Source organism: Pseudoxanthomonas sp. SGNA-20 (assembly GCF_003931635.1).
In the GTDB taxonomy this organism is placed as follows: Bacteria; Pseudomonadota; Gammaproteobacteria; order Xanthomonadales; family Xanthomonadaceae; genus Pseudoxanthomonas.
In genome coordinates this window covers 55,985-111,474 of record NZ_RRYK01000006.1, presented here as the reverse complement: position 1 = coordinate 111,474, position 55,490 = coordinate 55,985, and the positions used below count along the sequence as shown (strand labels likewise).

Genomic DNA, 55,490 nt, shown 5'->3' with positions numbered 1-55,490 from the left:
AAGCCGGTGGGCAAGGGGACCGGGCTGGGCCTGTCGATCTCCTACGGCATCGTCGCCAAGCACCACGGCCGCATCGACGTGGACAGCCAGCCCGGGCAGGGTTCGAAGTTCCGGATCGTGCTGCCGGTGCGGCAGCCGCGCGCGGCCGCCTGAGGCGGCAGCCGCTCAGGGGCCTTCCGGGCGCAGCGGCTGGCGCTCGGCGTGGGTCCGGAACGCCTGGCGGATGTGCTCGCGCAGCTCGTCGTCGTTCCAGGGCTTGGTCAGGAAGCGGTAGATCGCGCCGCGGTTGATCGCCTCGGTCACCGTGGCCAGGTCGGTGTAGCCGGACAGCACCATGCGCACCGTGTCCGGGTACAGGGTCTTCACCCGGCCCAGGAACTCGGTGCCGCTCATGTCGCTCATGCGCTGGTCCGAGAGGATCACCTGGACCTCGTTGGTGGCCAGCAGGTCGAACGCGTCGCGCACGTTGCCGGCGGCCAGGATGCGGTAGCCGTCGCGGCGGAACAGGCGCACCAGCGAGCGCAGCACGTTCTCCTCGTCGTCCACCAGCAGCAGGGTCTGGTCCTGCTTGGTCGAGGCGAACAGCTCCGGGCGCATGTAGCGCCGCCGCAGGACCATGCCCGCCGACTCGGCCGGCATCGGCTCGCCGAACAGGTAGCCCTGGAACAGGTCGCAGTCGCTGCGCCGCAGGTAGCCCAGCTGGGCCTCGCTCTCCACGCCGTTGGCGATCACCTTCATGTTGAGCTGGTGGCCCATGGCGATGATCGCGCGCACGATCGCCGTCTCGCGCTCGCCGGCCGGCGCGCTGCGGATGAAGCTGCGGTCGATCTTGAGCATGTCCACCGGGTAGCGGACCAGCGCGCTGAGGCTGGAGTCGCCGGTGCCGAAGCTGTCCAGGGCCAGGCGCACGCCCTCGCGGCGCAGCGCCGCCAGCCCGTCGTACACCGGCGCCACGCTGGCGGCCAGGGTGCTCTCGTTGATCTCGACCAGCAGGCTCTCGGCCGGCAGCCCGGCCTGGCGCAGCATCGCCAGTACCTCGTCGACGAAGGCTGGGCGCAGCAGCTGCAGGGTGGAGACGTTGACCGCCACGAACAGGTCGTCGAAGCCGGCGTCGCGCCAGGCGCGGGCCTGGTTGATGGCGTTGCGCAGCACCCAGTCGCCGATTTGCACGATCACGCCCAGGCGCTCGGCCACCGGCATGAAGCGCTCGGGCACCAGCAGGCCCAGGGTGGGGGACTGCCAGCGCAGCAGCGCCTCCATGCCGACCACGCGGCCGTCGCGGGCGCTGATCTCCGGCTGGAAGCGCAGGCGCAGTTCGCCGTTTGGCACCGCGTCGACGATCTGGCGCGCGATCAGGCTTTCGTTGTGCACCGTCTGCAGGCTGGCGCCGCCGTACATCTGGATGCGCTCGCCGACGTGGCTGGCCTGGCGCGCGGCGATCTCGGCCAGGTGCAGCAGGCCGTCGGCGTCGGTGGCGTGCTGCGGGCAGATCGCGACCCCGGCCTTGGTGCTCAGGAACAGGGTGTAGGGCAGCACGCTCAGCGGCGCCTCGGCCTCGACCAGCAGTTCCTCGGCCAGCTGCTCCGGCGCCGGCATCCCCGGCTGCAGCGGCACCACCGCCACGAACTCGTCGCTGCCGTGGTGCCAGACGTGGCCGCGGCCCTGCAGCAGGGCGTGCAGGCGCCGGCCCAGCTCGGCCAGCGCCTGGTCGCCCACCTCGAAGCTCATGTTCTCGTTGACCGAGGCGAAGTGGTCGATGTCCAGGTGCAGGGCCATCAGCGGCGGGCCGCCGTTGCGCGCCTGCGCGACCAGTTCCTGCAGCACCGGGTGGCCGGCGCCCAGGCGGCCGGGCGCGGGAAGTTCGTGGATGGCGGGAGACGTAGGCAGCACGCGTCCTCAACCCCGCGCGGCGTAGGGCAGCAGCAGCTCGATGCGGGTGCCCGTGCCCGGCGCGCTGTGGATGCTCAGGCGCCCTCCCGCGCTCTGCGCGCGCTCGCGCATGATCACCAGGCCCAGGCCGCCTGCCTGGGCCTGGTCGAAGCCGCGGCCATCGTCGCGGATGTGCAGGCGCAAGGACTCCTCGTCGCCGGACAGGGCCAGGATGACGTGGCTGGCGCCGGCATGGCGCAGGATGTTGGTCAACCCTTCCTGGGCGATGCGGAAGCACGCCTGCTCGACCTCGCGCTCCGGGCGCCGCGGCAGCGGCGCCACGTCCAGCGCCAGCACCACCGGCTGGTTGCGGAACAGGCTGCCGGCGTGCCAGCGCAGCGCCGCTTCCAGGCCCAGCGCGTCCAGCTGCGGCGGGCGCAGCAGCATGGACAGGTTGCGCAGCTTGTCCAGGGTGGCGTCGGCGGTGGCGACCACCTCCTGCAGGTCCTCGCGCCGCCGCTCCGCGTCCTCCTCGGCCATGGCCGCGTGCACCGACAGCTTGATCGCGGTGATCGCCTGGCCGACGTCGTCGTGCAGCTCGCGCGAGATCGCGCGGCGCTCGTCCTCCTGGGCCGAGAACAGCCGCCCGGCCATCGCCTGCAGCTCGCGGTTGACCCCGGCCAGGGCGTCGCGCATGCGCTCCGGCTCGCTGAGGTCGCGCACCAGCAGCAGCTGGCAGTCCTGGCCGCCGTAACGGGCCGCGGCGCGCGACAGCGCCACCCGGAACGGCTCGCCGCCGTTGCGGCGCATGCGTGGCGAGGCCTCGGCCAGTTCGCCGCGCAGCCAGCCGCGCAGCGCCGGCAGGTCGGCCGGCTCGACCAGGCCCGCCAGCGGTTCGCCGATCAGCGCCTCCGGGGCGCGGCCGAACAGCCCGGCGCAGGCCGGGTTGGCGTAGAACACCCGCTCCTCGCGCAGGATCATCAGCCCGTCGGGCAGGATCCGGACCAGCTCGCGGAACTGCTGCTCGCGCTCGCCGAGCAGGCGCCGGGTCTGCTGCTCCTCGGTCACGTCCTGCACCGTGCCGCGCAGGATCGCGTGGCCCTGTTCCTCCAGGCGGCGGCCGCGCAGGTGCAGCAGGCGCTCCTGGCCGCCGGCACCGAGCACCGGCAGCAGCAGGTCCAGGTGGGGCAGGGCGCCGGAGGCCAGCTCCTCGAGCATGCGCTCCAGGCGCGCGTGGCTGGCCGCGTCGGCGCCGACCAGGACCTCGGTCAGCCGGCGGTCCGGTCCCGGCGGATGCGCGGTGAGCTGGCGCATGACCGGGCAGAAGCGGGTGGCGCCGGTGGCCAGGTCCAGCTCCCAGGAGCCCAGCCGCGCCAGCTGCTGCGCCTCCAGCAGCCGCAGCCGCGCCTGTTCCTCGGCGGTGCGGTCGAGCAGCACGACCAGCCACCGCGGCGCGCCGCCGGGCGAGGGCGGCAGGTCGGTGCTGCGCAGTTCCACGTGGCGGACGCGGCCGTCGCGCGCGGTGAAGCTGGCCAGCTTCACGTGCGGCTTGCCGGGATTCTGGCGCACCTCGGCCACCGCCGCGGCCAGCTCCTCGCGGTCGCGCCACAACCTGCCGACCGCCATGCCGCGCAGGTGCTCGCGCGGCCAGCCGAGGAAATCGGCGGCCGCCGGGTTGGCATCCACGATCTCCAGCGACTGCATGTCGCAGCTGAACATCGGGTTGGGGTTGGCCTCGAACATCTCGCGGTGGCGGTTTTCCGACGCGCGCGCGCGGTCGGCCGCGCGCAGCAGCCGGTGCAGCAGGCGATAGGTGAGGACGTACAGCAGCGCCGCGCTGATGCCAACGGTGATGGCGCCCTTCCACGACTGCAGCCGGGTGAGGGCCGCCGTGTCGGTGGCCAGCAGGGCGAGCGCGCGGTCGCTGAAGAGGATCCACAGGATCCCGAACAGCAGGTACAGCAACGGGATGCGCATCGCGAGCGCACGTGCGCGGACCTTGGCGTCCGCCACGTCCTCGGCTGGCCCGGGCACCCCGGACCGGTCGTGCTGTGCCATCGGCTTGCCCCGGAACGAGAGGCGCAAGCATACCAGCGCCGGCGCCCGTGCCGGGCTCAACTACGCCGCGCCGATGCCGTTAACGGCATGACCGCCCCGGGAGCCCCCCCGGGGGAGTTTGGAGAGAGCAGGGCGTGGATTCCGGCGCAATTGCCAGCCTGTTGCAACACCCGATCGAAAGTGCCCTGCTGGTGCTCGACGCCGAGGGCCGTCCGATCGCCGCCAACCCGGCGGCCCAGGCCATGGCCCTGCCCGATGCCGCGGCCCGCTATGCCCCGCTGCTGCAGGACCTGCGCGCCAGCCTGGCCGCCGGCGAGCGCCAGGCCGTGGCCTGCAGCCTGCCGGGCCCGGACCGGCGCCTGGACGGCTGGCTGCGCGCCGTGCGCGGCCCCGACGGCCAAGCCATCGCCTACACCCTGAGCATCCCCGACCCGGAAGGCGCCAGCCGCTGGCAGGTGGCGCTGGACAGCGCCGGCCACGGGCTGTGGGACTGGGACATCGGCGCCAACCGCATCTTCCGCTCCGAGACCTGGCGGGCCATGCTCGGCTTCACCGCCGAGGACGTGCTCGACAGCAGCCTGGAATCGGCGCTGGCGATGGTCCACCCGGAGGACGTGGAGCGCCTGCGCCAGACCCTGCGCGCGCACCTGGACGGCCGCACCGACGCCTACACCTGCGAACACCGCGTGCGCCACTGCAATGGCAGCTGGCGCTGGGTCCGCGACAGCGGCCGGGTGGTGGCCTGGAGCGCCGACGGCCGCCCGCTGCGGATGATCGGCACGCATACCGCGATCGACGAACAGAAGCAGCTGGAGGAACGGCTGCGCGGGCAGCAGGCGCTGCTGGAGGAAATCCAGCGCCTGGCCGGGATCACCTCCTGGTCGTGGAGCCCGGCCACCGACAGCGGCTGGTGGCCGCGCGAGTTCTACCGCCTGCTGGGCCACCCGCCGCGCGACCGCGACAGCGCCCGCGCCTGGCTGCGGCGGATGCCGCGCGAGGCTTCGGCCGCGCTGCGGCGTGCCTGGCAGCGCATGCGCCGCGACGGCCAGCCGGTGCGCTTCGTGCTGGAGCTCACCGATGCCCAGGGCCAGCCGCTGCACCTGCAGGCCTGGGCGCGCCCGCAACTGGACGCGGCCGGGCACATCGAGCGCGTGCTGGGCCAGTTCCAGGACGTGACCGCACAGCGCCACGCCGATGCGCTGCTGCGCTGGCGCACCGAGCTGCTGGACCGGGTTTCCGCGCTCGGCCACATCGGCGGCTGCGAGATCGAGTGCGCCACCCGCCGGGTGCAGTGGACCGACGAGTGCTACCGCATCCACGGCCTGCCACCGGGCCCGATCACCCTGGACGACGCCCTGGCCCTGTACACCCGCGACTCGCGCGACGCCTTCGAGGCGGCGCTGGCGCGGCTGGCCGGCGGCGGCCCGGCCGAACGCCTGGAACTGTGCTTCTACCGCCCCGGCGGCCAGCGCGTCTGGGTCGAGGTGACCCTGGAGCTGGACCGCCGCGAAGGCCTGTCGGAGCGCTTCGTCGCCCTGTTCCGCGACATCAGCCGCGAGCGCGAGACCAGCGAGCGGATCGAGCTGCTCTCGCACTACGACCTGCTTACCGGCCTGCCCAACCGTTTCCTGCTGCGGGTCCAGGCCGAGGAGGCGATCGAGGACGCGCTGGCCACCGGCGCGACCCCGCTGGCCCTGCTGCTGCTGGACCTGGACGGTTTCAAGAACATCAACGACACCTTCGGCTACGCCGCCGGCGACGCCATGCTCAAGGCGGTGGCCGGGCGCCTGCACGCGACGCTGTCGCAGCACGACCTGTTCGGCCGCCTCGGCGGCGACGAGTTCATGGTCATGCTGCGCGCCGATGCCGCCCGCGCCGAGGCCGTCGGCATGAAGCTGATCGCGGCGCTGTCCGAGCCGCTGCCGTTCGCCGGCGAACTGCTCAAGGCCGGCGCCAGCGTGGGCGTGGCGGTGCTCGGCGGCGACGGCAACGCCTTCGACGAGCTGCTGCGCGCCGCGCACGCGGCCCTGCGCGTGGCCCGCGAGCGCGGCCGCAACTCGCTGCAGATGCACGATGCCGAGATCCAGCGCCAGACCCGGCGCCGGCTGGAGATCGAGCACACCCTGCGCGGCGCGCTGGAGCGCGAGGAATTCTCGCTGGTCTACCAGCCGCAGATCAGCATCAACGACCGCCACGCGCCGGGCATCGAGGCGCTGGTGCGCTGGCACCGGCCGGGCGGCACCTGCCACCCGGGCGAGTTCATCCCGATCGCCGAGCAGTGCGGCGAGATCGTGCGCCTGGGCGAGTGGGTCATCGCCGAGGCCTGCCGCCAGGCCGTGGCCTGGCACGCGGCCGGCCTGGACTTCGGCCGCATCGCGGTCAACGTCTCCGGCGTGCAGCTGCGCGACCGCGGCTTCGCCGAACGCGTGGTGGCGCTGTGCCAGCGCGCCGGCTGGCCCCCGGCGCGGCTGGAGCTGGAGCTGACCGAGTCCGCCCTGATCCTGGACAGCGAGAGCCTGCGCCATTGCTTCAAGGTGTTCGAACGCCACGGCATCCAGCTGGCGGTGGACGACTTTGGCACCGGTTTCTCCAACCTGCACTACCTCAACCGCTTCCCCGTGCAGCGGCTGAAGATCGACCGCAGCTTCGTCAGCGGCATGCTGCACGACGCCAATGCCGGCGGCGTCACCCAGGCCATCATCCACCTCGGCCACGCGCTGGGCATGCGGGTGGTGGCCGAGGGCGTGGAATCCATGCAGGAGCAGGATCAGCTGCGGCAATGGGGTTGCGACGAGGTCCAGGGATACGTGCACACCCGGCCGCTGCCGCCGCGTGAACTGGCGCAGTGGCTGCGCCAGGCCAGCGAGGCCGGCGTGATCGAGTGGTCGCGGCCGGTGGCGCTCAAGTAGGGGCGCCGATCCGGATCCCGGCACCACGGACGCCGGCGCTTGCCGGCGTCGTGCTTTCCGCCGCCGCCAGCCCCGTGCCTTCGTTGTCCCGGCACGGCTCCGCCATCGTGTGGTCCGGGCAAGGCCGCACCCGGGAACCCCGCAATGCGAAGTGGGCCCCAAGGCAGCCCGGCGGTGAGCCTGCAGCGCGTGGCGACGCGCCACCCCCACCAGTGCGCGGGCGCCGCAGCAGCGCGGTGCCTGCTGGAGCGCGGCGACGCCTGGGCTGCCACGGCCCCGCGCCATTATTGAAGTACGACGCACCGGTCCGCGACGCGTAGCGCGGACAAGGCCGCATCAGGGAATCGGGGCCAGTCGCGCGTGGCGGGTCGTCGATCCGGGAGCGCCAGGCATGTCCGGGCGCAGGCTGCGATCGTCCCGGGGCGTCGCCGCCGGTCGAGAACACGAGCCTTGGGGAACCTGGCCGTGCGGGCGGGAAGGGAAGCCGGTCGCGCGCCGCGACCGGGAACACGGGCCGGGATCAGGCCGCCGGGGAGGGTAGCCCGGGCACGCCCAGGTCCCAGTCCACGCAGGCCAGCAGCGGGTCGGTGGCCGTGGCAGGGGAGCCGATCGCAGCGGCGAGGGCCAGTTCCTGCAGGGCCATGGCCTCCAGCCGGGCCATCAGGGCCGTGCTGCGCGCGGCCGCGTTTTCCGGGGCCTGCACGGCAGCAGGCCCCGGTGCGGAGCCGGGGCCTGCCGGGTTGGTGCGGGTGCCGGAGGGGCTCAGAACAGCTCCACCGTGCCGGCGCCCATGCTCTGCTGGGTAACCGGCTTGTGCGGCGGCTGCTCCCACTCGCCGCGCAGTTCGCGCAGGCGCTGGCCCAGCTTCTGCAGGGCGCGGATCAGCTCGACGTCGTCGCTGCCGTTGTTGCGCTGGAGCAGCTCCTGCAGGGCCATGGCCTCGCGGTTGATCGTGTCCAGGCGGTCCAGGTGGATGTGCGCGCCGCCCAGGGCCTGGGTGGCGATGTCCTCGAACTGCAGGGCGCGCACCGCCTCGGCCACCGAGCCGTCGATGGCGCGGCCGCAGTCGGAGATCTCGCGCATGCCCTCGCTCAGCGAGGCATTGATCGCGGCCACGTTCTGCAGCATTTGCGCGGCTTCGGCGCGGGCCTCGCGGGAGCGGTCCAGGTCGCGCGAGGCCATCTGGGTCACGGTCTCGCGCACCTTGGCGATGGCGTCCTTGGAACTGTGCGCCAGCTTGCGGATCTGCTCGTTGAAGGTGGTCGAGCGCTCGGACAGGTTGCGCACCTCGTCGGCGACCACCGCGAAGCCGCGGCCGGCCTCGCCGGCGCGGGCCGCCTCGATCGCCGCGTTCAGCGCCAGCAGGTTGGTCTGGTCGGCGATCGACTTGACGTCCTCCAGCAGGGCGAAGATGCCGTCCAGGTGCTGGGCCATCTGGTCGATGTGCTGCACCGTGGTCGTGCTCTGGCCGGCGACCTGCTCCAGCGCCTCCACCAGCTGCTCCATGCGCGAGCTGGCGTGCTGGGCGAAGCGGGCCACGTCGACCCCGCCGTTGCCGTCCTGGTCGGCGATCAGCCGGGCCATGGCCTGGCTCTGCTGGCGCGACTTGCGGTTCATCGCGTCGAAGCTGCCGCCGAGGCCGGCGACCGCCTGGCGGATCAGCTCGCGGGCGCGGTCGATCTCGCTGCGCGAGCCTTCGATCTCCTTGCCGACGAAGTTGCGCAGCTCACCCAGCAGCTGCTCCTGTTCGCGAATCACGCGCGCATGTTCCCGCGACGGTCCGGAAGAGGCGGAGCCACGCAGCAGCAGCCAGGCGGCGAAGCCGAACCAGGCGAGCGTCTGGGTGGTCAGGATCGCCCAGCGCACCGGAGCCGGCCAGTCGAAACCGATCGCGATGGGAGCCAGGAGGGTCAGCACCAGCGGTGCGGCCATGCGGAAGAGCAAACGGGAATCCATGGGTGATCTCTGCGGAACCTCGTTCGCAGTATCGGCCGTAGACCCCTTGCCTTTAGCCGCCGCGCCCCTTGCCAGTGCGAACTGGTGCTCAGTTGCGATGCATGCGCACCGCTTCGGCCATGGCCTTGCGCGCGAACAGAAAGTGCCACTGGCTGCCGCCGAGCTGGCGCCACAGCCGCGCCGAGCGCACCGCCGCCAGCAGCAGGGCGCGGATCTCCGAGACCACGCCGGGCTGGCCGAGGTAGTGCGGGTTGCCCTGGACCATGATCCGCGGCCGCAGGTGGCTGATGGTGTCCGCGTACAGGGCACCAAGCGCGGACAGGACCTCCGGGTGGGTGCTGCCCAGTTCCTCGGCGCGCGCGGCCAGGCCGGCGATGCCGTTGCCCACCGCCTGCATGGTCGCCGGCTCGCCGGAGAAGCGGCGCTCCAGCTGGACCGTGGCCAGGGCCAGGCGCGGCAGCAGCGGGTCGTCGGCGCGGTTGGCCAGGTAGGCGTCGAGCAGGCGCAGGCCCGGGGCCAGCGCCGGCACGCCGCCGTAGACGTCGGCGGCGGAAGGGGCGTCGATCCGGAACACGCTGTCCAGGACGGGCTGGGCGGCGCCGGTGTCGCTGTGGCCGGTCTCGGCGATGCGCCGCACCTGCTGCAGGGACTGGGCCAGGCCGGCCAGCGCCAGCACGCGATCGCTATGGGGATTTTCCATGGCCGGTATTCTAGCTGGCGACCACAGCCGCCCGCCCGGCATCGCCCGGCACCCGGGCATCGGTGGAAGCGATCACCGCGCCCCCCAGGCAGGCCGGGCCGTCGTACAGCACCAGCGACTGCCCCGGGGTCGCCGCCCGCTGCGGGCGGAGGAAACGCACCGACAGGCTGCCGTCGTCCAGCACCCGCACCCGGCACGGCTCTTCCTGCTGGCGGTAGCGGACCTGGGCGCTGCACTCGAACTCCGACGCCGGCGCCGCGCCCTCGATCCAGTGCATGGCCTCGGTGCGGATGGTGCTGGACATCAGCCAGGGGCTGTCGCGGTCCTGGTCCACGTACAGGATGTTGGCGGCCACGTCCTTGCCGACCACGTACCAGGGCGCGGCCGGGCGGCCGCGCACGCCACCGATGGCCAGGCCCTCGCGCTGGCCCAGGGTGAAGTAGAACACCCCCGGGTGGGTGCCGATCCGCACCCCCTGCGGGTCGCGGATCTCGCCCGGCTGCGCCGGCAGGTAGCGGCCGAGGAACTGGCGGAAGTCGCGCTCGCCGATGAAGCAGATGCCGGTGGAATCCTTCTTGGCGTGGGTCGGCAGCCCGGCCTCGCGTGCGATCGCGCGCACCTGCGCCTTGGGCAGGTGGCCGATCGGGAACAGGGTGGCCGCCAGCTGTTCCTGCCCCAGCTGGTGCAGGAAGTAGCTCTGGTCCTTGTCGCGGTCGGCGCCGCGCAGCAGCCGCCAGCGTCCGCCCTCGTGCACGACCTGGGCGTAGTGGCCGGTGGCGATGCGCTCGGCCCCCAGGTCGCGCGCCGCGTCGAGGAAGTGCTTGAACTTGACCTCGCGGTTGCACAGCACGTCCGGGTTGGGCGTGCGCCCGGCGGCGTACTCGGCCAGGAAGTGCTCGAACACCCCGGCCCAGTACTCCTTCGAGAAGTCGCGGAAATGGAACGGGATGCCGAGGCGGCCGCACACCGCCACCGCATCGCGGCGGTCCTCCTCGGCGCGGCACTCGCCGCTGCCGTCGTCGTCCCAGTTCTGCATGAACAGCCCGGCCAACGGCTCGCCGGCGCGGGCCAGCAGCAGCGCGGCCACCGAGGAATCGACGCCGCCGGACACGCCGACGACAGTGCGCGGCGGCGTGCTCACAGCTGCCGCACCAGGTCCAGTGGCTGGCGCCGCCCGGCCAGCCAGTCGGCGGCCACCTGCCAGACCAGCGGGCTGCGGTGGCGGGCGGATTCGGCCAGCAGTTCGTCCGGCGCCAGCCACACGGCGCGCTCGATGCCTTCATCGAGAGTCCGATCCGGGTGGTGGAGCAGGGCGGTGCCGGCGAAGGCGAAGCGCAGGTAGTCGCTGCCGTCCGGGGCCTTCCACTGGTAGCAGCCGATGAAGGCGTCCAGGCGGATGTCCCAACCGGTTTCCTCCAGGGCCTCGCGCACGGCGGCCTCGGCCAGGCTCTCGCCCGGCTCCAGGTGCCCGGCCGGCTGGTTCAGCACCAGGCGGCCGTCGATCCGCTCCTCGACCAGCAGCAGCCGCCCTTCGCGGGCGACCACGCTGGCCACGGTGACGTGGGGATGCCAGGCCATCAGTAGTCGTCGCTCCCGTCGCCCAGTTCCAGCTCCATCAGGTCGGCGGCGGCCGCGGCGTAGGCGATGACGTCGTCCAGGGCCTGCGCGCCGGCGTCGGCCGGCAGCTGGATCACCAGTACCGCGTAGTCGCCCTGGCGCACCCAGCCACCGAGCTTCTGCCCGGCCGAGGCCTCCAGCAGGCGGTTGGCCACCGCCACCGGGAACGCGCCCGCGGCCGACCAGGCCGGCGACCACACCTCACGCACGCGGAGGCTGCCGAAGGCCTCCACCGGCGAACGCACGATGACCACCTGGGAGCGTTCGTCCTCCAGCCCGAGGACCAGGCGGAAGTCGCCGTCCTCGTCCACCTCGTAGGCGTGGCCGAGCTGGTCGAGCATGCGCGCGACCGCGCGGTCGGGGCCCGCGGCCGCGGCGGACAGGGGCAGGGCCAGCGCCAGCAGCGCGGCGGCTAGGCGGGGAAGGGCGCTCATGCGGGCATCCGGGGGGAAGGATCGGGGAATTGTCCGGCAGCCGCGGCGGCCGCGTCCATCCGCCGCGCCTTTGGGGTCGCGTGGCGCGCCGGAACGTATAATCCCGTACATGTCGAGCAACCCCCGCCACGATCACGAACACGGCACCCTGGTCGATACCGGCCGGCCTGAAGTCGCGCCGCCGCCGATGTACCAGGTGATCCTGCTGAACGACGACTACACCCCCATGGACTTCGTCGTGGCCGTGCTGCAGCAGTTCTTCGGCATGGACCTGGAGCGCGCCACCCAGGTGATGCTCCACGTCCACACCCGGGGACGTGGCGTCTGCGGTGTCTTCACGCGCGAAGTGGCCGAATCCAAGGTAGCCCAGGTCAACGAGTTCTCCCGCATGAACCAGCACCCGCTGTTGTGCACGATGGAGAAGGCCTGACCCGCGGGATGCCCCGCCCGGGCGCCGGCCTGCCGCCGGCTGAACACGGCGTTGCGCCGGCACGCTGGAATTGCCGGTGGCAGGCCGCATATTGTTGGCAAACCGCCGGAGCGAGCCATGTTCAGCAAAGACCTCGAACAGACCATCGGCCAGTGCTACAAGCGGGCGCGCGAAGCCCGTCATGAGTTCATGACGGTCGAGCACCTGCTGCTGGCCCTGCTCGACAACCCCTCGGCCCAGGCCGTGCTGCGGGCGTGCGGTGCCGACTTCGAACGCCTGCGGGTGGACCTGGAGCAGGCCATCGAGGCTTCCGTCTCCCGCCTGGCCGACGACGACGGCCGCGACACCCAGCCCACCCTGGGCTTCCAGCGCGTGCTGCAGCGGGCCGTCTACCACGTGCAGTCCTCGGGCAAGAAGGAGGTCACCGGCGCCAACGTGCTGGTGGCGATCTTCGGCGAGAAGGACTCGCACGCGGTCTACTTCCTCACCCAGCAGGACGTGACCCGGCTGGACGTGGTCAATTACCTGTCGCACGGCATCGCCAAGCTGGGCGACGAGCCCGAGCCGGGCGCCGCCTCCCCGGACGGGGAAGGGCGCGCCGAGGGCGGCGAGGGCGAGGGCAAGACCGACGTCCTCACCGAGTACGCCACCAACCTCAACGAGCAGGCCCGGGCCGGCAAGATCGACCCGCTGGTCGGCCGCGCCGACGAGATCGAGCGCACCATCCAGGTGCTGTGCCGCCGCCGCAAGAACAACCCGCTGTACGTGGGCGAGGCCGGCGTGGGCAAGACCGCCATCGCCGAGGGCCTGGCCAAGCGCATCGTCGACGGCGAGGTGCCGGAGGTGCTGGCCGACGCGGTGATCTACTCGCTGGACCTGGGCGCCCTGGTGGCCGGGACCAAGTACCGCGGCGACTTCGAGAAGCGCCTGAAGGGCGTGCTGGCCGCGGTCAAGAAGATCCCCGGCGCGATCCTGTTCATCGACGAGATCCACACCATCATCGGCGCCGGCTCCGCCTCCGGCGGCACCATGGATGCCTCGAACCTGATCAAGCCCGCGCTGGCCTCCGGCGAGCTGCGCTGCATCGGTTCGACCACCTTCCAGGAATACCGCGGCATCTTCGAGAAGGACCGGGCGCTGGCCCGCCGCTTCCAGAAGATCGACATCGTCGAGCCGACGGTGGGCGAGGCCTACGAGATCCTGCAGGGACTGAAGGCCAAGTACGAGGCCCACCACGGCGTGACCTACGCCGACGAGGCGATCCAGGCCGCGGTGGACCTGTCGGTCAAGCACATCGGCGACCGCCTGCTGCCGGACAAGGCCATCGACGTGATCGACGAGGCCGGCGCCCGCCAGCGCCTGCTGCCGGAAGGCGCGCGCAAGGAGCTGATCGACGTCGAGGAAATCGAGACCATCGTCGCCAAGATGGCGCGGATCCCGGCCAAGCAGGTCAGCGCCACCGACAAGGACGTGCTCCAGCACCTGGAGCGCAACCTGAAGATGGTGATCTTCGGCCAGGACCCGGCCATCGAGACCCTGGCCTCGGCGATCAAGCTGGCGCGCAGCGGCCTGGGCAACCCGGACAAGCCGATCGGCAACTTCCTGTTCGCCGGCCCCACCGGCGTGGGCAAGACCGAGGTGACCCGCCAGCTGGCCCTGCAGCTGGGCATCGAGCTGGTGCGCTTCGACATGTCCGAGTACATGGAGCCGCACTCGGTCTCGCGCCTGATCGGCGCGCCCCCGGGCTACGTAGGCTTCGACCAGGGCGGCCTGCTGACCGAGAAGATCGTCAAGACGCCGCACTGCGTGCTGCTGCTGGACGAGGTGGAGAAGGCCCACCCGGACATCTTCAACATCCTGCTGCAGGTCATGGACCGCGGCGTGCTGACCGACACCAACGGGCGCGAGGCCAACTTCAAGAACGTGGTGATCGTGATGACCACCAACGCCGGCGCGGCCCAGGCCTCGCGGCGCTCGATCGGCTTCACCCGCCAGGACCACTCCACCGACGCGATGGAAGTGATCCGCCGCACCTTCAGCCCGGAGTTCCGCAACCGCCTGGACGCGGTGGTGCAGTTCCAGCCGCTGGCCTTCGAGCACATCCTGCGGGTGGTGGACAAGTTCCTGATCGAGCTGGAGATGCAGCTCAACGAGAAGCGGGTGGCCATGACCGCCTCGCCGAACGCGCGCGAGTGGCTGGCCCAGCACGGCTTCGACCCGCTGATGGGCGCCCGCCCGATGGCGCGCGTGATCCAGGACCGGATCAAGCGCCCGCTGGCCGACGAGCTGCTGTTCGGCAAGCTGGTCAACGGCGGCCGCGTCCACATCGACGTGGTCGACGGCGAGCTGGTGGTCGAGGCCCAGTCCGAACCGGAGAAGCTGCTGCCGGCGACGGTCTGAGCCGAGCCGGCTTACCCGGGCACGGCCGCCAGGCCGGCCATTCCGCGGCCCAGGGCGCGCGGGATGGCCGGCCTTGTCGCTTCCGGGTGCCGGCACGCGGCGGCGACCGGCCGGCTCACTCGCGGCTGTCCGCCACCTGCTCCAGCACAGGCTCGATACGCTGCACCCGCGCCACCTCGCAGGTACCGCGGTCGGTATGCAGGGCCGAACCGCGCTGGCACAGCAGGTGCTGCGCGCCGTTGCGTTCGATCAGGCCGACGCGCGCGGCGGGCAGGGCGGAACAGTCGCGCTGCAGGGTGACCTGGTACTGCGCCCGGCCGTCGCGCAGGAGGAACTGGCGGGCGTTGCCCTGGCGGGTGATCTGCTGGTCCTGGCCAAGGTGGACGCAGCCGGGCTGTTCGGCCGGGGCGCCGCTGCCAGCCTGCGCCAGGGAGGCGGCGCACAGGAGCACGAGCGGCAGGAGGACGGTACGGGCAAGGGGCTTCATGGCACTGCTCGGAAGACGGCCCGGATTGGACCGCATTCCACGCTAGTGCCGCGCCGCCGCCGCGGAATCTGCCTGAGGTGACACCGACCTCCGGCCACCCCTGGCGGCACGCCGCGCAATGCCTGGGCGCAACCGGCGCACGAAAAAAGGCGGCCTTGCGGCCGCCTTTGCCGTGAGCGGGGCCATGCGTGCCGCCAGGCACGCCGCGGGGCTCACTTCATGCGATAGGTGATGCGGCCCTTGGTCAGGTCGTAGGGCGTCATCTCGACCTTGACGCGGTCGCCGGTCAGGATGCGGATGTAGTTCTTGCGCATGCGACCGGAGATGTGGGCGATGATCTCGTGCCCATTCTCCAGGCGTACCCGGAAGGTGGTATTGGGCAGCGTCTCGATGACAGTGCCTTCGAACTCGATGGAATCGTCTTTCGACATGCGTTTCCGATTTGCGCGAGCAGGGCGTTAAAGGCGGCAATTTTACGCGGAAAGCCGTTGCGGCGCAAAACAGCCGGTTCAGCCAGCCAGCGCGGAGGCCGGCAGCAGGCCGAAGGCGGTGGTCCAGCTGCCGACCATGCCGGGCAGGGCGGTCAGCCGCGACAGCTCGGCCTGGAACCGCGGGCGCGGCCAGCGCTCGCCGCCCAGGGAGACCAGGTGCGGGTTCTCCACCTGTGCGTCCAGCAGCGGCCAGCCCCAGCCGCACAGGCGGTGGGCCAGGGCGGCCAGGGCCACCTTGGAGCCGCCGGAGCAGGCGCTGAACATGCTTTCACCGTAGAACATCCGCCCCACCGCCACTCCGTACAGGCCACCGACCAGGCGGCCACCGGCATCGACCACCTCGATCGAGTGCGCATGCCCCAGCCGGTGCAGGCGGGCGTAGGCGGCGCGCATCTCCGGCAGGATCCAGGTGCCGTCGTGGCCCCGGCGGGGGGTCTCGGCACAGGCCGCCAGCACCGCGTCGAACGCGGTGTCGGCCCGCACCTGCCAGGCGCTGTGGCGCAGCTGGCGGCGGAAGCGGGTGGACAGGCGTACCCCATCGGTACGGAACACCATGCGCGGATCCGGGCTCCACCACAGGATCGGCTGCCCTTCCGAGTACCAGGGGAAGATGCCCTGGGCATAGGCCGCCAGCAGCCGTTCCGGCGAGAGGTCGCCACCGATGGCCAGCAGCCCGTCCGGCTCGCGCAGGGCCTGGTCCACCGGCGGGAATGGATCGTCCGGGCCGAGCAGGCGGGGGAAGCGCGCCATGGCCATGCTCAGCCGCCCTCCGCCGTGCGGAACGGCCCGTGCCTGCCCAGGCTGCGCGCATACCGCTCCACCGTCTGGCGCTCCTCGGCGCACCAGGTGGCCAGCGCCTCCCGGAACGCGGGATGGGCGATGTAGTGGCGGCTGTGCACGAACGCCGGCAGGAAGCCGCGCGCCAGCTTGTGCTCGCCCTGCGCGCCCGGCTCGAACCGGGCCAGGCCCTGCTCCAGGCAGTACTCGATGCCTTGGTAGTAGCAGGTCTCGAAGTGCAGGCCCGGCAGGCGCAGGTGGCTGCCCCAGTAGCGTCCGTAGAGGGTGTCGCCGCCGCGCAGGCAGAGCGCCCCGGCAACCGGCGATCCATCCAGATAGGCAAGAATTATCAGCATGTTGCGCGGCATTGTTCGCGCAAGATGTCCGATGAAGTCCCGGGTCAGCGCGGGCGCGTTGCCGTATTCGGCGAAGGTCTGCAGGTAGAAGCCGTGGATGGCATCCAGTTCGTCGGGCCCGGCCTCGTCGCCATGCAGGCGCCGGAACGTGATCCCGGAGCGGGCTACCTTGCCACGCTCCTGGCGGATGTTCTTGCGGTGGCGATGGTCCATGTCCGCCAGGTAGTCGTCGAACCGGCGCCAGTGCCCCGGGTTGCGCCAGTGGTACTGGACGTCGGTGCGCTCCAGCCAGGCCGCATCGAAGGCCCCGGACTCGGCCGGCAGGTGGAAATTGACGTGGGCCGAGGACAGCCCTTCGTCCTCGACCAGCGCGCACATCGCCCGTACCAGGGCCCCGCGCACGGCCGGGTCGCGCGCCAGCAGGCGCGGCCCGGTGACCGGCGAGTAGGGCACGGCGCACAGCCACTTGGGGTAGTAGTCCAGGCCGTGCCCGGCATAGGCGCGGGCCCAGGCATGGTCGAACACGAACTCGCCGTGCGAGTTGGTCTTCAGATAGCCGGGCGCGGCCGCCACCAGGGTATCGCCGTCCCACAGGGTGAGATGGCGCGGCGTCCAGCCCCATCCGGGGCGCAGGCAGCCGTGGCGTTCCAGGCCTTCGAGGAAGGCGTGGGCCACGAAGGGATTGCCGCCGTCGTGCAAGGCATCCCACTGCCTGGCCGGGACCCGGGCCAGGCCATCAAGCCAGCGCGTGCGCAGCCCGGCGCTCATGGACGCGCCATCCCGCGACCGCGGCGGCGCGCGCCGGCCAGGACGCCACCGGGATAGCAGCGTCCGGCCTTCATCGGTCGCCTCAGGCGCCCTTGTCCAGGAAGCGCTCGGCGTCCAGCGCGGCCATGCAGCCGAAGCCGGCCGAGGTGATCGCCTGGCGGTAGTGCTGGTCGGCCACGTCGCCGGCGGCAAACACGCCTTCCACCGAGGTGGCGGTGACGTTGCCGCCCAGGCCCGAGCGGATGGTGATGTAGCCGTTGTCCATGGCCAGCTGGCCCTCGAACAGGCCGGTGTTGGGCTGGTGGCCGATGGCCACGAAGAAGCCGTGGGCGGCGATCTGGCGGGTGCTGCCGTCCAGGGTGGACTTGACCCGCACGCCGGTCACGCCGGCGTCGTCGCCCAGCACCTCGTCCACCACGTGGTGCCAGACCGGCTCGATCTTGCCGGCCTCGACCTTGGCGAACAGCTTGTCCTGCATGATCTTTTCCGCGCGCAGGGTATCGCGGCGGTGGACCAGGTAGACCTTGCGGGCGATGTTGGACAGGTACAACGCCTCCTCGACCGCGGTGTTGCCGCCGCCGACCACGACCACGTCCTGGTCGCGGTAGAAGAAGCCGTCGCAGGTGGCGCAGGCGGACACGCCACGGCCCTTGTACTTCTCCTCGGAGGGGATGCCCAGGTACTTGGCGGTGGCGCCGGTGGCGATGATCAGGGCGTCGCAGGTGTAGGTGCCGCTGTCGCCGACCAGGGTGAACGGACGCCTGGACAGGTCGGCGGTGTGGATGTGGTCGAACACCACCTCGGTGTCGAAGCGCTCGGCATGCGCCTGCATCCGCGCCATCAGGTCCGGGCCCATCAGGCCGTGGGCGTCGCCGGGCCAGTTGTCGACCTCGGTGGTCGTCATCAGCTGCCCGCCCTGCTGCAGGCCGGTGATCACCACCGGCTTGAGGTTGGCGCGGGCGGCGTAGACGGCGGCGGTCCAGCCGGCCGGGCCGGAACCGAGGATGAGCAGGCGCGAGTGCTTGGGAGCGGTCATGTATAGTCGTTCGGGGAAAGAAGGGGACCCTTCGCAGGGCCGCGCATAGAGTGGCGGCCGGGCACATGCGAATCAAGGCGAACGGTTGCCGGGCTGCGGCCGGCGGCCGCTGGCGCGATGGCGTGCGATTTCCTGTGACTGGCCCGGCAGATTCGTTTAAGATCAATGCCTAACGCAGGATTCCTGCAGCCAGTTCAAGTTTGCGGAGCGACGTGGCCAAGGCATTGACGGAACGCAGCAAGTCCACCCGCGGCAAGTCGCGCGAAGCCGGCGTGGCCAGTCCCGCGCGGCAGCGCCTGTGGCGGGACCTGGCATTGATCGTGATCGCGCCGGCACTGCTGTACCTGCTGGCCTGCCTGTTCACCTATTCGCCGACCGACCCGGGCTGGTCGCATAGCGGCAGCGTGGTCGCGCCGGTGCAGAACCTCGGCGGCCGCGCGGGCGCGTGGATCGCCGACGTGCTGCTGTTCCTGTTCGGCTATGCCGCGTTCCTGGTGCCGGTGGCGCTGGGCGCGGTGGCGTGGATCGCGTTGTTCGGCCTGGGCGAGGAGGACGAGCTGGGGCCGGCGCTGCGCCTGGTCGGCACCTTCGGTTTCCTGTTCGGCGCCACCGGCATGCTGCACGTGCGCCTGATCGGCGTGTACGCCCAGGACGTGGCGCGCGCCGGCGGCGTGATCGGCCAGGCCCTGGGCAAGACCCTGCAGGCCGGCTTCGGCCCGCTGGGCGCCAACCTGTTCCTGATCGTGCTGCTGCTGGTTTCGGTGACCCTGGCCACCGGTCTGTCGTGGTTCTGGGTGATGGAGAAGATCGGCGCCGGGGTGCTGGCGCTGCCGGAACTGTTGCGCCGCAAGACCCAGCAGGCCGAGGAGTGGAAGCGCACCCGCGAGCTGCGCGAGGAGCGCCAGGAGGTCCGCAAGAGCGAGGCCCAGCGCCAGGCGAAGCGCGAGCCGGTGCGGATCGAACCGCCGGCGCCGCCGGTGGTGGAGAAGAGCGAGCGCGCCAAGCGCGAGACCCAGATCCCGCTGTTCCAGGGCGCCGGCGGTACCCCGGACGGCCTGCCGCCGCTGTCGCTGCTGGACGATCCCAAGCCGCAGGCCAAGGGTTATTCCGAGGAGACCCTGGAGGTCCTGTCGCGGCAGATCGAGTTCAAGCTCAAGGACTTCCGCATCGACGTGCAGGTGGTCGGCGCCTATCCGGGCCCGGTGATCACCCGCTTCGAGCTGGAGCCGGCCCCGGGCGTGAAGGTCAGCCAGATCAGTTCGCTGGACAAGGACATCGCCCGCGGCCTGTCGGTGAAGTCGGTGCGCGTGGTCGACGTGATCCCGGGCAAGTCGGTGATCGGCCTGGAGATCCCCAACACCAGCCGGGAGATGATCTTCCTCTCCGAGCTGCTGCGCTCGAAGGAATACGACAAGTCGCCCAGCGTGCTGACCCTGGCCCTGGGCAAGGACATCGCCGGCCGTCCGACCGTGGCCGACCTGGCGCGCATGCCGCACCTGCTGGTGGCCGGCACCACCGGCTCGGGCAAGTCGGTGGCGGTCAACGCCATGGTGCTGAGCCTGCTGTACAAGGCCACGCCCAAGGAACTGCGGGTCCTGATGATCGACCCGAAGATGCTCGAGCTGAGCGTCTACCAGGACATTCCGCACCTGCTGGCGCCGGTGGTCACCGACATGAAGGAGGCCGCCAACGGCCTGCGCTGGTGCGTGGCGGAGATGGAGCGCCGCTACAAGCTGATGAGCGCGGTGGGCGTGCGCAACCTGGCCGGCTTCAACAAGAAGGTCAAGGACGCGATCGACGCCGGCCAGCCGCTGATGGACCCGCTGTTCAAGCCGAACCCGGAGCTGGGCGAGGCGCCGCGCCCGCTGGAGCCGCTGCCGTTCATCGTCATCTTCATCGACGAATTCGCCGACATGATGATGATCGTCGGCAAGAAGGTGGAGGAGCTGATCGCCCGCCTGGCGCAGAAGGCGCGTGCCGCCGGCATCCACCTGATCCTGGCCACCCAGCGCCCGTCGGTGGACGTGATCACCGGCCTGATCAAGGCCAACATCCCGACCCGCATCGCCTTCCAGGTCTCCAGCAAGATCGACTCGCGCACCATCCTCGACCAGTCCGGCGCCGAGACCCTGCTGGGCCACGGCGACATGCTCTACCTGCCGCCGGGCACGGGCATGCCCGAGCGCGTGCACGGCGCGTTCGTCAGCGACGACGAGGTGCACCGCGTGGTCGAGCACCTCAAGGCCAGCGGCAAGGCCGAGTACATCGACGGCGTGCTGGACGAGGTGCAGACCCTGGGCGACGGCGTGGTGATTGGCGCCACCGGCCTGCCGGAGAGCAGCGGCGGCGGCGGGGACGAATCCGACCCGCTGTACGACGAGGCCGTGCGCATCGTCACCGAGACCCGCCGCGCCTCGATTTCCGGCGTGCAGCGCCGGCTGAAGATCGGCTACAACCGCGCCGCGCGCCTGATCGAGGCGATGGAGGCCGCCGGCGTGGTCAGCGCGCCGGAACACAACGGCGACCGCAGCGTCCTGGCCCCGCCGCCGCCGCGCGATTGAGGCCGTCGGCCGCCGGTCCGATGCTTTCGGCCAGGCCGCCAGCCGCCCAGGGCCCGGGTACCGGACTGGCGCCGCCATCCAGGGGGCAGGCAATACTCCCGGCCTCGCCTCCTTGTTCAGCTTCGCGGCGTCACACTTCCGCCCACCCCGATACGAAACACTGCTGCCATGTCCAATCGCTTCCGCTTCGGTCTCGGACTCCTCGCCCTGGTCCTGGTTTCCGGCCCGGCCCTCGCCGGCGCCCGCGACGAGCTGGTGCGCTTCACCAGCGGCCTCAAGGGCCTGGAGGGGCGCTTCGAGCAGCAGGTGTTCGACGCCAACGGCCGCAGCAAGGAGCGCAGCAGCGGCATGGTCGCCGTGTCGGCGCCGCGCCTGTTCCGCTGGGAGTACCAGAAGCCGTTCGAGCAGCTGATCGTGGCCGACGGCCAGAAGGTCTGGATGTACGAGCCGGACCTGCAGCAGGCCACGGTCAAGCCGCAGGGCGAGGAAGAGCGCAACAGCCCGCTGGTGGCGCTGTTCGAACCGTCGCGGCTGGAACGCCAGTTCGACGTCAGCGAGGAAGCCGTGCCCAGCGAGGGCCTGGAATGGCTGACCCTGACTCCGAAGGTCGACACCGAGGCCAGCTTCCAGATGGCGCGCCTGGGCTTCGGCCCGCAGGGCCTTGCGCGCATGCAGGTGGTCGACCTGGTCGGGCAGAAGACCGAACTGCGCTTCAGCGGCTGGAAGCGCAACCCGTCCTTCGCTGCCGGCACCTTCAGGTTCACTCCGGCCAAGGGCGTGGACGTGGTCGGCCACTGAGCCAGCGGCCGGCGACCCAATCCGCCGGCCTTGCCAGGCTGCGCGGCCCCGGCACGGGGCCCCGGCGCTCTATCATGGGCGCATGAGCCGCACCCGTCGCACCGCCGCCGCCGAGCAGGACCTGCTGGCGCCCACACCGGAAACGCCCGCCGATCCCGCCCGCCAGGAGGCCATGCGCCCGCTGGCCGAGCGCATGCGGCCGCGCAGCCTGGACGAGATGGTCGGCCAGCGCCGGCTGCTCGCGCGCGGCTCGGCCCTGCGCCGCGCGGTGGAGGCGGGCAGGGTGCATTCGATGATCCTGTGGGGGCCGCCGGGCTGCGGCAAGACCACCCTGTCCCTGTTGCTGGCCCAGTATGCCGACGCCGAGTTCCGCGCCATCTCGGCGGTCCTGTCCGGCCTGCCCGAGGTGCGCCAGGTGCTGGCCGAGGCCGGCCAGCGCTTCGACGCCGGGCGCCGCACCGTGCTGTTCGTGGACGAGGTGCACCGCTTCAACAAGACCCAGCAGGACGCGTTCCTGCCGCACATCGAGCGCGGCAGCATCGTGTTCGTCGGCGCCACCACCGAGAATCCCTCGTTCGAGCTCAACTCCGCGCTGCTGTCGCGCTGCCGCGTGCACGTGATGGAGGCAGTCTCGGCCGAGGACATCGTCGCCGCGCTCAGGCGCGCACTGGAGGACCGCGAGCGCGGCCTCGGCGGCCAGGGGATCGAGGTGGAGGAGGGCGCCCTGCGCGAGATCGCCGCGGCCGCCGACGGCGACGTGCGCCGCGCCCTGACCCTGCTGGAGATCGCCGCCGAACTGGCTGCCGACGAGGGCGGGCGCATCACCGAATCGACCCTGCTGCAGGTGCTGGCCGACCGCACCCGCCGCTTCGACAAGGGCGGCGAGCAGTTCTACGACCAGATCTCGGCGCTGCACAAGTCGGTGCGCAGCTCCAATCCCGACGCGGCGGTGTACTGGCTGGCGCGTATGCTCGACGGCGGCTGCGATCCGGCGTACCTGGCCCGGCGCCTGACCCGCATGGCGGTGGAGGACATCGGTCTGGCCGATCCGCGCGCCCTGCAGATGGCCATCGATGCCTGGGACACCTTCGAACGCCTCGGCCGCCCGGAGGGCGACCTGGCCCTGGCCCAGGTCGCGATCTACCTGGCCAGCACCGCCAAGTCCAACGCGGCTTACGCCGCGTACAACGCCGCCAAGGCCGATGTCCACCAGTACGGCACGGCCGAGGTGCCCATGCACCTGCGCAACGCGCCGACGAAGCTGATGAAGCAGCTGGGCTACAACAAGGGCTACCAGTACGACCACGACGCCGAGGGCGGCGTTGCCCTCGACCAGACCGGCTTCCCGGACGTGATGGGCGAGCGCGTGTACTACCGCCCGGTGGAGCGCGGCCTGGAGATCAAGCTCAAGGAGAAGCTGGACCGCCTGCGCGAGGCGCGCGAGGAGGCGCGGCGGCGGCGCGGCAAGCCGGGAGCGGGGAAGGGCGGCTGAGCCCGCCGCGCCGCAGCCTGCCAGCCGGCTACCCTCTTCGCCCGCGGACATCCTCCCGTCGCAACCAGGGGACGAGCACGTCCGACCGGCAGAAGGGCGTTGCCCGCAGGTGGTGTCCGGCCGCGGCCTGGCGGGTGTATATCTTCGCCAGTCCGTGGCGGCCACCGGACCGGCCGCCGGACACCAGGGGAGGCAAGGGAATGCACAGGATCCTGATTACCGCCGCGCTGGCATGGCTGCCGGCCAGCGGCGCATCCGCCCAGCAGATCCATAAATGCGTGGCTGCCGACGGCGGCGTCAGCTACCAGTCCGCGCCATGCGGCGAGGGCCAGCAGCCGGCCCGCACCTGGGACCACGGCCAGTACGCGCCGCCTGCGCCCATGCAGTTGCCGGCGGCGCGCGACAGCCGCAGTGCGCGCGAAACCGGGCGGCGAGGCTACGCGACGGCTTCCCGGCGCATCGGCACATCCACCGCCGCGGACGACCGCTGCGAGGCCGCGCGCCGCCACCGCGATTCGGTGCTGCGGAACGAGCGCGTTGGCCAGCGTTCCATCGAGCTGCGCCGCCGGCTCGACCAGCTGGTGGCCGACGCCTGTGGGAAATAGCGGCAAGCCCCGGATTGCCTGCCCGGCCGGGCCAGGCAGGGCGCCCCTCCCGCCGCCCGGGGGAGGGAAGCAACATCGTGCCCGACGCGGACCGGGATGGCGCCACGCTGCCCCGCCGGCACTCCGTTCCGGACAGGCCCCGGCCTACTTCCCGGCCTACTTCCCGGCCTGCTGGCGGCTGGCCGCCGCCAGCGCCAGGAACATGAAGTTCTCCGCGCCGCCACCGATCACGTATTCGCGCTGCTGCCAGAAGTACGGCCAGATCTTCAGCTCCGGCAGGTCGGGCCGGATCAGCGCGGTGCCGGAGATCACGCCGCCGGGGATGTAGCTCCAGTCGGCGCGGTTGGTGCCGTAGGCGACGGTGGCCGAGTTCGCGCCCACGCCCGAGGCGAAGGATTCGGTGACCTTGCCGGGGTGCACGCCCAGCACGAAGTTCAGCGCGTCCATCTGCAGGGCGTCGCTGGTGTGCTGCGGCCAGCCCTTGCGGAAGTAGTACTGGTCCACGCCAAAGCGCTGGATGTCCCAGCCGGCGCCCCAGATGTACGGGACGTAGGGGACGCGGTAGGGCGTCCTGGTCGCATCGTCCGCCAGCTTGGCCTGGTGCGCCGCGACCGCGGCGTCGACCTCGCGCAGGAAGTCGGCATCCCTGACCAGGGGCAGGGCGACCGCCAGCGAGGGGCCGGTCTTGTCGATCGCCTCCACGATCTGCGGCTTCAGCGCAACCAGCTTCTCCACGTAGGCCGGATCGCCGGTGCTTACCGCCAGCTCGGACAGCGCCGCCACCTTCGCACCGATGCTGGTCGCCCGGTCCAGCGCCCTGGCCGTGAGATCGATCGCCGCGTCCAGCGCTTCCTTGGCCATGGCCGGATTCGAGGGCTCCAGCACCCGCGCCGCCACCGCCAGGCCCGAGGCCGTCTCCAGCTCGCGGTTGGGGTTGTCCTCGGTGAACACCCAGCGGTCGTCCTGCAGCGAGGAGGTGGTCCCGGTGCGGGCACCGGCGGGCAGGGCAGGGTCGTAGGCGAGGTTGTCGGTCTGCGTGGTGACGTCGCCCAGCAGCACGTACTGCTCCAACGTGGGCTCGATCACGCCGCGGTAGGTACGGCCCAGGGCGCGGTAGCCGGCCAGCACGTTGAGCAGGCCGTGCTCGATCTGCTGGATGGCGTCGTTCACCCCGTCCGGGCGCAGCAACCGGGTTTCCTTGCGCGCCTGGTCGATGGTGGTGGCGTCGTGGTCCAGGCCGAACTCCTCGACCATCTGCGCCAGCAGCTTGATCGTGCCCATCTGGCTTTCGATGCGCAGGTCGTAGTCGCCGGCGTCGTGCCAGCCACCCACCGCCATGCCGGGAATGCGGTCACCGGGCTTGAAGCGGGTGAGGGTGTCCGGGCCCTGTTCGTAGCCGTCGAAGTGCACGCCGGGGCTTGCCATGCGCGCATCGTCCATGTGGTCCAGGCCGTGCCAGGTGCGGTAGTTCTCCGTGACCCGCATGTGGCACATCTGCGCCGGCAGGAAGTACTCCAGCGTCGGCTGCCAGACGCCGCGGTCGAACACATCGTCGTCGATGTGGAAGACGTGGGTGGACTTGCCGCGGTAGGACAGCTGGTAGCTGCCGGGCTCGCGGACCTCGCTCAGGTCGGCGGTCAGGTAGTGGTAGCGCAGGAACTTGCCCCAGGGCCTGGGCGTGTAGCGCGCCACTTCCCGCGGACCATCCTCGCCGATCCGGTACAGCACCAGCGGGTCGGCCTTGCGGTCGCGCGGATCCTGCTCGATGACCACGGTCTTGGCCTGGTGCGGGCGGTAGCCGACCTGCGAGACCTGCACCACCGGCTCGTAGCGCCACTGCGGGTCGACGTTGGGCGTCACCACCCAGGTCACCGCGTCGCGGGTGGCCCCCGGGCGGGTCACCTCGCGCACGATGTACCAGCCGTTGTTCATGTTGCCGCGGCCGTCGATCAGGTCCAGGCGGCCGCTGCGGCTCTCGATCTTCAGCCGCTGCAGCGGGTTTTCCGGCGCCACCACCAGGGTGCGGCCGCTGGCCAGCGGCGCGGTGATCGTATGTCCCTCGACCACCGCCACCGGCCCGTTGGCCTGGCGCGGGAAGGTGCCGGACTTGCCGTCCATCAGGAACGACTTGCCGAACAGGTCGCCCGGGAACAGTTCGAAGTTGAACCCGACCTTGCCTTCCCATTCGGCCGGCAGCGGCTGGTCCAGGTGCACCGAGACCTGAAACGAATGCCCGTCCAGCGGCGTCACCGCCACCTTGTAGCTGAAGTGCAGGTCGGGATACTCGATCGGGTTGAAGCCCTTGCGGTCCTTGCCCGGGTCCGGATAGCGCAGGGTCTGGATCAGGCTGCCGGTAGCCGGATCGAAGCTGGCCTTGCCGTCGCCGGCCGGGACCGGCGACCACTGGCCGGGCGAAGGCTCCAGGCGCAGGTCGCCATTGGCAGCAACGCGCTCGCCATGCTGGATCACGGTCACGCCGGTCTGGTGCCCATCCGGGTAGATGTCGGCAAACACGGTGACGTTGAGCCCAGGCGCCTCGAAGTAGCCTTGCTCGTTGAGCTTCAGGCTGGAAGCCGCCTCGGCCTGGAACGCGAGCACGACCGCGACGGCCAGCCCGAACCTGCGCTTGTGGTGCATGGAGTCTCCCCGGAATGCGATGAGGACCGGCCGGACCGGCAACCGGGGCAGAAGGTAGCGATAACGGGCAGGAAGGGCTCGCTGCAGTGTGTCATGCGGCGCCTCGCCTTAGAACATAATGTGCATTATGCGAAATAACCTGCTGTGGTGGGGTCGCCTGCTGCGGGACTGGCTGGTACACAAGCTGCATCGGCCGAAACCCTCACCCAACAACGTGGAGGCTTCCGTTGCATGGATCTGAGCGCGTCCGGTCATCGTCCCCCTTGCTGGCCCGACAGAACCCCTTGCCCTAACGCCTGCGCCGCCCAGGTGCGGGACCTCGTGGCGCGGAACCATGTGAAGCTGTCCGGCCCGTGGGCCGGATGGCGGCTAGCCGGCCGCGACCTGGTGAGCCCCGAGGGAATCCGATTCAGCCCGGAGCGACTCCGCGGGCTGGCATGGCGGCAAGAAGCCGAGGAACGCTTGGCCCACATCCGGGCCACGCACAGGCGGCCAGAGCCGCTCGTCACTGTGATCCGCGTCCGACAGAACGAAATCGGACCCCTCGCCAGCTAACGGACGCACAACAGGCGCGCACGCGCCCAGGGAATGGGTCACCAGTGGGTGGGTGGTGAGCACGCCCGGATCTACATCAACACCTGAACCCGGAACCGGATCACCACCGTGGCACCGCAGGTGCGTTGCGAGGATCGCCCAGGAGCGGCCCCAAACTCATCATTGCCCGTGCGTAGGGGGCATTGCCCCCTACACCCCCTGTCGGCTAACCTGCGGCCCCAGAAGCGGGGGGGCGCCATGGAACGAGAGCGACCGCCATATCTAGGCGAACTGCCGCGGGACAGGCGCGGAAATTGGGCCATATATGCACTCGCGGCAGCGTTATTAGCTGCATTGCTAGGAGGCTGGCGTATCTATGCGGACACAGTAGCCGCATGGCATACGCGATTCCAAAGTCCGAGCCGGAGCGAGCCTGCCACATCCCATGCGAGCCGGGCTCAGGAGATCCAGCGCCAACAGACCCTCGCCCAGATCAGGGCGCAGCGCGAAGCAGCCCAACGCCAAGCGGCACAGCAACACAGCACGAACCGCCACGGATGGAAGTGCATCGATGGAATCCTCTTCCGCCCCCTACCCGGCGGCGGCTGGGAGAACGTGCCAGGCGAGAGATGCGCTACGTCGAGGCAATAGCAGCCAGCAAGATCAGGTGCGCAACGTAGTACCCGAGAAAGCGGAAGCGCGGCAGGCGCACATCCAGACGCCCCAGCACCCACAGCACCGGCACCGACAACAACGCCCAGTCGTTGCCGTTGTAGAGGCTCAGAGCGCCATATGCAGCACCCAGCGCCAAGGCAGCGACAACGTGGCCTGTCCACGTCCTGGCGCCGAACCACAGCCGCGCACCGAGCATAAGCGCAGGGCCGGTCCACTGGTAGTCAACGAACAGGCCGAGGACCGCCCATGCTGTGAGCGCAGCCCATGCGCTCCGCGCAGTGCAGACGTATAGCCCCAGCGCCAGCGAGAACAGCACATTCACCGGCAGCCAGTACCCGAAAGCAAGAGCGTGGAACGGCTGAACGATCGCCCCAGCCACCAGCAGGCGGCGAATCGCCCGGCCAGCAGTCCCAGGGCGCGTATCCACCGCGGCGTTGTAGGCCAGCACCACGGCAAACACCGGGAACGCGACGCGCCCCACTTCCGATAGCCACTGTAGCGAGCCAGCGAACATGACCTTGTTCACGTGGTCGCCGGTCATGAGGACCAACGCCAGCCATTTCAGCAGTTCGCGGCCACCCGACGTCATAGCACCGGCCCTGCCCCGTGCACCTTTGTGACGTCTCCGGCAATCGCACGCATCGAACCGGACGACGGCGGAGGCTCGCCACTGGCCGCAATCGACGCCGGCCGCTCGACCCGCTGTTCATCGCTGCGCCGATACGGGTTGTAGGGCATACCGTGCCTGGCGACCGTGCGGCACTCAGGCTGACTCAGTTCATAGCGCGTGCCCTGCTCCGTCAGGCATGTACACGACGGTTCCCTCTCCTGCCCGTCCGCAACTTCGCCGGCGAGCGAGGACATGCAATACAGCTGAGGGTCGGCCGTGATGCTCCGCTGATCGAAAACCGGCGCCGTCCAGGGCATGGTGCCGAACCGGGGCAGATGGTCGCGGGCGTAGTCCGTGAGGGTTTCCCATTTCGGCCCGCTACCGGAGCCCTGCGCCACGGGCACGGGGGTGGACGGCGACGCGGCTGGCGCCGCGTTCGCCGTCTCTTTGCCCGTGATCGTTTCAGCAAAGGCATCGGGGCGAAGAACGCTGAAAGCCCACCAACCAAGCACAACGGCCGCCAGCAACAGCACCGGCACGGCCAACACTTTGAACGGGATGCGGGCCTTGATCGTGTGCACCTCGGCCGACTTGTAGGCCCCGAACACCGACGACGGCAGAAGGCGGGTTTTCCGCTGCGCAAGCTCGCGCTTGGCGGACGACTTGATTTCCTCGTTCAACTCGCCCCAGCTGAACACATCGATCAACTTGGTCCCGAACCGGCGCACGACGTGATGGTGGCCGCCGATCAAGCCGCGCACGAACGGGTACAGCTGATTCGGCTGCTGCGTGGTCCACACGAAGTCGAGGCCGCGATGGCGGTGCTCGGCCAGGTCGAGGACGTGCTTGGGCGTGGCCTGCCGGGTGGCATCGTGCAAATGGCCGAACCACTTCCAAGCTTCATCCACGAAGATCAGCGCGCCGTGCGGGACCACATACTCGCCGGTCTGCGGATCGCGGGCGTTCCAGTTGCGCGGATCGTCAAGAACGGTCGCAAGACCGGGCTGCAAGCCGTCGATGCCGGCCGCGAAAATCGGGCGCTCGCCCTTGGCCGCTTCTTCGAGCAGGCGCTCCATCATCAACGCGGTCTTGCCGTTGCCGGGCTGACCGGTGAACAGTTCGATAGGCATATCAAGCTCCGGACACGGACTTGCGGAAGAACACGCGGCCGGCGTTGACGGCGTGCCTGGCAGCGACAGCAGAGATAACCATGGTCAGCGCCTTGTCGAAGTTCAGAAGCCCCAGCCATTGCAGCGCGACGGCGGCGTACTCACCGCCACCCATGCCGCCCTGGGCCAGTTCTTCCAGATGATCGATAAAGGGCTGAACGCCCAAGTTGTAGGTGGCCAGCGACACGCCCGCCCACGCGAGGACGGCCATGCACATCTGCCCAATGCGGTTCTTGAACAGCCACAGAACCCCGCTGATGACGCCGGAGACGATCCAGCCGAGGATGGCGGGCATTACGCGTTACCCCCAGAGACGATGCGCAGGCTGAGCAGGCCAGCCAGAATCAGGACGAGCGAGCCGCCGAGGGACACCCAATTGCACAGCGGCGTGAGGTTGATTTGCACGGACTGGCCACCTGGCAAGGTGAAGCTGGGCGGACTGGGACAGCTACGCGACCAGCCATAGCCGCTAGCGTCCGGTTCGTATTCCTCGCCCTCGTCGGCCCACGGATTGCCGTCCTCGAGCGAATCACCGCCACCGGCATTGGAGTTGATCGATCCGGGGCCGGTGAGTAGATCGACCACGCCAGCATCACCTCCCCCGCCGCCAGTGCCGTCCCCCTTCGCAGCGATCTTCTCCAACGCGCACGCAGCGCGCCACTGCTGCAGCAGCTGCGCATATTCCAACGCGTCGCATTTTTCACCGGTGCAGACCGGAATGGCGGCGCACGATCCGCCGGACACGTTGCGGTTACGGCGCGTGTTGCAATCAATGCGCCATTGAATCCGCAATTGCATGCAGTCAATGGCACCACCATTGCACGACGGAGGCGCGTCACACGTATCCCCGCCCGACGCCGACTCCTTTGGATCATTGTCCGGGTCGTCATCATCCACATCCGCGACCCCATCGCCGTCACTATCTTTGCCGCACGTGCCATTGTCACGGCGCACTTCACCGGCCGCGCATTGACCCTCACCCGGGAGGCACTCACCGCTTGGGGCCCTGACGTTGCCGGCAGGGCACTCGTTCTGCTCATTGGTGCAAGTGCCATCGGCAGCCAACACCATGCCCGCCGGGCACGCTTCGGCCGCGCACTCTCCGCGCGAGTTCTTCGTTTGCCCCGCGGGGCACTCCACCTGCAGCGGCTCGCACGTGCTCAGAATCGGATTCCAGAATGCACCACCTGGCACGCACGTTTCCGGATACTTCGCGCTGTCGCACTGATTGCCCAGATGCATACGCGTCGAAGTGCCATCGCCGTTCCTGAACCACACAACTTCGCAGCCGTCAACACACTGCGTCGATCCACTCTTGGGCAAAAACTCGCTCGTCAGGTTCGGACGACTCGCGCACGCAGTACCGCATTTCAGCGTGTAGGGGTTGAACTCTTGCCCAGGCGGGCAGGCGCTTCCGCTCCAGTAGCGCCGCGCACCTGCCTGACGCGGCAAATTGCCGGCCTTAAAGTAGTACTGAATATACGTCCGGCCATCGCTGCTCCACGTATTGAAACCATCCAGCCCAATACACGGAGCAGAAGAGCCGTAGCCATTGCAAACCCGCATCGTAGCGTCACGGGCGGTCTGGTGAGCCGTCACAGCATCGGGGCACTGCGCTTCGCCCGTATAGTCGCCACGACAAAACGGATAGGACTGCGCTGACGCGTCCCCGAGGCCCAGCCATGCCAATGCAGCCGCCACCAGAAGCGCGGCAACGCGGCGTGCAACTGCATTGGCAAAGATGCGCCGGACGTTCATCAGTCGCCCCCGAACACGATGTAGAGCGCGACCAACCAGGCGGCAAGCCAAATCCAGCCTTCCATCGAATCACCCTCGAAAGAACAGGCGGGAGGGCTACCCCTCCCGCCGAAAGGTCGGTCACATCGCGCGACGAACCCACTTGTAGACCTTGATGCCCACCAGGACGATCAGCACCGCGCCGCCGATCGCGGCAATCGGACCGGCCGCGCCCTCGATGGCGCTGGTGACGCCCGACACGTCGACGCTGCCGGAACCGCCCGACGCGAAGGCGAACGGAGCGGTCAGGGCCAGGGCGGTGCCGGTCAGGGCGGCGAGCTTGTTACGGGTAAACATGGTTGAGCCTCCTTAGGCTTGATCGAGGAACTTGCGGAGCCGGCGGAACACGAACGCCACAGCCCACAGGAACGCAAATGCGATCCCGATGGCCTGGGCTTCCGCCACAGTCAGCGCCGGCAAGCTGCTCTGTTGCGGAATCCAGATTTCGTGCGCGCACGTGCCCGTGGACGCGTCGAAATCGCGTTCGAGACAGCCACGGACAACGTGCGCCATAGATCAGCCCTTCACCGCGCTGGCGGTCGTGGCAGGGATCGGAATCAGGTGGATGCGGCGGCCGACCTTCAACGAGTCGAAATCGCCGACTTCCAGGGACGACACATCGAGCAGGTACTTGCCCGGCGGATATGGCGGCTGGTCGTCGCCCAGGTTGATCGTGAACGGCTTCGGGAAGTCCTCGCCGGTCTCGATAGCAGCCTTCTGCTCCTTGAAAATCACTTGCGTGCCGTCCTTGCGCTTGACGGCGCGCGGCGTGGCAGTGCCCGACTTGATGATGATGCAGTTCATGCGATTGGCTCCAATTTCCATGCAACAGGCCGGCCCTTGATGAAAGAAACACGCCACGGCGAGGGCCAGAATTCGCCGGTGAGTTTGTCCACGTAGCCGCCTAGGGCTTTGCGGATATCGGCCAACGGGCCGAGTGCGTCGCGCGCATCTTTCGGGGCTTTCCACCACCGCAGTTCGCGCCTGGACTCGTCATTGAGGCCGCCGACACCATGAGTGCGGAAGCCCTTCGGGAACGCCTCAGCCATCGCGCCGCAGAACTTGGAGGCGTACTTGGCGAGATACCCGACCGCGTTGCGAGCGCGCTCCATCTTGGTCATGCCATGCGGCCACCAGCCGCGCGCGTCCGGCTTGCCCATGAAGTAGCCGCGCGGAATCCAGATCAGGAGGTGGTAGTGAGGCCGAAGGCGCTTTGTGAGTTCGCCGACCCACAGATAACGGAGGCGCGCACGCCCGCGCCCCTTTCGTCGGTTAAAGCGATCGAAGTGGCCCCGGATTCGCTTAACCAATTCGCTAACGTCACGAGGGCTTGCGTTACTTCCCTCTGCGTAGGTCGCGGTGAGCATGTACCACGCGCCACGCGCCGAACCTTTCCGCGCTTCTTCGTCATGAAGCCTCGCTCCGGTAATGATGGATTTCCGCAGGCGCATCGCCCTGATGCGGTTCTGATCGAGTTCAACCGACACGCGGCGCAGATGGCGCGTGTCACTTGTTGAGGAATGGACAAGCCCAAGGCTCGCTACGCTCGCCTTCGGAAACTTCGCGGCGCAGAGAGCCGGAGCGGCCTCAGCGGTGCGGAGCGCGGCGGCAGCCAGGAGAGAGGCGCGATTCATGCGCACACCTCGGAAAGCGCAGCGCGGCACGCCGCCTGTTCGGCCAGTTCATCCATAGCGGCCTCGCGGATGCCCTTCCAGATCTGCCGCTGCCGAGGAGTAAGACGAATCGGAAATAGATCAGCACGCGCCGACGCGGCGGCCAGCATGCCGTCCGCGAGTTCGAGCGCCATGCGTGCGCCGCGTTCGGTGTCCGTGACGCGGCTCATGCGATGCCTTCCTCGCACCACAAGCAGATGCCGTCCTCGCTCAACGTCTCGTGGCAGACCGGGCACTCGTCCAGGTCGGCCACCGGCTCGCCGTTGTACGGGTCCACAACGCCGCACTCCGGGCACTCGTCGAGATCGGGGTCAAGATCGGCCCCGCAGTAATCGCATTCGGGTTCCAGAATCATCAAACCTTCCTCCACTCGCGGTGTTGGGCAGCGCGCACCTCGCGCTTGGCGTTGCACACCAGCGCAGCGGCGCGATAGTTCGCGTCCAGGCGCTGGAAGCGGCGGAGACGACGAAAGCGGAAGAAGCCGGCGATGCCGGCGACGACCAGCGCTGCGGCGCCGATCAAGAGGACGACTGCAAGAAGCTGGCCCATGTCCCCACCCCTTGCCCCGAACCCTTGCCCCGATCCCCTGCCCCGGCTCGGGGCAGAGACCGGGGAGGGGCGCGCTCAACACCGTTGAACGCGGGGCCATGTATAAAGGGGTTGAACAGACCTGTCAACGGGGTTGAACAATGAAGACCGTCGCAGACCTGATCGACGCCGCCCGGAAGGCCTTGGGGGTGACCAGCGATGCAGAGTTCGCAAGAAAGCTCGGGGTGTCCCGAGGCACAATCGCCAACTGGAAGTCGGGCTATTCGCTACCCGATACGGTCATGTGCGCCACCCTCGCCGGCCTGACCGGGGAGCCGCTGGCAAAGGTGCTCGGAATCGTTGGGGAAGCACGGGCGGTAAGCCGCGAGGAAAAGGCCGTATGGCGAAAGCTGGCCGCTACCGCTGCCCTCCTAGCGGTGGCTGTCCTCGGCGCGGCTCAGAAGCCCGTACAGGCGGCAGAAATCGGTGCTGAGGCCGACCCGATGTGCATTATGCGAAAATCTAGTACTTCTCCCGGTGTTGCGTAGAAGTCCTAGATTGGAGCCTTCCGTCCGCAACAGAGCCTTTGTTCGATGGTACATAGAGTGTTGCTTCCTCAACAGGAAACGGCCTTTGCTCAACGTGCTTACGGACGAGGACGGCTGGCTCGGGGCTTGCTGTGCCCTTCTCATCGTGTGGACCTGATGCCTGCCAGCCTATGCGCGCTCCGCTTAGGATCGACCGGCGCACAAGCGGTGCCGACCCGCGCCGGAAGGACGACGCCTGCTGCGGGCGGTCGAGGTTCTGAGCGGACCTGCCGACTGCGCGACATGCGCGGTTGGCCCCGCCCGCGGTCGCAGCGGACAATAGTCTCCATGAAACCCCATGGCAGACCGGCCGAAGCCACTCCGGACCTGAGGAAATACGCCTGGCTGGCCATCGTGACCGCGGTGCTGACGGTGCTGCTCAAGGGCAGCGCCTGGGCGATCACCGGCTCGGTGGGCCTGCTGTCGGACGCCGCCGAATCGATGGTCAACCTGGTGGCCGCCATCGTCGCCCTGGTCTCGCTGACCATCGCCGCACGGCCGGCCGACGACGACCACCACTTCGGCCACAGCAAGGTGGAGTATTTCTCCGCCGCGCTGGAAGGGATCATGATCTTCGTCGCCGCGGCTTCGATCATCTACCTGGGCATCGATCGCCTGCTCAACCCGCGGCCGTTGGGATCGCTCGGCATCGGCCTCGCCATTTCGATCGTGGCCGCTGTCCTCAACGGCGTCGTCGGGCGGATCCTGATCAAAGGTCGGCACCCGGCATCGCTCCATCACCCTGCGTGCCGATGGCAAGCACCTGATGGCCGACGTGTACACCTCGGTCGGCGTCGTGGTGGGCCTGGGGCTGGCGTGGCTGACGGGCTGGAACTGGCTGGATCCGGTGATCGCGATCCTGGTGGGCGTGAACATCCTGGTCACCGGCTACCGGCTGATGTCCGAATCCGCCTCCGGCCTGATGGATGCGACCTTGTCTCCGCAGGACAACGCCCGGATCCAGGCCATCCTGGACGCGCACGCCGAACCGGGCCGGATCGAATTCCACGCCGTGCGCACACGCGAGTCCGGGGCCCGCCAGTTCATGGAGATGCACATGCTGGTACCCGGCGACTGGACGGTGCTGCGCGGGCATGACGCCATGGAAGACTTGGTGGAGAAGATCGTGGCGGAGTTTCCCGCCATGCGCGTGACCGGGCACCTGGAACCGGTTTCCCATCCCCGCAGCTACGAAGACATGGCCCTGTAGCCGAAAAGCTGCTGGAGGCGCCGGCGTGCGCATCTGGTTTCGACGGGCGCGCAGGGGCGGGATGCAGCTACCGGACGGTCATGCCGCACTGCCTTGGCCATCCGTCCATCTCGCGGAGTACCCGGCATGAACTCATCTTCTCCCGACATCACCATTTTGACAGGCTTACGCCGCTTCCCGATAGCTTTTCAACGCCGAACGCAACACCCGCCACGCCGAGCGCAGGAACATCAGCAGCAGCACCGTCGCAATAACAAGATCCGGCCAGCCGGCGTCGAACATCCACACACTGGCGGCAGCCAAGAGCACTGCGAAGCCTTCATAAATGTCGTTGCGCGAACACTCCCACGCCGACGCCATGTTCACGTCGCCGAATCGGTACGGGGTAAGCAGCCACAGGCACAAGGCGTTGAACGCAAGATTGATCACGGCGGCGATGCCGATGGCCTCGAAGATCGGCACCTCCGGGTGGGCCAGGCGCCAGCCGATCTGGATGGCGACCGCAACCGCGGCACCGAGGATCAGCAATCCCTTGAACAACGCCACCCTGGCCTTGGCGCGCAGGCTCGCGCCGATCACTGCCAGGCTCAGCAGATAGGTCAACGCATCACCGAGGTTGTCGAGGCTGCCCGACAGCAACGAGGACGAGCCGCTGTAGATCGCTGCGGTGATCATCATCACGAAGCTGGCGATGTTGATTGCCAGCACGATCATCAACACGCGCCGCTGCCCCGCCTCCAGGGCGCGGATATCCACCGTGCTTCCGCAGCCGCACGAATCACTCATGATCATGTCTCCGAGTCGAGCGGGCGTCCGAGGATTTGCGGCCCGCTTCCAGGTCGGCGATCCTAAACCCCGGAGTCGCTACAGAGTCAAGCCCATGAAGATCGGAGAGGTCGCGGAGCGCAGCGGGTGCCATCCCGAAACCGTGCGCTACTACGAGCGCATCGGGTTGTTGCCTGCCCCGCCGCGCACGGCGGGCGGGTATCGCGACTACCGTCCCGCCGACGCGGATCGGCTGCGCTTCATCAGCCGCGGACGCGAACTGGGCTTCTCGCTGGAGGAGATCCGCAGCCTGCTGGGCCTGGCCGAAGACGACGGGTTGTCCTGCCAGGATGTCGACCGTCTTGCCCGCGGGCACCTGCTGGACATCCGGAACCGGCTAAACGACCTTCAGCGGATGGCCTCGGAGCTCGAACGGGTGATTGGCAGTTGCAGCGGCGGCGAGCGCGGCCAGTGCGCCATCCTCGACACGCTGCGCCACCCGCCATCCTAGGTCGGCACTCAAGCGTTCTCTTCGCCACGGGCATCCTGCAGGATCTCGATGCCCCCTTTCAGGGCGATCGCCGCCACTGCGAGCCCCACGACGAGGTCGGGCCAGGCCCGCCCGGTCCACAGCACCAGTCCGCCACCCACGAGCACGCCTGCGTTGGCGATGAAATCGTTGGTGCTGAAGGTCGTCGCGGCACGCACGTTCACATTGGCCTGCCGGATTTTCTTGAGCAGCCACACGCATGTCGCGTTTACCAGGCCGGCCCCCAGCGCCATCACCATCATCGTCGTACCAATGGGCTCGGCGTCACCCAGGAACCGACGGCCCACGTCGACCAGGATCCCAGCGGCGAACAGGATCAGCAGCCAGCCGGACACTTTGGCCGCCGACCGTTTCCAGGCTTGTGAGCGACTGAGTGCGAGCAGGGTGATGATGTAGACGGCGCTGTCGGACGCATTGTCCAGTCCATTTGCGATCAGAGCGCTTGAACCGGCGGCGACGCCCGTGACCCCAAACCCCGCGGCAAGCGCGAGGTTCAGGGCGAGGACGATCAACAGGATCCGGCGCTGGTGCGCGTCGTGTATCTCGATCTTCTCTTCACTCAACTCAGTGGGCCTCCAGTTGCGGCTTCGCTGCGTCGCCGCGATGCAGAAGACGGTAAAGGGTGGGCAGGACAAGCAGGGTGAGCAGCGTTGAAGACACGATCCCGCCGATCACGACGGTGGCGAGCGGACGCTGCACCTCCGCGCCCGCGCCGACATTGAGCGCCATGGGGACGAAGCCGAGCGACGCGACCAGGGCGGTCATCAGCACGGGCCGCAGCCGCCCGAGGGCGCCGTTGAAGACCGCGTCGTCCAGCGACTGGCCTTGTTCGCGCAGGTTGCGAATGAAGGCGATCATGACCAGGCCGTTGAGCACGGCCACGCCGGACAGCGCGATGAAGCCGACGCCTGCGGTGATCGACAACGGGATGCCGCGCAGTGCCAGTGCGGCCACACCGCCCGTCAGGGCCAGCGGCACCCCGCTGAACACGATCACCGCATCCCTGGCCGAGCCAAAGGCCATGAACAACAGGCCGAAGATGAGGACCAGGGTCACCGGTACCACGACGGCGAGCCGTTGGCTGGCCGAGATCAACTGCTCGAACGTGCCGCCGTAGTCGATCCAGTAGCCCTCCGGCACGTTCACCTGCTGCCCGACGCGCTGCTGCAGCTCTTCGACGAAGCTGCCCAGGTCGCGATCACGCACGTTGGCGGTCACCACCACCCGGCGCTTTCCGTTCTCGCGGTTGATCTGGTTGGGCCCCAGCAGGCTCTCGATCTTCGCGACCTCCCGCAGCGGTACGGTCCGCGCGGTCGCCCAGCGTGGCTCCAGGCTCGACCGGTCCGCGTTCGCAACGTCGGGCAAGGGGATCGGCAGATCCTGAAGGGCAGTCGGATCGACACGCATCTGTTCCGGCAACCGGACCACGATGTCGAAGCGGCGGTCGCCCTCGAACAGCTGGCTGGCAACCTGACCACCGACCGCGGTGGCAATGGTCTGCTGCACGACCCCCGGATTCAGGCCAAAGCGCGCCAGCGCCGCACGATCCGGGACGATCGTCAGCAGTGGCAAGCCGGTTGCCTGTTCGGTGTTGACGTCGACCGCGCCCTCGACCTGCCTGGCAGCCGCCTCGACCTGTTCGGCCACTTCGACCAGCGTGTCCAGGTCGTCACCGAACACCTTGATCGCCACATCCGCACGCACCCCCGAAATCAGCTCGTTGGTCCGCATCTCGATCGGTTGCGAGAACTCGTAGTTGTTGCCTGGCAGCGTGGCCACTGCGGCTTCGATTTCGTCGATCAGCACATCCCTGCGCTTGCGTGGATCGGGCCATTGCCCGCGTGGTTTCAACATCAGGTAGGTGTCCGCCACGTTGGGTGGCATCGGGTCGGTGGCCACCTCCGCCGTGCCAATCCTGCTGAAGACACGCTCGACTTCCGGAACCTGCATCAGGCGTTCTTCCACGGCCAGTTGCATCTTCACCGACTGCTCCAGGCCCGTTCCGGGAATGCGGATCGCCTGCATGGCGAGGTCGCCCTCGTCCAAGCTGGGAATGAACTCGCTGCCCAGGCGTGTGGCGAGTAGCAGGGACACGACGACCAGCATCAGTGCCCCGCCAAGGACCCAGTTTTGCCGGCGAAGCGACCACGCAAGCAACGGCTCATAGCGCCGCCGCGTCCATTGGACCAGTCTGTTCTCCTTCTCCTCGACGCGGTTACCCATGAAGATCGCGATGGACGCGGGAACGAAGGTCAGCGACAGGACCATTGCACCGGTGAGGGCCAGCACCACGGTGATCGCCATCGGGTGGAACATCTTTCCCTCGATCCCGGTCAGCGCGAAAATCGGCAGGTATACCGCGGCGATGATGAATATGCCGAACAGGCTGGGCCGGATGACTTCGACCGTGGCAGTGGCCGTCAGGTCGTTGCGTTCCTCGCGTGTCAACGTCCGCCCAAGTCGGTGCTGCATCTCGCCAAACCGCCGCAGAACATTCTCGATGATGATGACCGCGCCATCGACGATCAGCCCGAAGTCGAGCGCACCGAGACTCATCAGGTTCCCCGACACGCCGCCACGCACCATCCCGGTGATGGTGAACAGCATGGCCAGCGGGATGACGGCTGCGGTGATGAGCGCGGCGCGGAAGTTCCCCAACAGCAGGAACAGGACCACGATCACCAGCAAGGCACCCTCGATCAGGTTCTTCGAGATGGTCTGCATCGTGCGTTCGACCAGCCCGGTGCGGTCGTAGACCGCCGTCGCGGTGACGCCTTCCGGCAGGCTCGCGTTCGCATCCTGCAGCTTCGCCGCCGCGGCCTGCGCGACGGTGCGGCTGTTGGAGCCCACCAGCATCGACACTGTGCCCAGCACGACCTCTTCGCCGTTCTGGGTGGCCGCGCCGGTACGAAGCTCCGGGCCTTCACCCACCTGCGCCACGTCGGCCACCCGGATCGGCAGGCCTTCGCGCCGGTCCAGCACGATGTTGCGGATCTCGTCGATCCCGCCGACCTGGCCGGGCACGCGCACCAGGTACTGCTGGCCGTTGCGCTCAATGTAACCGGCGCCCATGTTCTGGTTGTTGGCCGCCACCGCGTCGACGATGTCCTGCAGCGTGAAGCCGAGTGCAACCAGCTTGGACGGGTCCGGCGTGATGTGGATCTGCCGCTCGAAGCCGCCGATCGTGTTGACCTCGGTCACCCCCGGTGTGTTGCGCATCTGCGGCCGGATGACCCAGTCCTGCAGGGTGCGGAGGTCGGTGGCGGTCCACGGCGTGCCGTCCGGCTTGGCCGCCCCGGGCGCCGCGTCGACGGTGTACAGGAAGATCTCGCCCAACCCGGTCGAGATCGGCCCCATTTCGGGCTCCAGTCCTTCTGGGATCTGCGAGCGGATCTGCTGCAGGCGTTCGGCCACCTGCTGCCGGGCGAAGTACAGGTCGGTGCCGTCCTCGAACACCACTGTGACCTGCGACAAACCGTATCGGGACAGAGATCGCGTGTAGTCAAGGCGCGGCAGGCCGGCGAGTGCCGTCTCAATCGGATAGGTGACCCGCTGCTCGGATTCCAGTGGCGAGTAGCCGGGCGCCTCGGTGTTGATCTGCACCTGGACGTTGGTGATGTCCGGCGTTGCATCGATCGGGAGCCGGGTGAAGCTCCAGATGCCCACACCGATCAGCCCGAGGGTCAGCACCAGCATCATCCAGCGATGCCGAATCGAGAACCGGACGATCCGCTCCAGCAGACCGGCCTGGCGGACTGTGGTGTCAGTGGTCATGCGACGCGCCCTCCTTGCCGATGTCCGCCTTGATCAGGTAGCTCTCCGCGACGACGACCTCCTCGCCGCCGCTCAGGCCCGAGAGGACCTGCGCCCGCGTGGCATCGCGGGCGCCGAGTTCCACGTGTCGGGCCAGGTACGTCTCGCCTTCACGTACGAACACGGCGTCCTGGCCATCCATCGACTGCAGCGCGGTCAACGGCACCATCAGGTCAACCGGCTGCTGCGCGACGGTGATCCGCGCCTTGACTGCCGTTCCCGGCCGCCACTGGTTGTCGGCGTTGTCGATCGTTGCGCGGGCGACTGTGCTCTGGCTGGCCGTGGCCATGCCCGGGAGCACACGTTCGAGCGTGGTGTGGACCGTCTCGCCATCGCTCATGCGGGTGACCGCGACCGGCACGCCAGGCTGGATGTGCTGGGCGTCGGCGCCAAAAATGTGGAGGTCGACCCAGAGCTGCGAGAGATCGGCGATCTGGAACAGGGGCGCACCCTCGCTGGCCAGGCCGCCGACCGAGGCACTGCGCTCGACGACCACGCCGGAGATCGGCGCGGCAACGCTGTAGGTGCTCAGGCTCAGGTTGCTCTCGATCGTCGCCAGCGTCTGCCCGGCGCGGACCGGGTCGCCGACGTTGGCGCGCAACGAACGGATCGGGCCAGGGAAACGGGCGGTGACCTGCGCAACACGACCCTCAACCGGGGTCAGCAGGCCTTGCACCTCATGCTCGTCGGCGATCACGCCGGGGCCGGCCGGCTGGGTCTTGATACCGGACTTTTCAGCGATTTCCGCAGGGATGACCGTGCTGGCGACTTCATCCGCCTCATGGCCGTGTTCGTCGGCCTCCGTTCCGTGGTCGGCGGCGTCGTTCGCATGTGCGTCCTTGGCCGGCTGGTCCGGCTCGCCACCGCAGGCTGCGAGGACCAAGGCCAGCGCCAGTGCCGGAATCAGGTGGACAGGCTTCATGGGGTTGCTCCTTGGTTGTGTTGCAGGCCCGGGCCGGCGACGAATGCCTGGCCGGTCAGCCGCTGGATCTCGATCAGGGCGCGCTGGGCTTCCAGCGCCGCCGCCAGCTGTTGCTGCCGTGCGGCGGCGTGCTCCGCCTGCAGGCTCGACCACTCCAGATAACTGGCGGCGCCTGCGCGGTACGCGGTGGCGGCCGCGGCTTCGGCCTTGGCCAGACGTGGAAGCACGTCCTCACCTAGCCGCTGTGCTTCCAGGCGGGCCACCTCGAAGCGCCCGTGTGCCTCGGCCAAGGTCGAATAGAGGGACAACCCTGCTGCCTCGCGCTCGATCTCCAGTCCCGCCAGCTCAGCCTGCGCAGCACGAATCCCGGGCTGGGCGCGGCCCCGTGTGCCGAACGGGATGGAAACGCTCCCGATCAGACCGAAATCGTTGTCGTCGGACATGCGACGCACACCGACCTGCCAATTCAGATCTGGGATCGCCTCGCTGCGAGCAAGCTGGAGCCGGGCCTCGCGCACACGCCGCTCGTCGACGAACTGGGCGAGTTCTGGTGTGCGCTGCAGCCAGGCAGCGAGCTCTGCAAAGTCCGCAATTTCGGGCAGCGCCAGGGGGTCTCCTCCTGCGACCTGGAACGTCGGGCTGCGTTCACCCCACAATGCGGCCAAATGCTGGCGCGCGGCCATTTCGGCTTGCGCCGCCCGAGCCAGTTCTAGCCGCGCACGTGCCGCGGCCGCTTCGGCGGTCAGCACGACGGCCTCCGGCGAGGCTCCGGCCTCGTGACGACGTCGGGCCGCAGTGACGGTGCGGTCCCGCTGTTCAATGTCCATGCGGGCGATGGCGCCTTGGTGCTGCGCCGCCACGACCGCCAGATAGCGTCGGGCGACTTCCGCCAGGAGGTCCAGGCGCCGACCCTCGCGCTCCACCGCCAGGGTGTCGATCCGGCTCTGGGCAAGTACGCGGCGGGCGTCCAGCTTGCCCCCACGCTCCAGCACGGAAGCCAATGTCAGGGTGACCTCTGCGCCTGACACGCCGCTTGCGGCGCCGCTTCCAAGCACGTTCTCGACTTCGACGCCGCCGAACAGCGCTGGACGCAGGGACGCACGTTCCAGCTCCGCTTCCAGCGCGTCGCGGCGGGGACTGAACAGCCGAAGATCGGGATGGGTATCAGCTACGCGCTGGAAAGCGTCGCGCAGGGTCAGGGTGTCGCTCGCGTGCGTGGGAAAGGCCACGGCACAGACGACGACGAACGCGGCCTTGGCCGCGAATCGAAAATTCATGGATTGCTCCGAGCTAGGGGGACGACAACGGTCGGCGACTCGCCGACAGAGGGGTCACGCGTAGATCGGAGGCTTGAACGGGCTCGACAGGTGCGCCGACGGCAAAAGGACGGGCTTCGTGGCCATCAGCTGGCCCGCGGGGGATAGCGCGGACAGTTGCGCTACCCCGGGCAGCAACGCTGCAGTGAAGCCGCAGCAATGCGCGAAGTGGACGAACATGTGCAGCGTTTCGGACTCCCCTTGACCCTGCTCGCCAGGCACGGCTTGCTCCCCATCGGAGATGCCGGTGCGCAGTTCATGCTGATGGGTCCCGGATGGGTCATGCGCAAGGGCGTGGATCTCGCCCACAGCTGCGATCACGGGCTGCAACAGGAGGCCAAACACTAGCAGCCCCAGGAGCACAGCCTGCGCGGCGATAGGCGGCGAACGGAAGCGAAACCGGGACATTGCGCGGAAGCTACCCGATCTACCGCTTGTTACACAATCACCCAAGGCGTTCCGAGGCTTCCCTGAGATAAGCCGACGGGCATGCACGCCAAGCGCGCGCTTTTCGACGTTGGTGACCCCTTCCGATGCCTTGATGACCGCCTCTTCTGCGGTTCGAAAACGGCGACAGCGACCACTATCTGCACGCGCGTGGGAGTGATAGGGCGGACACCCGAACACCGACCCCGATGCGTTGTCGCTGTATTCATCCGGCGTTTACTTCGGGATGTATACTCAAGCGCATGCCTTTCCGCGCGCTCATGATGCGGTTGTTCCTGATCGTTGCCTTGCTGGCGAACGGTCCGGGCATCGCTGGCGCGTCCATGCACATGACGGAGCACCTGAGCAACTCCCCGGGTGACGCCGCCCACGTGACAGCGACGCAGACAGCGGCCGACTGCCACGGGGCCGGAGTGATCGCTCCGGTGACCGACGACCACCATCATCCGCAGGCCGCTGATCACACCGGGACAGCACCACCGTTGGGCGACTGTTGTGAGACGGGCAATTGTGGTGCCTGCATGCACCACTGTTGTTCAGCGGCAATCGCCGGGTCGGCACTCGCCGATTTCACCGTCCGGTACCGACAAACCGTCGAACCGTTCCTGTCAGTGCACGCGTCCGCTGCACTGACCAATCTTTGCCGACCTCCGATCGGCTAAGTGTCGCCGCGCGCCTTTTAAGGCGCTGATGGGCCCTGTTCGCTGCTCCGCACCGACAGGGAAACGCTCGCCTCGCGAGCCCTCGTCACTCTCCCGGAGTTCCCATGTCATCCGATCTTTTCGGCCGTGCCGAGGGGCTGTCCGCCCCGTCGCGCCGCCGCTTTGTCCAAGGCCTTGCCGCCGGAGGCGCCGTTGCAGCCCTCGGCCTGTGGCCCCGCTCCAGCTGGGCCGTCAAGGCCGAAGGCGTCCCCAATGTGCTCTCGGGCACCGACTTCGACCTGACCATCGGCGAGACGCCGATGAACTTCACCGGTGCCACGCGCCCTGCGATCACGGTCAACGGATCGATCCCAGCGCCCCTACTGCGCTGGCGCGAGGGCACCACGGTCACCCTGCGGGTCCGCAATGCCCTGCCCCCCGGCTCGATCCATGGCGACCAGACGTCGATCCACTGGCACGGCATCCTGCTGCCGGCCGACATGGACGGGGTGCCCGGGCTGAGCTTCAACGGCATCAACCGCGGCGAGACCTACCAGTACCGCTTCAACGTCGTACAGGGCGGCACCTACTGGTACCACAGCCACTCCGGTTTCCAGGAGCAGGCCGGCCTCTACGGGCCGCTGGTGATCGAGCCGCTGGAGCCCGAGCCCTTCGGCTATGACCGCGATTACGTGGTCATGCTCAGCGACTGGACCGACCTCGATCCGAAGCGCCTGTTTGCCCGGCTCAAGAAGCGGTCGGATTTCGACAACTTCTCCAAGCGGACGGTTGGCGACTTCTTCGCCGACGTGAAACAGCACGGCCTGGCCGCCACGGTCGAAGACCGCAAGATGTGGGGCCGGATGCGGATGACGCCGACCGACCTGTCGGACGTCAACGGCAACACCTACACCTACCTCATGAACGGCATGACCTCGCTCGGCAACTGGACCGGGCTGTTCCGGTCGGGCGAGAAGGTCCGCCTCCGCTTCATCAACGGCTCCGCGATGACGTACTTCGACGTGCGGATCCCGGGCCTGAAGATGACCGTGGTCGCAGCCGATGGACAGTACGTGCATCCGGTTTCGGTCGACGAGCTCCGCATCGCCACCGCCGAGACCTTCGACGTCATCGTCGAACCCACCGGGCAGGATGCGTTCACCATTTTCGCCCAGGACAGCGGCCGTACCGGCTACGTCAGCGGCACGCTCGCCGTCAGGCAAGGGCTGCGGGCTCCCGTGCCCAACGTCGATCCCAAGCCGATTCTCACCATGGACGACATGGGCCACGGCGGAATGGGTGGCGGCGGCCATGACATGTCTTCGATGTCTCACAGCGCAATGGCCGGTGGTGCAACCGGCGGCATGGATCACAGCGGTCACGACATGTCGGCGATGGCTGGAGGCGCAATGGCCGGCGGAAGCATGGCCGGCATGGATCATGGCACCGGCGGGAGCATGGCCGGGATGGACCACGGTGCCGGCGGCATGCAGGAACACCCTGCCACCGAAACCGGCAACCCCCTGGTCGACATGCAGACGATGGCGCCCGCGCCCAGGCTGGATGACCCGGGCATCGGCTTACGCGACAACGGCCGCCGCGTGCTGACCTACTCCGACCTGCGCAGCACGTTCAGCGACCCGGACGGGCGTGAGCCCGGTCGCACGGTCGAGCTGCACCTGACCGGGCACATGGAGCGTTTCGCCTGGTCGTTCAACGGAGTGAAGTTCGCTGATGCCGAACCGCTGCGCCTGAACTACGGCGAGCGCATGCGGATCGTGCTGGTCAACGACACGATGATGTCGCACCCGATCCACCTCCACGGCCTGTGGAGCGACCTCGAGGACGAATCGGGCAACTTCATGGTGCGCAAGCACACCATCGACATGCCGCCGGGCACCAAGCGCAGCTACCGCGTGCGTGCGGATGCCCTTGGCCGCTGGGCCTACCACTGCCACCTGCTCTACCACATGGAAGCCGGCATGTTCCGCGAAGTGCGGGTGGAGGAATGAACGCCATGATCCTTTCAAGTCGTCATCCCCTGGCCGTCGGCCTGGCCTCCGCATTGTCTCTCGCAGCGGGCTTCGCGCCGGCGTGGGCGCAGGAGACGGACCACGCCTCGCACCACCCGGAAGCGAAGCCCGCTGCGACACCATCGTCACCCAAACCTGTTGACCCACACGCCGGACATCAGCCGACTCCGACAGACAAAAGCTCCAATGATCACGGGACCATGGACCACGGAAACATGGACCACGGCGCCATGAAACACGGGGCTACGGACACTGCCGGCAGCGATCACTCCACGATGGATCACTCCACGATGGATCACTCCACGATGGATCACTCCGGAATGGATGACTCCGGCATGGACCACGCGTCCATGGGCCATCAGCCTGGTGCCAGCCAGGATCTCCCGGCGAACGCGGAGCCGCACGAGCCCATTCCTGCCATCACCGCGGCCGATCGGGCCGCGGCGTTCCAGGACCTCGATGCGCACGTAATGCACGGCGAATCGATCAACTCCTACTGGTCGCTTGATCGGCTTGAGGCCTGGGACGCGGATGAGGACGGCACCGGCATGGCCTGGGAAGCGAAAGCCTGGGTCGGCTCCGACTTGAACCGGCTCTGGCTCCGCAGCGAGGGCGAGCGTGCGAGCGGATCCACCGAGTCGGCGGATGTGGAAGTCCTGTACGGTCGGGCCATCGCCCCCTGGTGGGACGCGGTCGCCGGTGTCCGCCATGACTTCGGTTTCGACGGCGGTCCATCGCGCACCTATGCCGCGCTTGGTGTCATCGGTCTCGCCCCGTACAAGTTCGAAGTCGAAGCGACCGCCTACGTGGGCGAGTCCGGCCAGGTCGGTCTCGGCGCGGAAGCCGAATACGAAATGCTGTTCACCAACCGGTTGATCGGCCAGTGGCTGATCGAGGGCGAAGCCTGGAGCAAGGATGATCCGGCGGTTGGAATCGGCAGCGGACTGAGCAAGGTCGCAGCCGGTTTCCGGCTGCGCTACGAGTTCCATCGACAGTTCGCGCCGTATGTCGGCGTGGTCTGGGAGCGTGCCTACGGCGGAACCGCAGACTTCCGTCGCGCGGAGTCCGGTGATGTCGAGGACACCCGTATCGTGGCGGGCGTGAGGATCTGGTTCTGATCGGAGTACTCGTATGCAACCGAAGACTCGCAAGCGTGTTTGGTTGATCGGGGTTCCGCTGGTTGTCGTGGCCGGTACGGCGGGCTTCATCTGGGGCGGCGTGTACAACGTCGCCGCCGATGACATGCACACGAAGCCCGTGTATTTCCTGCTCGAAACCGCACGCGAGCGCTCCATCCTGGCGCGTGCGGGAAGGTTGGACGTCCCGCCGGGCCTGGACGATCCAGCGAGAATCGTGCAGGGCGCGGGCAACTACGCAGCGATGTGCGCCGGGTGCCACCTGGCCCCGTCGATGGCCGAAACCGAGTTGAGCCAGGGCCTGTATCCGGCCCCGCCGGACCTCAGTAAACACAAGGTCGACGTGGCCAAAGCGTTCTGGGTGATCAAGCACGGGATCAAGGCCAGCGGCATGCCCGCCTGGGGCAAGAACATGGAGGACGAGTACATATGGAACATGGCCGCGTTCCTGCAGGTGCTGCCCACGCTCGACGCGGCTGCATACACGGAACTGGTCGACAGCAGCGAAGGCCACGCGCATGGCGGCGGCGAGACACACGACGACGACCATGACGAGGCGGCGACGGAGGATCACCCTGCCCAGCCCACAGCCGGGAGCGACGCGATGCCGCACGCGCAGTCGCCGGGTATGGACGATGACCACGGAAAGCGTGTTACCGACACAGAAGTCCGCGCGGTAGAGCATCGCCATGCCGATGGCAAAGTGCAGTCTCCACCTTCACCCCATATGACCGAGGCCGAAGACGGCCCTGCGCACACTCACTGAAAACCTGGAGTTGAACAATGAATGCAACAGCAATTTCGTCTGGCCTCGCGCTGATGCTGGCAATGGTGTCGCCCGCAATGGCGCAGACGGCACAGTCGCATGCACATCACCCCGCCGCTGCGGCAGCGGCGGACGTAGACGTGCCGGCCGCCGCGAAGGCCGCCGTCGACGTGGCGGAGCGCTTCAACGCCGCCCTCTCCAGCGGCGACCTGGCCACGGTCGAAGCCCTGCTCGCTGCCGACGTTCTCATCCTCGAGTCCGGAGGTGCAGAACGCAGCCGCGAGGAATACATGGACCATCACGCAGTCAGCGATGCGGCGTTCCTCAAGGGCGCCCATCGCCAGCTGCTCCGTCAGCGTGCACGAACCGCTGGCGAGTTCGCGTGGGTCGGAACCGAAAGCGAGCTGCACGCCCAGCAGGACGGCCAGCCACTGACCGTCCAGAGCACCGAGACGATGGTGCTGAAGCAGACCACGGACGGCTGGCGGATCGTCCACATCCACTGGTCCTCGCGGACCAGGCGCTGAGCGGAGAACCGGAAATGAAAGCCTGCAGATTGAACCGACTGGCGTGGGCGGCTTTTGCGGTCGCCGGCTTGGGTGCCTGCACCCAGACGGCGACACCCGCGCAATCCACCATCGCACCCGCTGCACAGGTCGTCTCTGAAACAGCCGACGCCACTCCCGCTGCCCTGCCACGCATGACCGTCCACAAGACTCCGACCTGCGGGTGTTGCGGTAGCTGGGTCGACCACGTGCAGAAGGCGGGCTTCACCGTGGATGTGCACGACATGGATGACCTGGGTCCGGTCAAGGAGCGTCTGGGTGTCCCCTATGCAAAGGGCTCCTGCCACACGGCCGAGGTCGGCGGATACCTCATCGAGGGCCATGTCCCGGCCGAGGACATCAAGCGCCTCCTCGAAGAAAAGCCGGACGCACGCGGCCTGGTCCTGCCGGGAATGCCGCTCGGCTCGCCGGGCATGGAGGTCCCTGCCGGGCGACAACAGCCGTACACGGTCGAGCTGGTCCGTCACGACGGAACCACCGAACCCTTCGCACAGCATTGATCCGTCGGAGCAACAGGGGCGGTGTTGCGGGCGCGCCGAGTCTCGTCCGCGAGGAAGAAGGAGAACCACATGACCCACCATTCCGCGGCACACCGGTCCCAGGCCATGAACGAGTGCATCGACAACTGCACGCAGTGTCATGAGATCTGCCTGGAGACCATCAACTATTGCCTGACCAAAGGAGGTGCCCACGCGGCCCCGGAGCACATCGCACTCCTTGCGACGTGTGCCGATATCTGCGCAACCAGTGCCGACGCGATGCTGCGCGGTGCCAGCGTTCACGACGTGGTTTGCGGTGCCTGCGCGGAGGTCTGCCGCCAGTGCGCCGATGCATGCGACGCCATGAACGACCCGGAGATGGCGCGCTGCGCCGAAGTTTGTCGCCGTTGCGCGGAAAGCTGCAGCGCCATGGCGGCTTGACGCGTCGAGGATCCCGCCTGAGCAGGCGGGATCCTCATCTGCAATATCAAAGCTGACCAACCGTGTTTTCGGTGACAGCCCGACATCCAACGCATGTCGGGTCCAACACAGCACGGCCCCCAACGGGGCTTAGCATCACATTCGCAATGAGGATTAATCACTATGAGATCATCAAACGTCCTTCGCTCCTTCGCGCTCGTCCTCGCGATTGCGGCTGGGCAGTTCTCCCTGCAGATCGCGCACGCCCACGCCGCGCTGCAGCAGTCCACACCGGCGGCAAATGCGGTGGTGGCCTCGCCAGACCAGATCGATCTCGTATTCAACGAAACATTGATTCCGCGGGCGTCGCGTCTCAAGTTGCTCATGAAGCACGGCAGTTCCACCATGCCGATCGAGAATTTCACGACCGAGATCGTCAACAACGGCAAGACCCTGCGTGCCAAGTTGCCCCAGCCGCTGGCTCCGGGCGTCTATACCGTGGAATACCGCGCAGTCGGTGGCGACAACCACCCCATGACGGGCAGTTTCAGCTTCACGGTGCGCTGAGGAGCCACAAATGCTCGACCTGTCGGCTTATGCAGTGAGGTTCCTGGAATACCTAGTCCTCATGGTTCTTTTCGGGGTCCCATTGCTCGGGTGGTACGGTTCGCGTCGAGCGGCACTCACCGATGCCCTGGCCGGATGGCCACTTATGGGCGTTCTGTTGGTGAGTGCCACCGTCGGTCTCGTGCTCACCGGGGCCGAAGTCGTCTTCAAGACCGCGGGCATCATGGGGATGCCGGTCGCCGACGTTGATCGCGCATCGCTTGGCTGGTATCTGCTCGAGACGTCCGCGGGCCGGGCAGCGATGGCGAGAGGCGCGCTGCTGCTCGCCCTGATGTTTGTGCTTGGATGGCATCGTCGCCGCGGGAAGGTGGAGCCCGCCTTCCCGCTGGCGGTGACGCTGGCGGGCGGCGCACTCGCTTCTCTGGCATGGAACGGCCACGCGGCCGCTGGTGAGGGCGTGGCAGGCGCGGTCCGGCTTGCTGCGGGCCTTGTCCATCTTCTTGCGGCAGGCGGCTGGATCGCAGCGGTCCTGATGTTCCTGGGGATGCTCCTGCGCGGCAAGGAGGCCTCCGGCAGCGGGCGTCTGCGATCAACGCATGACTTTCTGCATGGATTTTCGACGCTGGGAACGATTTTCGTTGCTGCGCTCGTCGTGTCCGGCATCGTGCACTACGGGGATCTCACCGCGTGGTCGTTTTCGGCCCTGTTTCAGAGCACCTACGGGAAGTTGCTGCTGTTCAAACTGGCTCTGTTCGGCGGAATGCTGGGTTTGGGAGCGCTGCACCGATGGACGCTGGTGCCGCGCCTGGGACGGGCGCTGACCAGCGGAGATCCCGCGCAGGAGGTGCGGGCTTTGCGGCAGAGTGTTACGGCTGAGGCCGCGCTGGCCATCTTGATCCTGGTTGTTGTTTCAGTGCTCGGGACGCTCAGCCCCGAATAGCTGTGTAACCCCCAATGGCACACTGCCTTGGCAGTCCATCCCCACTAAAGCGAGCATCGGCATGAACTCACCGTCGTCCCATGACCATCACTCCGCAGGCGCTGTCCCTGTCGAGACTGCAGATGGACGGGTAACCGACCCAGTCTGTGGCATGCAGGTAGATCCCGCCACCACGCCGCATCATGCGGACCACGCCGGCGCCCATTTTCACTTCTGCTCGGAGCGATGCCGCGCGAAGTTCGTGGCTGATCCCGAGCGCTACCTGACGTCCCGGGACGAACCCGAGGTGGCACGGCCCGGCGCCATCTACACCTGCCCGATGCACCCGGAAGTTCGACAACAGGGTCCAGGCAACTGTCCCTTCTGCGGCATGGCGCTGGAGCCGGAAATGCCCAACCTGGAGGACGACGACAATCCGGAACTTCGCGACTTCTCGCGCCGGTTCTGGTGGACGCTTCCGCTGACGGTGGTGACGCTCGTGCTGGCCATGTTCGGCCAGTACCTCCCGCGTATCGTGCTGGGCGGCGTGCAGATCCTGCCGCTGTCGATCGACCTGCAAACCTGGGTCGAGCTGGTCCTGACCACACCGGTCGTGCTGTGGGCCGGCTGGCCGTTCTTCGAGCGCTGCGTGCAGTCGATCCGCAACCGCAGCCCGAACATGTTCACCCTCATCGGGATTGGCGTTGCGGCCGCCTTTGGCTACAGCCTGGTCGCCACGCTGGCACCCGGCTTGTTCCCGCCGTCGTTTACCGAGCACGGGCGCGTCGGTGTGTATTACGAGGCGGCAGCGGTAATCGTATCGTTGACGCTCCTGGGCCAGATGCTGGAGCTGCGGGCACGTTCGAAAACCTCCGCGGCGATCAAGGGCCTGCTCGGTCTCGCGCCCAAGGAAGCACGGCGGGTCAACCCCGACGGTACCGAGGAAGACATCCCGCTGACCCACGTGCATGTCGGCGATCACCTGCGCGTGCGTCCTGGCGAGAAGGTGCCGGTGGATGGCGAAGTGGTCGAGGGCCGCTCCAGCGTCGACGAATCGATGCTCACCGGCGAGCCGATCCCGGTCGAGAAGACCGCGGGCGACCAGGTCATCGGCGCGACCCAGAACGGCACTGGCGCACTGGTGATCCGCGCCGCCAAGGTGGGTTCCGATACGGTGCTGTCGCAGATCGTGCAGCTGGTCGCGCAGGCGCAGCGCTCCCGCGCGCCGATGCAGCGGATGGCTGATACCGTCGCCTACTGGTTCGTGCTCGCAGTGCTGGCGATCGCGGTGGCCACCTTCTTCATCTGGGGCTTCTTCGGCCCGGACCCGGCCTGGACCTTTGCCATCCTGAACGCGGTCTCGGTGCTGATCATCGCCTGCCCCTGCGCGCTGGGCCTGGCGACGCCGATGTCGATCATGGTCGCCACGGGCAAGGCGGCGCAGGTGGGCGTGCTGTTCCGCGATGCCGAAGCCATCGAGCATATGCGCCGCATCGACACCCTGATCGTCGACAAGACCGGCACGCTCACCGAAGGGCGCCCGGCCTTCAAGGAAGTCGTGGCCTTCGAGGGCTTCGACGCCGACCAGGTGCTGCACCTGGCGGCCAGCCTGGACCAGGGCAGCGAGCATCCGCTGGCCGATGCCATCGTGGCCGAGGCCCGACGCCGGAACTTCGAGTTCGACCGCGTGGAGGACTTCGACTCGGTGACCGGCATGGGTGTGCGCGGAACCGTAGCGGGTCACGCGCTTGCGTTGGGCAATACCGCACTCATGGATGATATGGGCGCCGATCCCGGTGCGCATGTCGACGTCGCCGAGCGTCTGCGCCGCGAGGGTGCTAGCGCCATGTTCCTCGCCGTGGACGGTCGCTTGGCGGGTCTGATCGCGGTCGCAGACCCGATCAAGGCGTCGGCCGCGACCGCCATCAATGAGCTGCACGCCGCCGGGCTGCGCATCATCATGGCCACCGGTGACGGGCTCACCACCGCACGGGCCGTGGCCACCGAGCTGGGCTTGGACGAGGTGCATGGCGAAGTCCGCCCCGAGGACAAGGCCGAGCTGGTGCGGCGCCTCAAGGGCGAAGGCCGGCGGGTGGCGATGGCCGGCGACGGCATCAACGATGCTCCCGCGCTGGCCGCCGCCGACGTCGGCATCGCCATGGGCACGGGCACCGACGTCGCGATGTCCAGCGCCCAGATCACCCTGGTCAAGGGCGACCTGCGCGGCATCCTGCGCGCCCGCAAGATCTCCCAGGCCACCGTGGCCAACATGAAGCAGAACCTCACCTTCGCGTTCCTGTACAACGCGCTTGGGGTGCCGGTCGCGGCCGGGGTGCTCTACCCCGCGTTCGGGATCCTGCTGAGTCCGATGGTCGCGGCGCTGGCAATGAGCTTGAGTTCGGTATCGGTGGTGGCCAATGCACTTCGCCTGGCCAAGTCGGCCGCCGTACCGCCCTCGCCGACGGCACCCGTGCGGGACCGTACCTTGGGCCTCGCCAGGGATTGACTTGAGTCAATTGCATCGGTCCTGGTAAGAGGTAAGCTCAAGTCATGGTCCGCATCCGCCATCGGAATTGGTTCCAGCGCACCGCCCTCCTCGCGATGGCGGCGCTGCTCTGGTCCCAGTTCGCTTTGGCCGGCCATGGCGAGTGCCTGGATCTCCCAGGTACGCCGGCGGCTTTTGTCGCTGCCGCCACCGACACCCGACACGACCATGGCCACGCTTGCGATGCCGAGCTCCCCTCGGCGAGCAAGGCCCTGTGCGACGCGCACTGCACCGAGGGTGGCATCTCGGCGGACAGTGGGCGCATCCCCTCGATTCCGCCGCTCCTTGTCGGAGCATGGTTCTCCTGGTTCGCAGTCGCCGAGAGTGGGGATGGTGCACCGGGTGTCACGTCCACATGGGTGGATTCGCCACCCAGGCCCGCCTGGCACCGCCCCACCGCCCATCCCGCGGCACTCCTGCTGATCTGATGCCCGGACGCTGACTGCTCCGCACACCGGTGCGGCGCAGTGCTGTGCGTTCGTGCCGTGCGCGTCACGGCATGTGTTCCTGCCTCGTCCGAGCGACCTGCGTCGTGTCGGCCCAAGGACACTGATATGGCATCCCTGTTCGACCCGATGCAGGCCAGGCGCCTGCACCCTTACCCGCTGTTCCGCCGTCGGCCACTGCTCCGGCACCTGCTTGCCTGCGTGTTCGCCGGCGGCTTGTGGACGCTGGCGCTGCCCGCGACCGCCACCGAACCCATCCCGGGGCACAGCCTCGAGTCGATCCGCACCTGGGTTCTGGAACACAACCCCGAGCTGCGGGCCATGGACTTCGAAACCCAGGCCGCCGAAGCGAGGATCCTTCCCGCAGGTGCCCTGCCCGATCCGATGGCCTCGGTTGGATTCCGCGGCCTCGATCCGGACAAGCCCTGGCGCACCGCCGGTGCCGAGCGCGAGGTGAACTACGCGCTGCGCCAGCGCTTCCCGCTCTGGGGCAAGCGTTCGCTGGCCCGCGAGGTCGCCACCCATGAGGCCGAGGCGATGCGGCTGGAGCGCGAAGCCACCGCGCGCACGCTGCTCGCCGAGGCCGAAGCCGCCTACGTCCGCTACTGGCACGCCGACCAGGCGGTGGCGGTGCTCGACCGCCGCATCGCCCTGCTCCGCCAGGTCGAGGAAATAGCCGGCGTGCGCTACGCCCTGGGTCGCGCGGCGCAGCAGGATGCCATCCGCGCCCAGGTCGAGCAGACCAGCCTACAGCGCGAGCGGATCGAACGCCTCGCGACCAAGCAGGAGGCGGCCGCCACCTTGAACGCGGTGCTGGGGCGCCGGTCCGATGCACCGCTGGCGACTCCCGGCGAGGCGCCGCGCCTCGCCGTCCACAGCGCCTCGCTTGCCGAGGCACTGGATGACGCCGATGCGCATCCCGCGGTGCGCTCGCAGCAGGCCCGCGCCGAGGCGGCGCGCACGAACGTGGTGCTGCAGCGTCGCAACCGCTTTCCGGACATCACCCTGGGCGTGGGTGCGATGCAGCTCGGCAACGGCCTCGAAAGCACCGAGCTGATGCTCGAGGTCGAGATCCCGTTCCAGCAGCGTGCACGCCGCGAACGCGAGCGCGAATCGCGCCTGCTCGAAGAAGCGGCGCTGGCGCGGATGGACGCCACGCTGCGGGCCGTCGAGGAACGCGGCGCCTCTGCCTGGGCGCAGTGGACCAGCGCACGCGACCGCCGCGAGCTGATCGAGAACACGCTGCTGCCGCAGGCCGACGCCACCTGGCAGTCCGCGCTGGCCAGCTACCAGGTCGGCGAAGTCGACTTCGGGACGCTGCTGGAAGCACTCAATGAATGGCAGGGCGCCGACCTCGCACGGCTCGATGCACTGCGTGACGAACTGTTGGGCGCCGCCGCCGTGCGCGCCATCGAAGGAGAGATCCGATGACCCGTGTCCAGACCCTGTCGCTCGCCATCGGCGTCGCACTCGCCGCCCTCGCCGTCGGCTGGATGGCCGGCCGCGCGACGAACGATGCTCCGAGCGCAGCCACGTCCGCCGAAGCGCCGGCCGCGGAACGCAAGGTGCTCTATTACCGCAATCCCATGGGCCTTCCGGACACCTCGCCGGTGCCGAAGAAGGACCCGATGGGAATGGACTACATCCCCGTCTACGAAGGCGAGGAGGCCACCGCGCCCGGCACCGTCGTGCTGACGCCGGAGAAGGTGCAGACGCTCGGTGTGCGCACGGCGGTGGTGGAACGCGCGCCGCTGGCCGCCGGGGTGCGCGCCAGCGCCACGCTGGAGATCGACGAGACCCGGCAGTACGCGATCGCACCGCGTTTCGAAGGCTGGATCGAGCGCCTGTACGCCGACCAGACCGGCATGCGCGTGCGCCGCGGCCAGCCGCTGATGCGAGTGTACAGCCCGGAGCTGATGGCGGCGCAGCAGGAGTACCGCGTCGCCGATGCGGCGGCGCGCAAGCTCGCGCAGAGCGATCCGGTCAGCGCCGCCT

53 protein-coding genes and 2 pseudogenes (2 of these 55 running past the window's edge) are annotated in these 55,490 nt (G+C 68.6%); 24 read left to right on the top strand and 31 right to left on the bottom strand.

Annotation, left to right across the window (positions count from 1 at the left end):
* Positions 1-153 carry the final stretch of an ATP-binding protein gene (locus EIM48_RS11600; protein WP_019398915.1) on the top strand. Its footprint begins 1,035 nt before the window's first position, so the window shows 153 of its 1,188 coding nt (coding positions 1,036-1,188); the start codon falls outside the window, past its left edge; its stop codon occupies positions 151-153.
* 12 nt (positions 154-165) lie between these two features.
* On the opposite strand, the gene EIM48_RS11595 is transcribed toward EIM48_RS11600, so the two are convergent.
* Both EIM48_RS11595 and EIM48_RS11590 read right to left on the bottom strand, forming a co-directional pair.
* The gene (locus tag EIM48_RS11595) at positions 166-1,890 is read right to left on the bottom strand and encodes an EAL domain-containing protein (protein ID WP_051403681.1); all 1,725 of its coding nucleotides are present in this window, start codon (positions 1,888-1,890) and stop codon (positions 166-168) included.
* A gap of 6 nt (positions 1,891-1,896) precedes the next feature.
* A complete protein-coding gene (locus EIM48_RS11590) occupies positions 1,897-3,846 on the bottom strand; it encodes a PAS domain S-box protein (protein WP_164544195.1) in 1,950 nt (649 codons plus the stop codon).
* 215 nt (positions 3,847-4,061) lie between these two features.
* On the opposite strand from EIM48_RS11590, the gene EIM48_RS11585 reads away from it, so the two are divergent.
* Positions 4,062-6,836 carry a bifunctional diguanylate cyclase/phosphodiesterase gene (locus EIM48_RS11585; RefSeq protein ID WP_026010583.1) on the top strand — a complete coding sequence of 925 codons (2,775 nt, stop codon included), beginning with the start codon at positions 4,062-4,064 and terminating at the stop codon, positions 6,834-6,836.
* Between the two features lie 520 nt (positions 6,837-7,356).
* Here the strand turns inward: EIM48_RS11585 and EIM48_RS11580 are convergent.
* The 6 genes from EIM48_RS11580 to EIM48_RS11555 form a co-directional block, all read right to left on the bottom strand.
* Complete coding sequence (locus EIM48_RS11580; RefSeq protein WP_158675212.1) at positions 7,357-7,497, bottom strand: hypothetical protein; 141 nt, start codon at positions 7,495-7,497, stop codon at positions 7,357-7,359.
* Between the two features lie 101 nt (positions 7,498-7,598).
* Positions 7,599-8,792, bottom strand: coding sequence for a methyl-accepting chemotaxis protein (locus tag EIM48_RS11575; RefSeq protein ID WP_026010584.1), 1,194 nt, complete (start codon positions 8,790-8,792; stop codon positions 7,599-7,601).
* Between the two features lie 88 nt (positions 8,793-8,880).
* A complete protein-coding gene (gene hflD / locus EIM48_RS11570) occupies positions 8,881-9,492 on the bottom strand; it encodes a high frequency lysogenization protein HflD (protein WP_026010585.1) in 612 nt (203 codons plus the stop codon).
* A gap of 10 nt (positions 9,493-9,502) precedes the next feature.
* A complete protein-coding gene (mnmA, locus tag EIM48_RS11565) occupies positions 9,503-10,633 on the bottom strand; it encodes a tRNA 2-thiouridine(34) synthase MnmA (RefSeq protein ID WP_019398922.1) in 1,131 nt (376 codons plus the stop codon).
* Positions 10,630-11,070 carry an NUDIX hydrolase gene (locus EIM48_RS11560; protein ID WP_125111711.1) on the bottom strand — a complete coding sequence of 147 codons (441 nt, stop codon included), beginning with the start codon at positions 11,068-11,070 and terminating at the stop codon, positions 10,630-10,632. Before EIM48_RS11560 ends, mnmA begins: the two co-directional genes overlap by 4 nt.
* Complete coding sequence (locus tag EIM48_RS11555; RefSeq protein ID WP_125111710.1) at positions 11,070-11,543, bottom strand: hypothetical protein; 474 nt, start codon at positions 11,541-11,543, stop codon at positions 11,070-11,072. Before EIM48_RS11555 ends, EIM48_RS11560 begins: the two co-directional genes overlap by 1 nt.
* 109 nt (positions 11,544-11,652) lie before the next feature.
* Between EIM48_RS11555 and clpS the strand changes: the two genes are divergently transcribed.
* Positions 11,653-11,973: an ATP-dependent Clp protease adapter ClpS gene (clpS, locus tag EIM48_RS11550; protein ID WP_019398925.1), complete on the top strand. Its 321-nt coding sequence runs from the start codon at positions 11,653-11,655 to the stop codon at positions 11,971-11,973.
* A 117-nt stretch (positions 11,974-12,090) separates the two neighbouring features.
* A complete protein-coding gene (gene clpA / locus EIM48_RS11545) occupies positions 12,091-14,373 on the top strand; it encodes an ATP-dependent Clp protease ATP-binding subunit ClpA (RefSeq protein ID WP_028915026.1) in 2,283 nt (760 codons plus the stop codon).
* Between the two features lie 115 nt (positions 14,374-14,488).
* Here the strand turns inward: clpA and EIM48_RS11540 are convergent, their stop codons facing one another.
* From EIM48_RS11540 to trxB, 5 genes are all read right to left on the bottom strand, one after another.
* Positions 14,489-14,860 carry a hypothetical protein gene (locus EIM48_RS11540; protein WP_019398927.1) on the bottom strand — a complete coding sequence of 124 codons (372 nt, stop codon included), beginning with the start codon at positions 14,858-14,860 and terminating at the stop codon, positions 14,489-14,491.
* Positions 14,861-15,072: 212 nt separating this feature from the next.
* Positions 15,073-15,291, bottom strand: a complete 219-nt coding sequence (gene infA, locus EIM48_RS11535) for a translation initiation factor IF-1 (protein WP_013535213.1) — start codon at positions 15,289-15,291, stop codon at positions 15,073-15,075.
* 78 nt (positions 15,292-15,369) lie between these two features.
* Positions 15,370-16,107 (bottom strand): leucyl/phenylalanyl-tRNA--protein transferase, encoded by a 738-nt coding sequence (aat, locus tag EIM48_RS11530; RefSeq protein WP_019398928.1) that lies wholly within the window; start codon positions 16,105-16,107, stop codon positions 15,370-15,372.
* Between the two features lie 2 nt (positions 16,108-16,109).
* Positions 16,110-17,252 (bottom strand): GNAT family N-acetyltransferase, encoded by a 1,143-nt coding sequence (locus EIM48_RS11525; RefSeq protein ID WP_125111709.1) that lies wholly within the window; start codon positions 17,250-17,252, stop codon positions 16,110-16,112.
* 82 nt (positions 17,253-17,334) lie between these two features.
* Positions 17,335-18,288 carry a thioredoxin-disulfide reductase gene (trxB, locus tag EIM48_RS11520; RefSeq protein WP_019398930.1) on the bottom strand — a complete coding sequence of 318 codons (954 nt, stop codon included), beginning with the start codon at positions 18,286-18,288 and terminating at the stop codon, positions 17,335-17,337.
* 212 nt (positions 18,289-18,500) lie between these two features.
* Here trxB and EIM48_RS11515 point away from each other — a divergent pair, with 212 nt between their 5' ends.
* The 4 genes from EIM48_RS11515 to EIM48_RS11500 all read left to right on the top strand — a co-directional run bounded on the left by EIM48_RS11515 (position 18,501) and on the right by EIM48_RS11500 (position 23,744).
* Complete coding sequence (locus EIM48_RS11515) at positions 18,501-20,849, top strand: DNA translocase FtsK (RefSeq protein WP_026010587.1); 2,349 nt, start codon at positions 18,501-18,503, stop codon at positions 20,847-20,849.
* A gap of 168 nt (positions 20,850-21,017) precedes the next feature.
* The gene (lolA, locus tag EIM48_RS11510; protein ID WP_019398932.1) at positions 21,018-21,647 is read left to right on the top strand and encodes an outer membrane lipoprotein chaperone LolA; all 630 of its coding nucleotides are present in this window, start codon (positions 21,018-21,020) and stop codon (positions 21,645-21,647) included.
* A 172-nt stretch (positions 21,648-21,819) separates the two neighbouring features.
* Positions 21,820-23,139, top strand: a complete 1,320-nt coding sequence (locus EIM48_RS11505) for a replication-associated recombination protein A (protein WP_233581689.1) — start codon at positions 21,820-21,822, stop codon at positions 23,137-23,139.
* Between the two features lie 200 nt (positions 23,140-23,339).
* On the top strand, positions 23,340-23,744 hold the full coding sequence (locus EIM48_RS11500) for a DUF4124 domain-containing protein (RefSeq protein ID WP_019398934.1): 405 nt from the start codon (positions 23,340-23,342) through the stop codon (positions 23,742-23,744).
* Between the two features lie 156 nt (positions 23,745-23,900).
* Here the strand turns inward: EIM48_RS11500 and EIM48_RS11495 are convergent, their stop codons facing one another.
* From EIM48_RS11495 to EIM48_RS11435, 12 genes and pseudogenes are all read right to left on the bottom strand, one after another.
* Entirely contained in the window at positions 23,901-26,381 is a 2,481-nt protein-coding gene (locus EIM48_RS11495; protein ID WP_125111708.1) for a glycoside hydrolase family 9 protein, read from the bottom strand.
* Positions 26,382-27,549: 1,168 nt separating this feature from the next.
* Positions 27,550-28,179, bottom strand: a complete 630-nt coding sequence (locus tag EIM48_RS11485) for a TraX family protein (RefSeq protein ID WP_125111706.1) — start codon at positions 28,177-28,179, stop codon at positions 27,550-27,552.
* Positions 28,176-29,330 carry a zonular occludens toxin domain-containing protein gene (locus EIM48_RS11480; protein ID WP_125111705.1) on the bottom strand — a complete coding sequence of 385 codons (1,155 nt, stop codon included), beginning with the start codon at positions 29,328-29,330 and terminating at the stop codon, positions 28,176-28,178. Before EIM48_RS11480 ends, EIM48_RS11485 begins: the two co-directional genes overlap by 4 nt.
* Before the next feature lies 1 nt (position 29,331).
* Positions 29,332-29,664, bottom strand: a complete 333-nt coding sequence (locus EIM48_RS11475) for a DUF2523 family protein (protein WP_125111704.1) — start codon at positions 29,662-29,664, stop codon at positions 29,332-29,334.
* The gene (locus EIM48_RS11470; RefSeq protein ID WP_125111703.1) at positions 29,664-31,127 is read right to left on the bottom strand and encodes a virulence factor TspB C-terminal domain-related protein; all 1,464 of its coding nucleotides are present in this window, start codon (positions 31,125-31,127) and stop codon (positions 29,664-29,666) included. Before EIM48_RS11470 ends, EIM48_RS11475 begins: the two co-directional genes overlap by 1 nt.
* A gap of 120 nt (positions 31,128-31,247) precedes the next feature.
* Positions 31,248-31,463: a major capsid protein gene (locus EIM48_RS11465; RefSeq protein WP_125111702.1), complete on the bottom strand. Its 216-nt coding sequence runs from the start codon at positions 31,461-31,463 to the stop codon at positions 31,248-31,250.
* A gap of 12 nt (positions 31,464-31,475) precedes the next feature.
* On the bottom strand, positions 31,476-31,679 hold the full coding sequence (locus EIM48_RS11460) for a hypothetical protein (protein WP_125111701.1): 204 nt from the start codon (positions 31,677-31,679) through the stop codon (positions 31,476-31,478).
* Between the two features lie 3 nt (positions 31,680-31,682).
* Entirely contained in the window at positions 31,683-31,970 is a 288-nt protein-coding gene (locus tag EIM48_RS11455) for a single-stranded DNA-binding protein (RefSeq protein WP_158675210.1), read from the bottom strand.
* Positions 31,967-32,719: pseudogene (locus EIM48_RS11450) on the bottom strand (replication initiation protein); the annotation flags it as partial. The pseudogene EIM48_RS11450 and the gene EIM48_RS11455, both read right to left, overlap by 4 nt.
* 77 nt (positions 32,720-32,796) lie before the next feature.
* Positions 32,797-33,009 (bottom strand): hypothetical protein, encoded by a 213-nt coding sequence (locus EIM48_RS11445; protein ID WP_125111698.1) that lies wholly within the window; start codon positions 33,007-33,009, stop codon positions 32,797-32,799.
* A complete protein-coding gene (locus tag EIM48_RS11440; RefSeq protein ID WP_125111697.1) occupies positions 33,006-33,194 on the bottom strand; it encodes a hypothetical protein in 189 nt (62 codons plus the stop codon). Before EIM48_RS11440 ends, EIM48_RS11445 begins: the two co-directional genes overlap by 4 nt.
* Entirely contained in the window at positions 33,194-33,388 is a 195-nt protein-coding gene (locus tag EIM48_RS11435; RefSeq protein WP_125111696.1) for a hypothetical protein, read from the bottom strand. Before EIM48_RS11435 ends, EIM48_RS11440 begins: the two co-directional genes overlap by 1 nt.
* A 140-nt stretch (positions 33,389-33,528) precedes the next feature.
* Here EIM48_RS11435 and EIM48_RS11430 point away from each other — a divergent pair, with 140 nt between their 5' ends.
* From EIM48_RS11430 to EIM48_RS15435, 3 genes and pseudogenes are all read left to right on the top strand, one after another.
* Positions 33,529-33,915, top strand: coding sequence for a helix-turn-helix transcriptional regulator (locus tag EIM48_RS11430; RefSeq protein WP_125111695.1), 387 nt, complete (start codon positions 33,529-33,531; stop codon positions 33,913-33,915).
* A gap of 45 nt (positions 33,916-33,960) precedes the next feature.
* Positions 33,961-34,614 (top strand): annotated as a pseudogene (locus EIM48_RS15770) (cation diffusion facilitator family transporter); the annotation flags it as partial.
* Between the two features lie 106 nt (positions 34,615-34,720).
* The gene (locus tag EIM48_RS15435; protein ID WP_233581687.1) at positions 34,721-35,164 is read left to right on the top strand and encodes a cation diffusion facilitator family transporter; all 444 of its coding nucleotides are present in this window, start codon (positions 34,721-34,723) and stop codon (positions 35,162-35,164) included.
* A gap of 165 nt (positions 35,165-35,329) precedes the next feature.
* Here the strand turns inward: EIM48_RS15435 and EIM48_RS11420 are convergent, their stop codons facing one another.
* Positions 35,330-35,950: a cation transporter gene (locus EIM48_RS11420; RefSeq protein WP_125077106.1), complete on the bottom strand. Its 621-nt coding sequence runs from the start codon at positions 35,948-35,950 to the stop codon at positions 35,330-35,332.
* 94 nt (positions 35,951-36,044) lie between these two features.
* On the opposite strand from EIM48_RS11420, the gene EIM48_RS11415 reads away from it, so the two are divergent.
* Positions 36,045-36,440 (top strand): helix-turn-helix domain-containing protein, encoded by a 396-nt coding sequence (locus tag EIM48_RS11415; protein WP_095208871.1) that lies wholly within the window; start codon positions 36,045-36,047, stop codon positions 36,438-36,440.
* Between the two features lie 8 nt (positions 36,441-36,448).
* Here EIM48_RS11415 and EIM48_RS11410 read toward each other — a convergent pair whose 3' ends face one another.
* From EIM48_RS11410 to EIM48_RS11390, 5 genes are read right to left on the bottom strand one after another with little or no spacing between them, the layout of a single operon-like run.
* Positions 36,449-37,042 carry a cation transporter gene (locus EIM48_RS11410; RefSeq protein ID WP_125111694.1) on the bottom strand — a complete coding sequence of 198 codons (594 nt, stop codon included), beginning with the start codon at positions 37,040-37,042 and terminating at the stop codon, positions 36,449-36,451.
* 1 nt (position 37,043) lies between these two features.
* Positions 37,044-40,220 carry a CusA/CzcA family heavy metal efflux RND transporter gene (locus EIM48_RS11405; protein ID WP_125111746.1) on the bottom strand — a complete coding sequence of 1,059 codons (3,177 nt, stop codon included), beginning with the start codon at positions 40,218-40,220 and terminating at the stop codon, positions 37,044-37,046.
* A 22-nt stretch (positions 40,221-40,242) separates the two neighbouring features.
* On the bottom strand, positions 40,243-41,214 hold the full coding sequence (locus tag EIM48_RS11400) for an efflux RND transporter periplasmic adaptor subunit (RefSeq protein WP_125111693.1): 972 nt from the start codon (positions 41,212-41,214) through the stop codon (positions 40,243-40,245).
* Complete coding sequence (locus EIM48_RS11395) at positions 41,211-42,491, bottom strand: TolC family protein (RefSeq protein WP_125077103.1); 1,281 nt, start codon at positions 42,489-42,491, stop codon at positions 41,211-41,213. Before EIM48_RS11395 ends, EIM48_RS11400 begins: the two co-directional genes overlap by 4 nt.
* Positions 42,492-42,545: 54 nt before the next feature.
* Positions 42,546-42,938 carry a hypothetical protein gene (locus tag EIM48_RS11390; RefSeq protein ID WP_125077102.1) on the bottom strand — a complete coding sequence of 131 codons (393 nt, stop codon included), beginning with the start codon at positions 42,936-42,938 and terminating at the stop codon, positions 42,546-42,548.
* A gap of 281 nt (positions 42,939-43,219) precedes the next feature.
* Here EIM48_RS11390 and EIM48_RS11385 point away from each other — a divergent pair, with 281 nt between their 5' ends.
* The 12 genes from EIM48_RS11385 to EIM48_RS11325 form a co-directional block, all read left to right on the top strand.
* Positions 43,220-43,639: a CopL family metal-binding regulatory protein gene (locus EIM48_RS11385; RefSeq protein WP_125111692.1), complete on the top strand. Its 420-nt coding sequence runs from the start codon at positions 43,220-43,222 to the stop codon at positions 43,637-43,639.
* A 104-nt stretch (positions 43,640-43,743) separates the two neighbouring features.
* Entirely contained in the window at positions 43,744-45,630 is a 1,887-nt protein-coding gene (locus EIM48_RS11380; protein WP_125111691.1) for a copper resistance system multicopper oxidase, read from the top strand.
* The gene (locus tag EIM48_RS11375) at positions 45,627-46,769 is read left to right on the top strand and encodes a copper resistance protein B (RefSeq protein ID WP_233581686.1); all 1,143 of its coding nucleotides are present in this window, start codon (positions 45,627-45,629) and stop codon (positions 46,767-46,769) included. The genes EIM48_RS11380 and EIM48_RS11375 overlap by 4 nt, the downstream gene beginning before the upstream one ends.
* Positions 46,770-46,782: 13 nt before the next feature.
* Entirely contained in the window at positions 46,783-47,553 is a 771-nt protein-coding gene (locus EIM48_RS11370) for a cytochrome c (RefSeq protein WP_039731392.1), read from the top strand.
* 17 nt (positions 47,554-47,570) lie between these two features.
* The gene (locus EIM48_RS11365) at positions 47,571-48,080 is read left to right on the top strand and encodes a nuclear transport factor 2 family protein (RefSeq protein ID WP_125111690.1); all 510 of its coding nucleotides are present in this window, start codon (positions 47,571-47,573) and stop codon (positions 48,078-48,080) included.
* 173 nt (positions 48,081-48,253) lie between these two features.
* Positions 48,254-48,619, top strand: coding sequence for a DUF411 domain-containing protein (locus EIM48_RS11360; RefSeq protein ID WP_043689483.1), 366 nt, complete (start codon positions 48,254-48,256; stop codon positions 48,617-48,619).
* Positions 48,620-48,688: 69 nt separating this feature from the next.
* Complete coding sequence (locus EIM48_RS11355; RefSeq protein ID WP_024889951.1) at positions 48,689-49,039, top strand: four-helix bundle copper-binding protein; 351 nt, start codon at positions 48,689-48,691, stop codon at positions 49,037-49,039.
* 162 nt (positions 49,040-49,201) lie between these two features.
* Positions 49,202-49,585 (top strand): copper homeostasis periplasmic binding protein CopC, encoded by a 384-nt coding sequence (gene copC, locus EIM48_RS11350; protein WP_125077099.1) that lies wholly within the window; start codon positions 49,202-49,204, stop codon positions 49,583-49,585.
* Positions 49,586-49,595: 10 nt separating this feature from the next.
* Complete coding sequence (copD, locus tag EIM48_RS11345; protein ID WP_125111689.1) at positions 49,596-50,525, top strand: copper homeostasis membrane protein CopD; 930 nt, start codon at positions 49,596-49,598, stop codon at positions 50,523-50,525.
* Positions 50,526-50,586: 61 nt separating this feature from the next.
* Entirely contained in the window at positions 50,587-53,010 is a 2,424-nt protein-coding gene (locus EIM48_RS11340; RefSeq protein ID WP_125111688.1) for a heavy metal translocating P-type ATPase, read from the top strand.
* Between the two features lie 593 nt (positions 53,011-53,603).
* Positions 53,604-54,926 carry a TolC family protein gene (locus EIM48_RS11330; protein WP_233581685.1) on the top strand — a complete coding sequence of 441 codons (1,323 nt, stop codon included), beginning with the start codon at positions 53,604-53,606 and terminating at the stop codon, positions 54,924-54,926.
* On the top strand, positions 54,923-55,490 hold the 5' end (the start) of the coding sequence (locus tag EIM48_RS11325) for an efflux RND transporter periplasmic adaptor subunit (protein WP_125111687.1). It continues 980 nt past the right edge of the window; 568 of the gene's 1,548 nt are visible here — the first part of the coding sequence; the start codon lies at positions 54,923-54,925; its stop codon lies off the right edge, out of view. The genes EIM48_RS11330 and EIM48_RS11325 overlap by 4 nt, the downstream gene beginning before the upstream one ends.

Excerpts from the sequence above, each read along its gene's own strand:
- EIM48_RS11590 (WP_164544195.1), bottom strand. The coding sequence starts at position 3,846 with ATGCGCATCCCGTTGCTGTACCTGCTGTTCGGGATCCTGTGGATCCTC.
- EIM48_RS11580 (WP_158675212.1), bottom strand. The coding sequence starts at position 7,497 with ATGGCCCGGCTGGAGGCCATGGCCCTGCAGGAACTGGCCCTCGCCGCT.
- EIM48_RS11575 (WP_026010584.1), bottom strand. The coding sequence starts at position 8,792 with ATGGATTCCCGTTTGCTCTTCCGCATGGCCGCACCGCTGGTGCTGACC.
- hflD (WP_026010585.1), bottom strand. The coding sequence starts at position 9,492 with ATGGAAAATCCCCATAGCGATCGCGTGCTGGCGCTGGCCGGCCTGGCC.
- EIM48_RS11560 (WP_125111711.1), bottom strand. The coding sequence starts at position 11,070 with ATGGCCTGGCATCCCCACGTCACCGTGGCCAGCGTGGTCGCCCGCGAA.
- EIM48_RS11555 (WP_125111710.1), bottom strand. The coding sequence starts at position 11,543 with ATGAGCGCCCTTCCCCGCCTAGCCGCCGCGCTGCTGGCGCTGGCCCTG.
- clpS (WP_019398925.1), top strand. The coding sequence starts at position 11,653 with ATGTCGAGCAACCCCCGCCACGATCACGAACACGGCACCCTGGTCGAT.
- clpA (WP_028915026.1), top strand. The coding sequence starts at position 12,091 with ATGTTCAGCAAAGACCTCGAACAGACCATCGGCCAGTGCTACAAGCGG.
- EIM48_RS11540 (WP_019398927.1), bottom strand. The coding sequence starts at position 14,860 with ATGAAGCCCCTTGCCCGTACCGTCCTCCTGCCGCTCGTGCTCCTGTGC.
- infA (WP_013535213.1), bottom strand. The coding sequence starts at position 15,291 with ATGTCGAAAGACGATTCCATCGAGTTCGAAGGCACTGTCATCGAGACG.
- aat (WP_019398928.1), bottom strand. The coding sequence starts at position 16,107 with ATGGCCATGGCGCGCTTCCCCCGCCTGCTCGGCCCGGACGATCCATTC.
- EIM48_RS11525 (WP_125111709.1), bottom strand. The coding sequence starts at position 17,252 with ATGAGCGCCGGGCTGCGCACGCGCTGGCTTGATGGCCTGGCCCGGGTC.
- trxB (WP_019398930.1), bottom strand. The coding sequence starts at position 18,288 with ATGACCGCTCCCAAGCACTCGCGCCTGCTCATCCTCGGTTCCGGCCCG.
- lolA (WP_019398932.1), top strand. The coding sequence starts at position 21,018 with ATGTCCAATCGCTTCCGCTTCGGTCTCGGACTCCTCGCCCTGGTCCTG.
- EIM48_RS11505 (WP_233581689.1), top strand. The coding sequence starts at position 21,820 with ATGCGCCCGCTGGCCGAGCGCATGCGGCCGCGCAGCCTGGACGAGATG.
- EIM48_RS11500 (WP_019398934.1), top strand. The coding sequence starts at position 23,340 with ATGCACAGGATCCTGATTACCGCCGCGCTGGCATGGCTGCCGGCCAGC.
- EIM48_RS11495 (WP_125111708.1), bottom strand. The coding sequence starts at position 26,381 with ATGCACCACAAGCGCAGGTTCGGGCTGGCCGTCGCGGTCGTGCTCGCG.
- EIM48_RS11485 (WP_125111706.1), bottom strand. The coding sequence starts at position 28,179 with ATGACGTCGGGTGGCCGCGAACTGCTGAAATGGCTGGCGTTGGTCCTC.
- EIM48_RS11480 (WP_125111705.1), bottom strand. The coding sequence starts at position 29,330 with ATGCCTATCGAACTGTTCACCGGTCAGCCCGGCAACGGCAAGACCGCG.
- EIM48_RS11475 (WP_125111704.1), bottom strand. The coding sequence starts at position 29,664 with ATGCCCGCCATCCTCGGCTGGATCGTCTCCGGCGTCATCAGCGGGGTT.
- EIM48_RS11470 (WP_125111703.1), bottom strand. The coding sequence starts at position 31,127 with ATGAACGTCCGGCGCATCTTTGCCAATGCAGTTGCACGCCGCGTTGCC.
- EIM48_RS11465 (WP_125111702.1), bottom strand. The coding sequence starts at position 31,463 with ATGTTTACCCGTAACAAGCTCGCCGCCCTGACCGGCACCGCCCTGGCC.
- EIM48_RS11460 (WP_125111701.1), bottom strand. The coding sequence starts at position 31,679 with ATGGCGCACGTTGTCCGTGGCTGTCTCGAACGCGATTTCGACGCGTCC.
- EIM48_RS11455 (WP_158675210.1), bottom strand. The coding sequence starts at position 31,970 with ATGAACTGCATCATCATCAAGTCGGGCACTGCCACGCCGCGCGCCGTC.
- EIM48_RS11445 (WP_125111698.1), bottom strand. The coding sequence starts at position 33,009 with ATGAGCCGCGTCACGGACACCGAACGCGGCGCACGCATGGCGCTCGAA.
- EIM48_RS11440 (WP_125111697.1), bottom strand. The coding sequence starts at position 33,194 with ATGATTCTGGAACCCGAATGCGATTACTGCGGGGCCGATCTTGACCCC.
- EIM48_RS11435 (WP_125111696.1), bottom strand. The coding sequence starts at position 33,388 with ATGGGCCAGCTTCTTGCAGTCGTCCTCTTGATCGGCGCCGCAGCGCTG.
- EIM48_RS11430 (WP_125111695.1), top strand. The coding sequence starts at position 33,529 with ATGAAGACCGTCGCAGACCTGATCGACGCCGCCCGGAAGGCCTTGGGG.
- EIM48_RS15435 (WP_233581687.1), top strand. The coding sequence starts at position 34,721 with ATGGCCGACGTGTACACCTCGGTCGGCGTCGTGGTGGGCCTGGGGCTG.
- EIM48_RS11420 (WP_125077106.1), bottom strand. The coding sequence starts at position 35,950 with ATGAGTGATTCGTGCGGCTGCGGAAGCACGGTGGATATCCGCGCCCTG.
- EIM48_RS11415 (WP_095208871.1), top strand. The coding sequence starts at position 36,045 with ATGAAGATCGGAGAGGTCGCGGAGCGCAGCGGGTGCCATCCCGAAACC.
- EIM48_RS11400 (WP_125111693.1), bottom strand. The coding sequence starts at position 41,214 with ATGAAGCCTGTCCACCTGATTCCGGCACTGGCGCTGGCCTTGGTCCTC.
- EIM48_RS11395 (WP_125077103.1), bottom strand. The coding sequence starts at position 42,491 with ATGAATTTTCGATTCGCGGCCAAGGCCGCGTTCGTCGTCGTCTGTGCC.
- EIM48_RS11390 (WP_125077102.1), bottom strand. The coding sequence starts at position 42,938 with ATGTCCCGGTTTCGCTTCCGTTCGCCGCCTATCGCCGCGCAGGCTGTG.
- EIM48_RS11385 (WP_125111692.1), top strand. The coding sequence starts at position 43,220 with ATGCCTTTCCGCGCGCTCATGATGCGGTTGTTCCTGATCGTTGCCTTG.
- EIM48_RS11380 (WP_125111691.1), top strand. The coding sequence starts at position 43,744 with ATGTCATCCGATCTTTTCGGCCGTGCCGAGGGGCTGTCCGCCCCGTCG.
- EIM48_RS11375 (WP_233581686.1), top strand. The coding sequence starts at position 45,627 with ATGAACGCCATGATCCTTTCAAGTCGTCATCCCCTGGCCGTCGGCCTG.
- EIM48_RS11370 (WP_039731392.1), top strand. The coding sequence starts at position 46,783 with ATGCAACCGAAGACTCGCAAGCGTGTTTGGTTGATCGGGGTTCCGCTG.
- EIM48_RS11365 (WP_125111690.1), top strand. The coding sequence starts at position 47,571 with ATGAATGCAACAGCAATTTCGTCTGGCCTCGCGCTGATGCTGGCAATG.
- EIM48_RS11360 (WP_043689483.1), top strand. The coding sequence starts at position 48,254 with ATGACCGTCCACAAGACTCCGACCTGCGGGTGTTGCGGTAGCTGGGTC.
- EIM48_RS11355 (WP_024889951.1), top strand. The coding sequence starts at position 48,689 with ATGACCCACCATTCCGCGGCACACCGGTCCCAGGCCATGAACGAGTGC.
- copC (WP_125077099.1), top strand. The coding sequence starts at position 49,202 with ATGAGATCATCAAACGTCCTTCGCTCCTTCGCGCTCGTCCTCGCGATT.
- copD (WP_125111689.1), top strand. The coding sequence starts at position 49,596 with ATGCTCGACCTGTCGGCTTATGCAGTGAGGTTCCTGGAATACCTAGTC.
- EIM48_RS11340 (WP_125111688.1), top strand. The coding sequence starts at position 50,587 with ATGAACTCACCGTCGTCCCATGACCATCACTCCGCAGGCGCTGTCCCT.
- EIM48_RS11330 (WP_233581685.1), top strand. The coding sequence starts at position 53,604 with ATGGCATCCCTGTTCGACCCGATGCAGGCCAGGCGCCTGCACCCTTAC.